This is a genomic window from Streptomyces sp. NPDC002209 (assembly GCF_042890265.1).
Lineage (GTDB): Bacteria > Actinomycetota > Actinomycetes > Streptomycetales > Streptomycetaceae > Streptomyces.
Genome location: NZ_JBIARX010000006.1, coordinates 113,451 through 169,638, shown reverse-complemented (window position 1 = coordinate 169,638; position 56,188 = coordinate 113,451). Strand labels below are relative to the sequence as shown.

Sequence of the window (56,188 nt, the reverse complement as noted above, 5' to 3'; positions counted from 1 at the left end):
GTACTGGACGGCGGAACGGTCGTGCAGCGCGGTACGTACGCGGAGCTGGCCGAGGCCGAAGGCCCGCTGCGCAACCTGCTGGAGCGGGAGCGGGCGGCCGACGGAGCCCTCGCCGACTTTCCCCGGTAAAAGGGACTAACTAGTCTCAAGGACATGTCAGTGCAGGAGTCCCAGGAACCGCCGGAGTCACCACCCGGAACGCCTGACCCGCTGGAGGCAGCCACCCAGGCAACCCGGAGTCTGCAGGGCCTCTCCACCGAGCTCACCGCCCGGGTCCCGCAACTCCTGGAGGCCATGCGCTCGGTCGGCACCGGCCTCGAACTGCACTCCACCCTCGACCGCATCTGCGAGACCGCGGCCGAGCTAGCCGATGCCCGGTACGCGGCGATCGGCGTCGTCGACACCGAGGGCCGCGGGCTGTCGGACTTCGTCACCTTCGGCATCGACGCCGAAGCGGCCAGGAGGATCGGGCACCGCCCGGACGGGAAGCGGGGCCTGCTCGGCGCGCTGATCTCGCACCCCGACACGGTGCGGCTCGCCGATCTGACGAAGGATCCGCGCTCGGCCGGATTCCCGCCGCACCACCCGCCCATGAAGACCTTCCTCGGCGTCCCGATCCGGGTGCAGGGGGAGATCTTCGGCAATCTGTACCTCGCCGAGAAGAACGGTGGCGGCCAGTTCAACGACTACGACGTCCACATGGTCCGGGTGCTGGCCACCGAGGCGGGGATCGCCATCGGCAACGCACGGCTGTACGAGGCGGCCACCCAGCGGGAGCGGTGGATCGACGGCTCGGTGGCCGTGACCACCGCCCTGCTGTCGGGCGGTGACGCGGACGACGCCCTGGCGGTGGTGGCCGAACAGGCCCGTCACCTGGCCGACTCCGCCGCCGGGATCGTGCTGCTGCCGGCCGAGGAGGGCGGGATGGAGATCGTCGCCGTCTCCGCGGAGAACCCGGCCACCTCGCTCGGCCTGGTGATCCCGGCCGAGAGCCCGGTGGTGGCGAGGCTGCTCCAGGGCGAGCCGGTCTTCGTGGACGACGCCGCCTCCGACCCCCGCATGGTCAGCCGGCTGACCAGCCAGTACGGGCCCTGCATGATGCTGCCGCTGCACAGTGGCGGGCGGGTGCTGGGCGCCCTGGTGACCCCGCGGGCCCGCGGCAAGAGGCCGTTCAGCGAGTCCGAGCGGACCCTGGCCACCCAGTTCGCCTCCCAGGCGGCGCTCGCGCTGATGATGGCCGAAGCGCAGCGCGACCGGGAGCGGCTCGCGGTGTTCGAGGACCGCGACCGCATCGCCCGGGACCTGCACGACCTCGTCATCCAGCGGCTGTTCGCCACGGGGATGATGCTGGAGGGCGCCCAGCGGCGGTCCGTCGTCCCCGAGGTCGTCGACGGAGTCGGCAAGGCCGTGGACGAGCTCGACGTGACGATCCAGGAGATCCGCACCGCGATCTTCGCGCTCCAGCAGGGACCGGCCGAGGCTCCGTCGGGGCTGCGCACCCGGGTCCTGCGGGAGATCAACATGGCCGCGGTGCCGTTGGGTTTCAAGCCGGCGCACCGGTTCCTCGGTCCGATCGACGCAGTGGTCGGCGAGCTGGTGGGCAAGAACCTGATCGCGGCGCTGCGCGAGGCCCTGTCGAATGCCTTCCGGCACGCGGAGGCGTCCCGGATCGAGGTGGTCGTGGACTGCACCGCCACGCTGGCCGACGGGAGGCCGGGGGTGCGGCTGGAGGTCGCCGACGACGGCGTGGGCATTCCCGAGGGCGGGCGGCGCAGCGGGCTGCGGAATCTGCGCCGGCGGGCCGAGTCGCTGGGCGGGTCGAGTGCGTACGGCCGCGGGATCGGAGAGGACGGCAGCGGGACCACCCTGGTGTGGGAGGCCCCGCTCTGACCCGTCGGGGCCCGCTCGGGGCGGCCCCACCGCCGGTGTCTACCGCTGGTGCGCGGCGCGTTCCGCGAGGATGTGCTCGATGACGACGGCGACGCCGTCCTCGTTGTTGGCGACCGTGCGGCCGGAGGCGGCGGCGATCACGTCCGGGTGGGCGTTGCCCATCGCGTACGAGGTACCTGCCCAGCGGAGCATCTCCACGTCGTTGGGCATGTCCCCGAAGGCGACGACCTCGGCGGGGGAGATGCCGCGCTCGGCGCAGCACAGCTCCAGGGTGCTGGCCTTGGAGACGCCCAGCGCGCTGATCTCCAGCAGAGCGGTCGGGCTGGAGCGGGTGATCGACGCGTGGTCGCCGGCGACCGAGCGGGCGAGCGCCAGGAACTCGTCGGGGGCGAGCTCGGAGTGGTGCGCGAGTAGCTTGAGGACGGGGGCGGAGGTGTCGTCCGTGTCCTCCTCCAGCAGTTTCTCCGCCGTGGCCACGTGGGCGCCCGGGTCCTGGAAGAAGGGCGGGTACAGCGGCTCGTAGTTGATCCCGGTGGTCATCTCGACCGCGAAGGACGTGCCCGGGGCGGCGGCGCGCAAGGTCTCCACGACCGTCAGAGCCGTGACCCGGGGCAGTGCCCGGACCTCTACGAACGTCCGGCCTGCGTGGAGATCGACCACCGCGGCCCCGTTCGCGCAGATCGCCAGGCCGTGGCCGTGGACATGGTCGCTGACCACGTCCATCCAGCGGGCCGGGCGGCCGGTGACGAAGAAGACCTCGATCCCGGCCTCCTCGGCGGCGGCGAGCGCGGCAACCGTGCGGAGCGAGACGGATTTGTCGTCGCGCAGCAGGGTGCCGTCGAGGTCGGTGGCGATGAGCCGGGGAGTGGGGGTTGGCCCGTCCGGGCGCTGGGGAGCCGAGGTCACGGATCCATCTTCGCCCATGGCCGGGCGGCGTCGGCCCGGGGCAGGGCCCGGCCCTGCACCGGATGGCGATGTTTCTCCCCCGGCCACCTGCCTGCGGAGTCCGTCCGGCGGGACCCGAGGTGCTTCGCCGTGAAACCGGGACTGCTGATGTTTCACGTGAAACATGGACGGCTGACGTTTCACGTGAAACATGGGCAGGGCCGTAGTCTCGAATACATGAGTCTGCGTCTGAGCACTGTGATCCTCCCGGTACGCCCGTGGCATGAGGGCGGTCGTGACCAGTGGGTGCGAGCCGAGAAGCTCGGGTTTCACACCGCATACACCTACGACCACCTGACCTGGCGGTCCTTCCGTGACCGGCCGTGGTTTGGCGCGATCCCGACGCTGACCGCGGCGGCGGCCGCCACCGAGCAGATGCGGCTGGGCACGCTCGTCACCTCGCCGAACTTCCGGCACCCGGTGACGCTGGCCAAGGAGCTCATGGCGCTGGACGACATCTCCGGCGGCCGTTTCACCCTCGGTATCGGCGCCGGCGGCAACGGGTTCGACGCGACCGCGCTGGGACAGGACCCCTGGAGCCCGCGTGAGCGTGCCGACCGCTTCGCAGAGTTCGTGCCGCTGCTGGACCGGCTGCTCACCGAGGCCGCGGTCAGCGAGCGCGGCGCCTTCTACTCCGCCGACGAGGCCCGCAACATCCCCGGCTGCGTGCAGCAGCCGCGACTGCCCTTCGCCGTCGCCGGGAACGGCCCGCGGGGCCTCAAGCTGGCCGCCGCCCATGGCCAGGCCTGGGTGACCACCGGCGACCCGAAGCTCTTCGAGGAGGGCACCCCGGAGCAGTCGCTGGAGGCCATCCGCGGCCAGCTGGCCAAGCTCGACAAGGCCATGGCCGAGATCGGGCGCGCGCCGGAGCCGATGGAGAAGATCCTGCTCACGGGCTTCACCCCGGAGCGCAACACGATGCTGGACTCCGTCGATGCGTTCGTCGACTTCGCCGGCCGCCACCAGGAGCTCGGCTTCACCGAGATCGTGATCCACGCACCGATCCCGGACTCCGAGTTCGCTGCGGACGAGAACGTCTTCGAGGAGATCGCCACCGAGGGCCTGGCCCAGCTCGACAGCTGACGGCTCCCGAGGCCCCCGCGGCTCCCGAGGCCCCCGTCGCCGCCTGGCGACGGGGGCACCGCGTCAGGACCGCAGGCCGTCCAGGGAGGACTGGGCGCGCTCCAGCAGACCCTCCGGAACCCCCTCGGGCCGGGCCCGGAGTTCGTCGATCAGCGCCGAGAGCCGAGCGGCTCCCGCCTCCCCGCGGCCTGTCTCGTGCTCGGTCCAGGCGGCGTACTGGACGCACTGGAGCCGGTCCCCCAGATGGTCCGGACCCAGTTCCGCGTACAGGGCGGCGGCCCGCTCACTCAGCCCGATCTCCTCCAGCCGCAACGCCTCGACCTCCGCGTCGCGGCCCACGACGGCGCCCGGGGACCCCGCGCCGTCCTCGCGGCCTTCGCCTCCGTCTTCCTGATCGGCCTCCTCGAGCGAGTTGACCCGCCAGTCGAGGACCTGCGCCAGCTGCAGCCAGGTCTGGGCGAGCTCGGCCCGCAGGTGCGGGGCCGCGGAGGGCTCCCCGTGTGCGGCCAGTGCGGCCTCCACCACCCCGGCCGCCCGGTCCATCAGGTCCCGTGCCTGCGCCCATGCCGCCGCGGTGACGTTCTCCCGCGGTGCCAGCCAGGCCAGGGAGCGCAGGATCCGCACCTCGGCCACGGGGGCGTCCCCCGTCACCCGGTACAGCTCCAGGGACCGCTCGTACGCGGCGACCGCCTCCTGGTGCAGGCGCGCGGCGGCGAGTTGTTCCGCGGCCGCCTGCGCGAGGGCGGCCTGCGGGCGGGTGTCCTCCCAGCCCTTGGCCACCTCCGCCGCCAGCAGGTACTGCTCGGCCGCCGCCCGCGCGTCGTTCAGCTCCCGCAGCAGATCGCCGAGGAACTCCCGTGCGGACACGGCCTGTCCCTCGCCGTGCTCCAGCAGATCGGGCAGCGTCGACTGCAGCACCTCGGCCGCGACGACGTTCCGGCCCTCCCGCGCATGCGCCCGGGCCAGCGCGAGCCGCGCCTGAGCCCCGCCGTCGGCGGTCAGACCGGCCTGGTCGAACCAGTGCGCCGCGGTGAGGGCGTGCTCGGCCGCCTCCGCCGCACCGTCGGCCCGGCGCAGCAGGATGTCCGCGAGGGTGAGCCGTACGACCCCGTGCGTCTCGGCATCGGTCACCTCCGGGGAGTGCTCCAGCGCGGCGCGCGCCGTCTCCTCCGCCTCCTCCGGCCGGTCCAGCGACATCAGCACACCGGCCCGCAGCACCAGCGGATCCACCGCCTGCCACGGCCGGTCCGCCGACACCGAGCGCGCCGCGGACGAGGCCAGGAGCGGCAGGGCCCGCTCGGGGTCGCCCTGGGACAGGGCGACGCGGCCCAGCATCTCCTCGGCCTCCGCCACCAGGTCGGGCAGATCCTCGGCATGGGCTGCGACGAAGGCGCCGAGTTCGGCCGCCAGCTCACCGTGCCCGTGGTCGTGTCCCGGGCCGTGGAGATGGTCGTGCTCCGGGCCGGCCTCCAGCGAGCGCAGGTACGACTCCACGCGGATCGAGGCCAGCTCCGCCAGTGCGATCCGGCGCCCGCGCAGCGGCTCGTCCGCATCCAGAGCCTCGGCGGCCCGCGCGGCCACCGCCAGCAGCTCCCGGATCCGCCCCGGCTCGGCTCCGGACTGTGCGGCCTCGCTGGCCAGCCGCAGCTCCGCCAGTGCGGCGCGCTGTGCCTGCCCGAGCACCTGGTAGCCGTCGCGGACCGCCTCCAGCAGCTCCGCCGCGTTCGAGGCCCCGCCGCGGGCCGCCGTCAGGGCCCGGTGGTCGGCCACATCGGCGGCGACCAGCGCGTCCACCTCGCCCTCCGGGCGCGCGTCCACCCGTGCGCCGACCTCCGCCCAGAGCTCGTCCGCGGCCGGATGCCCCTGGTCGCGGGCCTGCCGGGCCCGCTCCACCAGCTCGTCGAAGCCGGCAGCGGGCGCCACGGGCGCAGCCACGTGGGCAGCCACGTGGGCAGCCGCCGCCGCGGGCGCAGAGGTCTTCGGCAGGGCCGTGCTGCGCACCCCCAGCGGCAGCACGTCGACCAGCGGTGCCCGTCCGATCCGGGCGAGGAAGCGGTCCGAGACCCGGGTGGTGCCGTTGCGGGCGTCGAACCGCCGGGCGATGTCGAGAGAGCTCGCGCGCAGTACCTCGTACAGCTCGGAGACCGTGCGCGGGACGCCCTCGTAGGGGACGGCCGGGCTCTGGCCGTGCCCCAGCTCCGTCAGCCGGCGCAGCAGCACCAGGATGCCGCCGTGGAAGGCCATCTGGTCGTCGACGTTGACGAGCGGGCCCACGTGGGCGGCATGCTCGGAGAGGATCTCCAGGCCCCGCGACTCGTTGCCGCTCAGGGCGCAGAACTCGATGTGCTTGCCGATCGAGGGCAGCAGGCTCTCGTTGCCCCGGGCCATGCGGTAGCCGCGCAGGTGGTGCGAACGGGCGTCGTCGAAGCGGCCGAGGCGCAGCAGCGGCAGCAGCGAGTGGGCGAGCAGCCGGTGGGGTTCCTCGGCGCAGGTACGCTCGCCCGCCAGCACGGGCTGCCAGACCTCCAGGGCCCGGGCGTCGTCCCCGCGCAGCACGGCGTACGAGCCCTGCCCGTTGAGCTCGCAGGCGTGGCAGTCGCTCATGCTGTCGCGGTCGGCCGCGAGCCAGGCGCGGTACGCCCGCTCGGCCCGGTCGTCCTCGCCGATCGCGTCGGCGAGCCACAGCTCGGCCTCGCGTACCGGCCGCTCGCTGTAGCCCGCGATCCGGTAGCGGCGCTCCATCTCGTCCAGCCAGCCGGTGGCGGACTCCAACGGGATCTCGGGGGAATCGCTGATCGCCGTGGCCACCCACTTGAACTGCCAGAACAGCGAGTGGGCGTCCCATCGGTCGAAGGCGCCGGGGTCCTTGTCGTACTCCTGGAGCAGCCGGGCGAACGGCACCAGCATCTTCGAGGACTCGGCACTCCAGAGGTAGGCGTTGATCAGGTTGTCCAGCGCCTTGCGGAACAGCGGCCAGTCACCGTTCGCCTCCGCCGCACCCACCAGCACCTCGGCGTGCGCGTTGCGCGCGGCCCCGTTCGGGGCCTCGCTGTTCTCCGCCAGGCCCCGCTCGATCTCCTCGCGCGTCAGCATGGTCACTTCTGTCCCTCCGGGGAGTCGGTGGAGTGGGTCGCCCATTCCAGGAGCCCGAGGAAGGCCCGGTTGAGCAGGGTGGAGTCGGCAGGGCGCAGCGGCCGCTGGGACATCAGCAGTGCCTGCCCGTACAGCGATTCGACCGCCGTGCCGGTCAGGGCCTCGTCGGGCAGGGCCGAGATCCGGCGGATCAGCGGGTTGTTGTGGTTGAGCACCAGGCGGGCGCGCGGCGCGGAGCCGCGCAGCGCCCCGAGGATTCCGCTCCACAGCGAGTCGGCGCTGCTCAGGGCGGCCGTGCGGTCGCGCTCCTGGCGCGCCTGGCGGTCGTCGAGGTAGAGCGCCGGGACCGAGACGGGCTGGAAGGCGCGCAGCACCACGTCGCAGCCCTGCGGTTCCAGCCGGGTGCGCGCCGTGGACAGGAAGGGTGCGAGGGCGAGTTCGGCGGAGGTCGGGACCGGGTCGAGCCGCTCGGTGACGGCTCCGGCGTCCAGCTCCGTGACCTTGAGGTCCGGCCGTACGGAGGGCAGCAGGGCGAGCAGGTCGGCGTCGTACGTGTATCCGGCGTTGATGACGCCGAGGCCGTGGGCTGCCGCGATCGGGGCGATCTGGCGGAACTCCTCGACGGTGCGTGTGAAGTGGATCTCGGTGTGCGCGGCCGTGAACTCCTGGAGGCTCATCGAGCCGTCGCTGGTCTCGAACGGCAGCCAGGGCAGCATCAGGCCGAGCAGCTCGGCGTCGTGCCGGGCAAGGGACTTCACACCGAGGTGGTGGACGCCCAGGAAGGCGGCCAGGCGCTCCGGTTCACTCGCGGCGAGTTCGGCGAGCCAGGCTCGGACGCGGGCGCCGAGGGCCTCCCGTACGGCGGACAGGGTCTCGTCGTCGTACAGGTTCTCGCGGGAGGCGGTGGGCCGCAGCGTGTCGGTGTCGACGACCGCGCGGACGAAGAACGCCCAGTCCGGCAGCAGGTTGTCGGCGTGGTCGGTGAGCAGCATGCCCTTGAGGTGGACGCGGTGTCCGGCCCGGTGGGCGGGGCTGGTCGGCTCGGGGAGGACGTACGCCACCCCGCGCACCCCGGCGACGGGCAGGTCGAGGTCGATGCTGTCGAGCGGCGTGAAGCCGAAGAGCTGGGCGCAGTGGCCGGCGAGCGCGACGCGGCGGGCGGCGGGGGTGGGGAAGGGACGGTCCCAAACGGCGGGCCGGTCGGTGACGGACCGCGGCTCGCCGCCTTCGCCGTCGTCGAAGGTGATGTCGTACGGGAGCAGGGAGCCGTAGTCACGGGCCAACTGCTCGACCTTGGCCGGGACGGTCCACTCCTCGGCGCCCGGGCGGGCCTGGAGGATGACGGTGGTCCCGGGCTCCCGGCGTGCCTCGTCGGGCAGTTCGCGGACGGTGTACGAGCCGTCGTCCGTGGCCAGCCATTCGACGGGCGCGGCCTGGGGGTCGCGGGCGGAACGCGTGATGACGCGGATCTGGCGGGCCACGACGAAGCAGGCGAGCAGGCCGATGCCGAACTGGCCGAGGAACTCCCGGCGGGCGGTCTCGAGGCCGTGGTCGCCGCCGCGCTTGGAGCTGCGGCCGATGGTGGCGAGGAGGGAGTGAGCCTCGGCGGCGGTCAGGCCGATGCCGCTGTCCTCGATGGTCACCCGGCCCGCGGACGCCGACAGGCGGATGCGGATCTGCGCCTCCGGGTCGACTGCGTGGCGGGCGGTGACGGCGTCCACCGCGTTCTGCAGCAGCTCGCGGACGTAGACGCGCGGGCTGGAGTAGAGGTGGTGGGAGAGCAGGTCGACCAGGCCGCGCAGATCGACTTGGAAGCTGTTGGCCGACGGGTCGGAGTGGTCGGCGGAGTGGGAAGGGGAAGGGGATGTGGACGTCACGGGGCGTCACCTCGCGTGCTCGCATGGATGGTTCGGCGATCGCGAGGTACCCCCCTCACAGATCGGAATGAGCAACAGCGTAGGGGGATGATCTGACAATCTCGTCCTGAATTCCGGGGCTACTGGAAACGCAGGAACTGCGGCGGTACGGCGTCCACCAGCCACACCCCGTTGGCGCTGATCCGGAAGACGTGCCCGGCCGCGCGCATCGCCCCCGCGTCCACGCTGAGCACGACCGGCCGGCCGCGCCGTGCGCCGACGCGGGTCGCGGTCTCCCGGTCGGGGGACAGGTGCACGTGGTGGCGGGCCATGGGGCGCAGGCCCTCGGCGCGGATCGCGTCCAGGGCGGCGGCGACGGTGCCGTGGTAGAGGTACGCGGGCGGTTCGGCCTCCGGCAGGTCCAGGTCCACGGGCACGGTGTGGCCCTGGTTGGCGCGGATGCGGGTGCCGTCGACGGCGAACCGCTGCTTGTCGTTGGCGGCGACGACGTGGTCGAGCTCGGCGCGGCTGACGGGGAAGCCGTGGGCGGTGGCGGCGCGGAGGAGATCGTCGATCTCCACCCAGCCCTGGGGATCGAGCACCAGTCCGATGCGTTCCGGCTGATGCCGCAGATGTTTCGAGACGTATTTGGACACCTTCACGGTGCGTCTGTCGTCCATGGCCCCAGCTTGCCGCGTCGCAGCGCGGTGGGGCAGCGATTTTTCGCCGCTCCGGCGACGCCGGACACCCCCTATCGCTCTTCCAAGATACGGAATACATTTTCCGTTGAACTTCTGCCCAGGGGGAGAACCCATGACAATCCACGCTTCCCTGCCGCGCCGTGCGGTCGCCGAGCTCATCGGTACCGCCGGCCTTCTCGTGGTGGTGATCGGTTCCGGCATCCAGGCCGCCGCCCTCAGCCGCGACACCGGTGTCGCCCTCGTCGCCAACTCGCTCGCCTCGGCCATCGGCCTCGGGCTGATCATCACCCTCTTCGGACCGCTGTCCGGAGCGCATCTCAACCCGGTCGTCACCCTCACCTCCTGGTGGGCCCGGCGGACCGGCGGCGAGGGGCTCGGCGGCCGGGAGGCCCTGGTCTACACCGCGGCCCAGACCGCCGGGGCGATCGGAGGCGCGGTCGTCGCCGAGTTGATGTTCGGCCACGTCCCCGGGACGTTCTCCACGCAGATCCGCGGCGGGGGCCACCTGCTCGTAGGCGAGATCGTCGCGACCGCTGGGCTCGTCCTCGTCATCCAGGGCCTGGAGCGCATCGGGCGTCCGAAGCTGATCCCGGCCGCGGTCGCCGCGTACGTCGCCGCCGCGATCTGGTTCACCTCGTCCGGCTCCTTCGCCAACCCGGCGGGCACCATCGGGCGCGCCTTCAGCGACTCCTTCACCGGCATCGCCCCGCAGTCGCTGCCCGGATTCGTCGCCGCCCAGCTGATCGGAGGCGTCCTGGGACTGGCCCTCGCCGCACTCCTCTACGGGGGCACCCGGCGCGGTGCGCAGGACGCGCCGGCCACCCCCGAGGCCGGTGCGGAGGCCCTCGCGCCGGTGTCCGTCGGTGCGGCCGACTCCGCCGCAAGCGCCGGTGCCATCGGTCCCGTCGGTCCCGTCGGTCCCATCGGCCCCGTGAACGCCGCGTACGAGACCATAGGTTGAGGCGTCCGGGCGGCCGTCCACGCCGCTGTCCACAGGTTTACCCACAGGAAACACCGGCTTGTCCACAGCCGGTTGGGTCGGATTTGAGGGCAAACGAGTGATCCGCCCTGTGGACTACGACCGACCGACTCCGACGTCCGACCGGCGGCACGGACGGCGGCGGCTGCTACCCGCCGCCCCGGCGCGCCAGCTCGTTCATCGTCCGGGCCTGCAGTTCCCGCTCCGTCGCAGCCCGGACGAACTCCCCGACGTGCTCGGCGCCGACCAGCTCCTGCACCGCCCGTACCGTCTCTGCCGGCAGCGGCACCGACGCGGGCCCCGACGGCTGCGGGGCCCCGGCCGCCCCCAGGTGGCGCTGCAGATGCCGGGTCGCGAACAGCTGCATCGCCCGCGCCAGCTCGGCGTCCACGGTCTGCTGGGCCAGGGGCCGCAGCCTCCGGACCATCGTCGCCGCCTCCGCCGCGTCCGCGTCCGTCGGCGGGACCTGCCCGAGGTAGCGGGCGAAAACGTGCTCGGTGGTGAACTCGAGGAACCGCGAGGCGATGTGCTCCACCTGCCCGCGCAGCTCGCGCAGATGCCCGGTGATCGCCGACAGCGGCACCCCGGCCGCGTACAGCTCGGCAGCCACCGCCAGTTCCTGCGGGGAGGGCACGAGGAAATCGTCAGGGCGCCCCGGGATCCGCTCCAGCACCCCCAGCTCGCACGCCTCGCCCACCGCGTCGTCGTCGGGCAGGCCGCCGAACCGCTCGTTCAGCTCGGCCCGGCTGATCCGGGCGGCCTCCTCGTCGGTCCACGGTCCGTGCACCTCGGCGACGAGCCCCAGCACCCCGCCGAGCCCGCGCCCGGCGTCCCAGGCCTCCAGCAGCTCCTTGATGGAGGCCAGGGTGTAGCCGCGGTCCAGCAGGTCGGCGATCTGGCGCAGCCGCGCCAGATGCGTGTCCCGGTAGACGTTGGAGCGGCCCCGCCGCTCCGGCTTCGGCAGCAGCCCGCGGTCCTGGTACGCACGGATGGTGCGCACCGTCGCCCCGCTGTGGTGCGCGAGATCCTCGATCCGGTACTCGGCCACCGCCTGTTCTGACAATCCCGGCTCCCTACGACATGGCGGCTCGGCCGACCGCGGCCGCCACGGCCCGGGCGGCAGGCGAAGCCGCAAGGTACTCGACCGCCCTGCGCAGCGAGCCCTCCTGCGAGGGATGGTACGACCGCCGGAAGTAGCGGGATATGGCCGTGCCGAGCTCTCTGCGCGTCGGCAGCAGCCGCGCGGGGCGGTCGCGGAGCCGCGGCCCGGCTCCGCCGCCCCGGGCCGGGACCGGCTCCGCCGCCCCGTTCACAGCCGGGGTTCCATTTTCGCGAGCCGCCGCAGGCCGCCCGGTGCGAACCGGGACATCCACAGGGCGCCCTTGGACTCCGGTGTCACCGGCACCACCGCCTCGTTGCGCACCACCGCCCGCAGGATCGCGTCGGCGACCTTCTCCGGCGGGAAGTTGCGCAGCCCGTAGAGCCGTGAGGAGCGCTCCTGGCGGCGCTTCTCCTCCGCCGCGTCCACCCCGGCGAAGCGGGAGGTGGCGGTGATGTTGGTGTTGACGATCCCCGGGCATATCGCCGAGACCCCGATCGACTGCGAGGCGAGCTCGGCGCGCAGGCACTCGCTCAGCATCAGCACCGCGGCCTTCGAGGTGCTGTACGCGGGCAGGGTCTTGGAGGGCAGGTAGGCGGCGGCGGAGGCGGTGTTGACGATGTGTCCGCCCTGGCCGCGCTCGGCCATCTGCCGGCCGAAGATCCGGCAGCCGTGGATGACCCCCCACAGGTTGACGTCGAGGACCTTCTTCCAGTCCTCCGAGGTGGTCTCCAGGAAGGGCCCCGACAGGCCGATCCCCGCGTTGTTGACCAGGACGTCCACGATTCCGTACTCGGCGGCCGTCTTCGCCGCGAGCTTCTCCATCGCCTGCTCGTCGCTGACGTCGACGCACTCGCCCCAGGCCTCGGGGGCCCCGACGAGCCGCGCCATGTCGGCCGTACGCACCGCGCCCTCGGCGTCCCGGTCCACGCACACCACCCGGGCCCCGGCCTCGGCGAAGGCGAACGCGGTGGCCCGGCCGATGCCGCTGGCTGCGCCGGTGACCAGCACCAGCTGGCCGCCGAACCGGTCGGCGTAGCGGCCCGGAGCCTTTCGTTCCGGCGCGCGGGTGGCGGGCTCCTCCCGGGCGGTGACGAACTCGGTGATCCACGCGGCCAGCTGGTCGGGCCGGGTCCGCGGCACCCAGTGCTTGGCGGGCAGGGTGCGCCGCACCAGGTCGGGGGCCCACAGTTCCAGGTCGTCGTAGAGCCGCTCGGAGAGGAAGGCGTCCCCGGTCGGGGTGATCAGCTGGACCGGTACGTGCGCGTACGCGTCGGGGCGCGGCCGGCGCAGCCGGGGCCGGATGTTGTCGCGGTAGAGCCAGGCTCCGTGAGCGGCGTCCGAGGGCAGCGAGGCCGTGGGGTAGTTGCCGGCCGGGACCTTCTCCACCCGCTCCAGCATCTTCGGCCACCGCTTGCCGAGCGGCCCGCGCCAGGCGAGCTCCGGCAGTACGGGGGTGTGCAGCATGTACACGTACCAGGACTTGGCGCCCTGGCCGAGGAGCTGCGCGGCCCGGCGCGGTGTGGGCCGCGCCATCCGCTTCTTGATCCAGTGTCCGAAGTGGTCCAGGGAGGGGCCCGACACCGAGGTGAAGGAGGCGATCCGGCCCTCGGTGCGGGCGACCGTCGCGAACTCCCAGCCCTGTACGGAGCCCCAGTCGTGGCCGACCAGGTGCACCGGCCGGTCCGGGCTGACCGCGTCCGCCACCGCCAGGAAGTCGTCGGTCAGCTTCTCCAGGGTGAAGCCGCCGCGCAGGGGCACCGGCGCGGTGGAGCGACCGTGGCCGCGCACGTCGTAGAGCACCACGTGGAAGCGGGCCGCCAGCCGCTCCGCGACCTCCGACCAGACCTCCTTGCTGTCCGGGTACCCGTGGACGAGCAGGACGGTCGGCCGGTCGCCGTCGCTCTCGCCGAGCTCGACGACGCACAGCTCGATGCCGCCGGTGCTCACCCGGCGCTCGCGCGCCCCCGCGAGCCCCGCCCCCGCGAGGCCCGCCCGGGCAAGCCCCGCCCCCGCGAGGTCCGTCCCCTTGATGCCGTCCTTGCCGCCGTCCGCTCCGTTCATGCCGCTCATGCTGCCTTCTCCTCGGCCCAGCGCCGCACGTGCGGCAGATCGTCGTCCAGCCAGAAGGCGCTCTCCTCGGGATCCCGTGAGTCGGTGACGACCAGGATCTCCTCGAACTTCGCGCCGGTGCCCCGGAAGCCCAGGTGCGGTTCCACCGCCCACAGGCCGGGCTGCGGCGGGTGGTCGGAGAAGTGGTACGGGCTCCACAGCGGGGACCAGCCCTCACGGTGCCCGTGCAGGGCGTCGGAGGCCAGCCCCTTGAGGGACTGCGTCCCGAACCCGAAGGCGGTCGGGGACCAGCGCCGCTCCTTGACCCGGTCCACCTTGTGGGCGATCACCCCGAAGGGGTAGGCGCGGTGCCGGTTGGCATACCCCTGGCGGATCATCAGCCGCTCGACGTTCTCGTAGATCTCGCGCAGCGGCCGGCGCTCGCGGACCTGCTCCAGGATCAGCTCGCGGTGCACCCGCAGATCGGACATGAGCCGGTCCTGTACGGGGTTCAGCCCGAGGCTGCCCGAGTACCCGATGTCGGCCGCGTACCCCTTGTGGACGGGGGCCATGTCGAGGATGAACGGCATCCCCGGCTCCAGCTTCCGGTTCGTCGGGAAGAACTGCAGGGGGATCTTGAAGTTCGCGAAGGCCGTGCGGTCCCCGAACCACGCGAACGGCAGGTGGAACCAGTCCCGCACGCCGCGCTCGCGCAGCCACTCGCGCTGCATCCGCGCCGCCTCGCGCTCGGTCACCCCCGGCCGCAGCTGGGCCGCGACGGTCTCCGCGCACTCGTACGAGAGGCGTTGCACTTCCCTGAACCCGCGCAGGTCCGCCGAGAGTTGCACGGTGCGTTCCCTGGTGTCCCCAGCCATGACAGCCGTCCGTCCGTAGAGCCGTACCCGCCCGTAACTTGACACTGATGAATGTGACAATGACCGGAGATCACGTCAAGGCCCGTGCACGGACCTGTGGACAAACTTGTCCGGTCCGCATCAGCCTTTGGTCAGGGTCCGTAGTCCTGAAGGCGGAGACGGGATGACGCTCCAGGTCTGACGATCTGCATGGCCGGCGCCACTAACGTCGGAGCCGTGACTGTCATCGCGACCGAAAGCCTGAGCAAGCGGTACCCCCGAGTGACCGCAATCGACCGGCTCTCCCTGGACATCGGGCCGGGAGTGACCGGCCTCGTGGGTGCCAACGGAGCCGGCAAGTCCACGCTGATCAAGATCCTGCTTGGACTGTCCCCCGCCACCGAGGGCCGCGCCGCCGTGCTCGGACTCGACGTCGCCACCCATGGCAGCGCGATCCGTGAGCGCGTCGGCTACATGCCCGAGCACGACTGCCTGCCGCCCGACGTCTCGGCCACCGAGTTCGTCGTACACATGGCGCGCATGTCCGGGCTCCCGCCCACCGCCGCCCGCGAGCGGACCGCCGACACCCTGCGCCACGTGGGCCTGTACGAGGAGCGCTACCGCCCCATCGGCGGCTACTCCACGGGCATGAAGCAGCGGGTCAAGCTGGCCCAGGCGCTCGTCCACGACCCCCAGCTGGTCCTCCTCGACGAGCCCACCAACGGCCTCGACCCCGTCGGCCGCGACGAGATGCTCGGCCTGATCCGCCGCGTCTACACCGACTTCGGCATCTCCGTCCTGGTCACCTCCCACCTCCTCGGCGAGCTGGAGCGGACCTGCGACCACGTCGTGGTCGTCGACGGCGGCAAGCTGCTGCGTTCCAGCTCCACCAGCGACTTCACGCAGATCACCACGACCCTCGCGGTCGAGGTCACCGACTCCGACACCCACCCGGACGGCACCGCCGCCCTGCGCAAGGCGCTCGCCGGGGCGGGCATCACCCTGCACGCGGGCGAGGAGCAGGGGCTGCCCGGAGCCGGCCACATCCTGCTCGTCGAGGCCACGGGCGAGGAAACCTACGACACCGTGCGCGACACCGTCGCCGACCTGGGCCTTGGCCTGGTCCGCATGGAACAGCGCCGCCACCACATCGCGGAGGTCTTCCGCGACAACGACCAGCAGCAGCTCGTCCGGAAGGGAGCCGGTTCCGATGGCGCCTGACACCTCGACCCAGATCCACAACATCGGCTACCGGTCCTACGAGGGAGCCCGGCTCGGCCGCGCCTACGCCCGCAAATCGCTGTTCTCGCAGTCCCTGCGCGGCGCGTACGGACTCGGCCGGTCCGCCAAGTCCAAGGTCCTCCCGATGCTCCTCTTCGCGGTGATGTGCGTCCCCGCGCTGATCATCGTCGCGGTGGCCATCGCGGTGCCCGGCTCCACCAGCCTGCCGATCAAGTACACGACGTACGCCCTGACCACCCAGGTGATCATCGGCCTCTACCTCGCCTCGCAGGCACCCCAGTCGGTCTCCCGGGACCTGCGCTTCAAGACCGTGCCGCTCTACTTCTCGCGGCCCATCGAGCGCATCGACTACGTCCTCGCGAAGTTCGCGGCGATGGCCTCGGCGCTGTTCATCCTCACCGCCACACCGCTGCTGATCATGTGGATCGGCTCGCTGCTGGCCAAATTCGACTTCGCGGACCAGACCAAGGGGTTCGCCCAGGGACTGGTCTCCGTGCTGCTGCTCTCGGTGCTGTTCGCCGGCCTCGGCCTGATCACGGCCGCGCTCACCCCCCGCCGCGGCTTCGGCGTCGCCGCCATCATCGCCGTGCTCCTGATCCCCTTCGGCGCGGTGACCGCCGTCCAGGGCATCGCGTACAGCACCGGTTCGACCGGTGCCATCGAGTGGATGGGCCTCTTCTCCCCGATCAGCCTGATCGACGGGATCCAGGCCGCGTTCCTCGGCGGCACCTCCGCCTTCCCCGGCGGAGACGGCCCCTCGGCCGGTGTCGGCTTCGTCTACCTGCTCGTCGTCCTCGCCCTCATCGCCGGCTCCTACGCCGCTCTGATGGCCCGCTACCGGAAGGCCGGGCTGTGACAACCATCGACATCGACCACACCTCCCGCTGGTTCGGGAACGTCGTCGCCGTCAACGACGTGACCATGCGCATCGGCCCCGGCGTCACCGGACTCCTGGGCCCCAACGGCGCCGGAAAGTCCACCCTCATCAACATGATGGGCGGCTTCCTCGCCCCCTCCACGGGCACCGTCACCCTCGACGGCGCGCCGATCTGGCAGAACGAACAGGTCTACCGGCAGATCGGCGTCGTGCCCGAGCGCGAGGCCATGTACGACTTCCTCACCGGCCGGGAGTTCGTCGTCGCCAACGCCGAGCTGCACGGCCTCGACGACGCGGACGCCCAGCGGGCGCTCGCCACCGTCGAGATGGAGTACGCCCAGGACCGCAAGATCTCCACGTACTCCAAGGGCATGCGGCAGCGCGTGAAGATGGCCTCGGCCCTCGTCCACGACCCGTCCGTGCTGCTCCTCGACGAGCCGTTCAACGGCATGGACCCGCGTCAGCGCATGCAGCTCATGGACCTGCTGCGGCGCATGGGCGACGACGGCCGCACCGTGCTGTTCTCCTCCCACATCCTGGAGGAGGTCGAACAGCTCGCCTCCCACATCGAGGTGGTCGTCGCCGGCCGGCACGCCGCCTCCGGGGACTTCCGCAAGATCCGCCGCCTGATGACGGACCGCCCGCACCGCTACGTCGTCCGCTCCTCCGACGACCGGGCCCTCGCCGCGGCCCTGATCGCCGACCCCTCCACCGCGGGCATCGAGATCGACCTCAAGGAAGGCGCACTGCGCATCCAGGCCGTCGACTTCGGCCGCTTCACCGAGCTGCTGCCGCGGGTCGCCCGTGCGCACGGCATCCGGCTGCTGACGGTCTCGCCCTCCGACGAGTCCCTCGAGTCGGTCTTCTCCTACCTCGTCGCGGCCTGAAGGAGCTGGCACCCATGTACAACCCCACCGTCGCCCGGCTCACCTACCGCGCGCTGCTCGGCCGCCGCCGCGCGCTGATCCTCTTCGCGCTGCCCGCCCTGCTGATCGTCATCTCCCTCGCCGTCCGCGCCTTCACCGGCCTGGACGACAAGGTCGCGGCCGACCTGCTGGGCGGCTTCGCCCTCGCCACCATGGTTCCGCTGATCGGCGTCATCGCCGGCACCGGGGCCATCGGCCCGGAGATCGACGACGGCTCGATCGTCTACCTGCTCTCCAAGCCGGTGAAGCGTCCGACGATCATCATGACCAAGCTGATCGTCGCGATCGCCGTCACCATGGCCTTCTCCGCGATCCCGACCCTGATCGCCGGCTTCATCCTCAACGGCAACGGCCAGCAGATCGCCGTCGCCTACACCGTCGCCGCCCTCGTCGCCTCGATCGCCTACAGCGCGCTGTTCCTGCTGCTGGGCACCGTCAGCCGGCACGCGGTCGTCTTCGGCCTGGTCTACGCCCTGATCTGGGAGTCGCTCTTCGGCAGCCTGGTCTCCGGGGCGAAGACCCTCAGCGTCCAGCAGTGGGCCCTGGCCCTCGCCGAGAAGGTCGCCGGCGAAGGCTACGTCGACGCCACCGTGGGCCTGCCCACCGCGGTGATCCTGCTGTCGGTGGTCACCGTCGGCGCCACCGTCTACGCCGGCCAGAAGCTGCGCCGCCTCACCCTGGCGGGCGAGGAGTAGGCCCCCGGCGCACCGGTTCCGCATCCCGTGCCCCGCCCGGCCCACCGGCCGGGCGGGGCACCGCCGTACGGGGCAAAATCAGTGCATGATCGAGCACGCCGAGCCCGAGCCGTCCAGGCCCGTACGGTCCTGGATACGCTCCTCGCCCGGTACGCACATATGGCTGCTGATCATCGCCGTCACGAGCGTCATCGTCGTGATCGCGCCCGACCACCTCGAGCACGTCCTGCTCCACCGCCACAGCAGCAATATCCACGAGCTCACCCGGCACCCCGTGCGCGCCCTGATCTCCAGCGCCTTCTGGATAGCCGACCCGGCCTCACTCGCCCTGTACGCAGTCCTCTTCGAGCTCTTCCACGCCCCCGTCGAACGATGGCTCGGCACCCTGCGCTGGCTCGCCATCGTCGCGACCGCCCACATCACGGCCACCCTGATCAGCCAGAAGGTGGTTCTGATGGCCATTCAGGACCACCGGGCCCCGCAGAGCATGGTCCACGTCGTCGACGTCGGCGTCAGCTACGGACTCGCGGCCTCGATCGGGGTGCTCACCTACCGGCTCCCGAACCCCTTGCGCTGGCTCTACCTCGCCTGCGTCGTCGCCTTCTTCGGGCTCCCGCTCCTCACCGGAGGCACCTTCACCGACCTCGGGCACGCCATCTCGCTCTCCGTCGGGCTGCTCGCCTGGCCGCTGACCCGCCACCCGCACCCCCGGCATGTTTCACGTGAAACATGAGCGCCGCGCTTGCCGGCCGATGCGCGGAAATTGACTGGTAAGGGACGAAGGCCCCGGGCAGAGTGAGTCGTGCGGGGAGCAACAAAAAGGTCCGGAGCAGCCACTTCGAGCGCGCCTTGCGGCGCGGGCTGTTCCGGACCTTCCCTGTTCCCGGCCGAGCCGTCAGCCGGCGCCCAGCAGGCGCTCCAGCACCACCGCGATGCCGTCCTCCTCGTTGGAGGTCGTCACCTCGTCGGCCACCGCCTTCAGCTCCGCATGGGCATTGGCCATGGCCACGCCGTGGGCCGCCCAGCCGAACATCGGGATGTCGTTGGGCATGTCACCGAAGGCGATCGTGTCCGCCGCCTTCACACCCAGCCGGCGGGCGGCCAGCGAGAGGCCGGTGGCCTTCGTCAGCCCCAGCGGCAGGATCTCCACTATCCCCGGGCCGGCCATGACGATGTCCACCAAGGAGCCCACCGTCTCCCGGGCCACCTTCACCAGCGCGTCGTCGTCGAGCTCCGGGTGCTGGATGTACAGCTTGTTCAGCGGAGCCGTCCACACCTCCGCGGTGTCCTCCAGATAGATCGCCGGCAGGCCCTCCTGCACCTGGTAGCCGGGGCCGAACAGCACGTCGCCGTCCACCCCGTCCCGGCTGGCCGCGAGCGCGAGCGGACCCACCTCGGCCTCGAGCTTCGACAGCGCCAGACCGGCCAGCTGCCGGTCGAGCGTCACCGAGGTCAGCAGCCGGTGGGCCCCCGCGTCGTAGACCTGTGCGCCCTGCCCGCACACCGCGATCCCCTTGTAGCCGAGGTCGTCCAGCACACCCCGGGTCCAGGGCACGGCCCGGCCGGTGACGATGATGTGCGCCGCGCCCGCCGCGGTGGCCGCGACGAGCGCTTCACGGGTGCGTTCCGAGACGGTGTCGTCGCCGCGCAGCAGCGTGCCGTCGAGATCGGTCGCGACGAGCTTGTACGGGAACGGGGCCGGGCTCACTTGGTGATCGGCTCCAGGACCTCGCGGCCGCCCAGGTACGGACGGAGCACCGCAGGCACCCGCACCGAACCGTCGGCCTGCTGGTGGTTCTCGAGGATGGCGACGATCGTGCGCGGTACGGCGCACAGCGTGCCGTTCAGCGTCGAGAGCGGCGCGGTCTTCTTGCCGTCGCGGTAGCGGATCGACAGGCGGCGGGCCTGGAAACCGTCACAGTTCGAGGCGGAGGTGAGCTCGCGGTACTTGCCCTGCGTCGGGATCCACGCCTCGCAGTCGAACTTGCGCGAGGCGGAGGAGCCCAGGTCACCGGTGGCGACGTCGATCACCTGGAAGGGCAGCTCCAGGCTGGTCAGCCACTGCTTCTCCCACTCCAGGAGGCGCTGGTGCTCGGCCTCGGCTTCCTCCGGCGCGACGTACGAGAACATCTCGACCTTGTCGAACTGGTGGACGCGGAAGATGCCGCGGGTGTCCTTGCCGTACGTACCGGCCTCGCGGCGGAAGCACGGCGAGAAGCCGGCGTACCGCAGGGGCAGCTTGTCGGCGTCGATGATCTCGTCCATGTGGTACGCGGCGAGCGGGACCTCGGAGGTGCCGACGAGGTAGTAGTCGTCCTTCTCCAGGTGGTACACGTTCTCCGCGGCCTGGCCGAGGAAGCCGGTGCCCTCCATGGCGCGCGGGCGGACCAGCGCCGGGGTCAGCATCGGGATGAAGCCGGCCTCGGTGGCCTGCGCGATCGCCGCGTTGACCAGGGCGAGCTCCAGCAGGGCGCCGACACCGGTCAGGTAGTAGAAGCGCGAGCCCGACACCTTGGCGCCGCGCTCGACGTCGATGGCGCCCAGCGACTCGCCGAGCTCGAGGTGGTCCTTGGGCTCGAAGCCCTCGGCGCCGAAGTCGCGGATCGTGCCGTGCGTCTCGAGGACGGTGAAGTCCTCCTCGCCGCCGACCGGGACGTCCTCGTGGACGATGTTGCCGAGCTGGAGGAGCAGGCGCTTGGCGGCCTCGTCGGCCTCGTTCTGCTCGGCCTCGGCGGCCTTCACGTCCGTCTTGAGCTGTTCGGCCTTCTTGAGCAGCTCTGCCCGCTCCTCCGGGGAGGCCTTGGGGATGAGCTTGCCGAGCGACTTCTGCTCATTGCGGAGTTCGTCGAAGCGCATGCCGGAGGACCTGCGGCGCTCGTCGGCGGAGAGCAGTGCGTCGACGAGTTCGACGTCCTCTCCACGGGCGCGCTGCGAGGCGCGGACACGGTCAGGGTCTTCACGGAGCAGCCGGAGGTCAATCACCCCTCCAGGCTACCGGGCTGGGCTTCCTGGGCTCACACCGATATCACGCTGCGTGTCGCTATGTCCCAATTGCGGAGAATGGAAAACTCTGGCCGGCTGGCTGGAAGTGGTCCTTGTCGGCCGGTCAATAAAAGTGGCCCATTCCCTGAAAAGGGGCACAACCGGGGTATCCGGGCAGCCTCTGAGCAGGGCGGGAAGGCGTTCCTTGTCCACAGGAATTGTCCACCGCAGGGACTTTTCCACAGGCTGTGCGCCGGATCTGTGGACACGGAATTAGATCAATCCCCATCGGTGGGCCGCCGGGACGAATCAGGGTTCAAACCACCCTCACACACTCATTCGGGTGGGAATGACTCGCTCCAAAGAGTTGATCGGCGATGCGGGGGTGACGCCGTTCACCTCCCGCTCCCCAGCGCGAAACCTGGGCCCGCCGACCGATTTGTCGACCTTGTCGCGCCATGATGTCGACTAGTCCACAGGTCCCCATCTCGGCCTGTGGATAACTCTGTGGACAGTGGAGGAAGAGCTACGCCCGGCCGTCGAGGCAGCGCGTCAGCCAGTCGGAAGCGGCCGTGAAGTCACCGTCCGAGGTGCCGGGCCGCGGATCGCGCACGTCACCCTGAGCAACGCCCGCACGCGGGTAGGAACCGAGGAAGCGGACCTGGGGACAGGTGCGCTTGAGCCCCATCAGTGCCTCGCTGACCCTGCGGTCGGAGATGTGGCCCTCCGCGTCGACGGCGAAGCAGTAGTTGCCGATGCCCGCGCCCGTCGGCCGGGACTGGATCAGCATCAGGTTGACCCCGCGGACGGCGAACTCCTGGAGGAGCTCCAGCAGCGCACCGGGGTGGTCGTCGCCGAGCCACAGCACGACGGAGGTCTTGTCGGCGCCGGTGGGTGCGGCGGGCCGGGCGGGACGCCCGACGAGCACGAACCGGGTCTCGGCGTTCTCCGCGTCGTGGATCTCGGTGACCAGCGGGACGAGCCCGTACGTGGCGGCCGCGAACTCGCCCGCGAAAGCGGCGTCGAAGCGGCCCTCCTGGACCAGCCGGGCGCCGTCGGCGTTGGAGGCGGCCGACTCCCACACCGCGTCGGGCAGGTTCGCCCGCAGCCAGTTGCGCACCTGGGGCTGGGCGACCGGGTGCCCGGTGACGGTCTTGACGTCCGACAGCTTGGTCCCGGGCCGCACGAGCAGCGCGAACGCGATGGGCAGCAGCACCTCGCGGTAGATCATCAGCGGTTCGCCGGAGGCCAGCTCGTCCAGCGTGGCGGTGACGCCGCCCTCCACCGAGTTCTCGATCGGAACCAGGGCGGCCGCGGCCTCCCCGTTGCGTACGGCATCCAGGGCGGCCGGGACCGACACCATCGGGACGAGCTCCCGGGTCGCGGCTTCCGGCAGTGTGCGGAGGGCGGCTTCGGTGAAGGTGCCCTCGGGACCGAGATAGGTGAAGCGGGTGGCCGACATGTGATCAGCCTAATGCCGGGCCCCCGACCGCCGGGGCGCTGTTCATCCCTCGAGCAGCCGCTGCCCCACGTACTCCCCGTCGCGCGGGCCGGGCGGCACCGCGTACAGCCCGCTGGACTCGTGCCTGATGAACTCCGACAGGGCGTCCCCGCGGTCGAGCTTGCGCTGGACGGGGACGAAGCCGCGCAGCGGATCGGCCTGCCAGCAGATGAAGAGGAGCCCCGCGTCCGGGGTGCCGTCGGCGGCGATCCCGTCGTGGAAGGAGAAGGGCCGCCGGAGCATGGCGGCTCCGCCGTTCTGCTCGGGGGCCGAGATCCGGGCGTGCGCGTTGGACGGGATCACCGGCTTGCCGTCGGGGCCGATCTTGTCGAGGGCCATCTTGGTGGTCTCGGTGCCGCCGGTGAGGGGCGCGCCGGTGGCCTTCGTGCGGCCTATGACCTGCTCCTGCTGGGCCAGGGACTGCTTGTCCCAGTCGTCGAGGAGCATCCGGATGCGGCGTACGACGGCGTACGAGCCCCCGCCCATCCAGGCGTGCTCGGCGGGCCCCGGGCCCGTGGCGGGGACGAAGATCCGCTTGTCGAAGTCCGGCTGCGCGGGCTTCGGGTTGCCGGTGCCGTCGATCTGGCCCATGAGGTTGCGGGCGGTCATCGGGGCCGCGGTGGCACCGGGGGACCGGTTGAAGCCGTTCATCTGCCAGCGCACGCGGGCGGCGTCCCCGGCGTCCTTCTGCAACGCGCGCAGCGCATGGAAGGCGACGAGCCCGTCGTCGGCGCCGATCTGGACCCACAGGTCGCCGTTGCTGCGCTGGGCGTCGAGCCGGTCGGCGGAGAAGTCGGGCAGCGGGTCGAGGGCGGTGGGGCGGCGGGCGGCGAGCCCGGTCCGCTCGAAGAAGGAGTGCCCGAACCCGAAGGTGACGGTGAGGGAGGACGGCCCGGCGTCGAGGGCGATCCCGGTGTCCGCGGACGAGACGGCCTTGCCCGCCATCAGCAGGCGGGCGGTGTCCGACCAGCGGCGCATCAGTGCCGCGGCCTCCTTGCGCCCGGCACCCGGGGCCAGGTCGAAGGCGAGGACGTGGCCCTTGGCCTGCAGCGGGGTGGTGATGCCGGCCTGGTGGTCGCCGTGGAAGGCGACTTCGGTGGCGCCGAGGGAGGCGAGGCTCCCGGCGGCGCCGGGAGCGCCGGCCGGGGAGTCGGCGACTGCGGAGTGCACGAGGGCACCGCCGGTGGCGCCGAGTGCGAGCCCGGCGGCGCCTGCGGCGCCGACCGTGCCCAGCAGCCGGCGCCGGGAGATCTCGATGTCGGGGTTGCTCTCGGTCACGCTGGTCAGCCGATCTTCACGTTCTTCTGCACGGTCGTCTGGTCGATGTCGGAGGTACGGACGGTCACGTCGATCCGCCATTCCCCGGAGAGCGGCAGCTGGACGCCGGATGCGCTCCAGTGTCCGGGGGCCGCGCGCTCCGGGATGAGCGGCAGGGGGCCGATGTCCTTGGCGGGGAGGGTGAAGGCGACCTTGATCTCGGGGATGTCGAGAGGCTTGCCCTCCGGGTCGTCGACCCAGACGTGGAGCGAGTTGGCGCCGACCCGGCCCGGGTCGAGTTCCACCCGGACCGATCCCTTCCCGTTCTCGCCGCCGGTGTCGAACGGCAAAGTGATCTTGATGGCGCGGTTGGGGACGGCGGTGGAGGCGGCGGACTCGCGTCCGCTCGCCTGCTCGGCGGTCCGGCCGGGTTCGGTACTGGTGAGGACGGTGGTCACGGCGAGCAGGACGACGGCGACCCCGGCCTCGGCGAGGACGGAGCGCCGCAGCCCCGCCCGGTTCGGATCGGCGTCGCGGACCTGTTTCTCGCGTGCACTCTCGCGGGCGGCGCGCTGGCGGGCCAGCTGGGCGGCGCGCTTGGGGTTCTCGGGGACGGTGACGGCAGCCGGCTGTGTTTCACGTGAAACATCGCGCTGCCGAGCGATCTTGCCCGGCTTCCCTGCGGGAGCGTCGGTGAGCCGAGCGGTCCACGAGCGGGAGACGTAGGCGACGGCGACCAGGACGGCGACGAGCCCGACCTTCAGCAACAGGAGCCGCCCGTAGCTGGTGCCGGTGAGCGCCGACCAGCTGCCGATCTGGCGCCAGGACTGGTAGATGCCGGTGATGGTCAGCACCAGGACGCTGACGAATGCGACCCGGGAGAACCGCCGGACCGCCTCGCGCTCGATCCCGGGGACCTTGTGGAGGGCGACGAGCAGTGCGGTGAGTCCGCCGAGCCAGGCGGCGACGGCCAGCAGGTGCAGGATGTCGGCGGGCATGGCGATACCGGGCTGGATACCGGTCGAGGCGTGCTCGGAGAGGGCCCAGGTGGCGGCGATTCCGCCGGCGACGACGGCACCGCCGATGCCGAGGCCGAAGAGGAGGTCGTTGGCCTCCTTGTCCGCGGCCTGTGCCTTGCCGCTGCCCTTGTCCCCGTTCTTGCCCTTGCCGATGTCCCCGGTCTCGGCGGTCCTGCGCGCAAAGGCGCCGAACAGCACGGCGATGAACAGCGCGGCGGCACCGAGAAGCAGCAGCCGGGAGACGAGGGAGGCGCCGGGCTTGGTCTCCAGCACGGCCTTGAGGCCGCCCAGGTCCAGCGCGTCGGCGAACTTCCCCGACCCCGTGTACGGGTTGCGGAGCACCAGCATCGCGAGGGTGGCGGCGGTGAGCGTGACCCAGGCGCGCACGACGAGCTTCTGCAGCGGGCGCTGCGTGGCGCCGCGGCGCCAGCACAGCAGGATGAAGGCGGCCCCGCCGACGAGAACCGTGAAACCGCCGTAGGCGGCGTAGCGGGCGATGCCGTACGCGATGCCGACAGGTCCGCCGCCCGCCTGCCCGGTGGGCAGGGCGACGCTGGTCGCCGAGGGGGCGCCGATGGAGAAGGTGAAGGCGCCGGAGACGGGGTGGCTGTCCGCCGACACGGCCTGCCAGGCGACGGTGTACGTGCCGTCCGGCAGCCCGGAGTGCAGCGCGGTGCCGTAGCGGACGGTGGATCCGCTGCACATGTCGCGCAGTTCGCCGGTGTCCACCCGCCTGCCCTGCGGGTCCATGACGCGGATGGAGTCGTCGCCCATGGCGACCTGCTCCGAGAAGGAGAGGGTGACCTGGGCGGGGGCCGTGGCGACCACCGCCCCGTCCTTGGGGTCGCTCGCGGTGAGTGCGGCGTGTGCCGTGGCCGGGCCGGCCCCGGTGAACAGGGCTGCCAGCAGGGCCGCGAGGACCAGCGCGAGCCGCGGCAGGAGTGCCGCGGCCCGGACGCGGGCCGGGGAGGGGGCGATGGCCGTCATGGCGTGTCAGTACCTCGGTCCGTCAGTGGGCGCTGGTGTTCTGGGCGTTGTACGTCCGTTCCTTGACGTCCAGCTCGACCTTGACCGGGTCGGCCTTCTCGAAGCGCAGCTCGACGGTGACCTTGTCACCGACCTTCGGCGTGTTCTTCAGCCCCATGAACATGACGTGGTTGCCGCCGCGCTCCAGCTTGAGCTCGCCGTTGGCCGGCACGTCCATGGCCGCGACCTGCTGCATCTTCTGGTCCTTGGTCTCGTGGATCTGCAGATCGTCCGAGAGCGGGCTGGTGACGGCCGTGAGCTTGTCGGCCGTCTTCGAGCCGTTCTTGATGACCATGAACGCGCCGGCCATCTTGTCGTTCACGGGCTCCGGCATGAAGGCGCCGGTGACCGTCATCTTCGGCTTGTCCGTGCCGGCCTTGGCGGCCGAGCCGGAGTCGGAGTCCGAGGAGCAGCCGGATATGGCGAGCGCTGCCGTCAGGGAGAGTGCGGCGGCGAGGGTGCGGGTGGTGCGGGCGTTCACGGGTTCTCTCCCTTGATGATCTTCGGCAGGTCCTTGGTGTAGTCGTCGACGGTGCTGCCTTCGCCGTAGAGGAGGTAGCCCTCGTCGGTCTTGGGCGAGAACGCGATGACCTGGGCGCCGTGCATGGAGACGACGCTGCCGTCGGCCTCCTTCTTGGCGGCCTCGATACCGATGCCGAGCTTGCGCGCGGCGGCCTGGATGGTGGCGAAGTCCCCGGTCAGTCCGGTGAAGGACGGGTCCTGGGCCTTGAGCCACGCGCCGAGGGAGTCGGGAGTGTCCCGTTCGGGGTCGGTGGTGACGAACACGACCTGGAGCTTGTCCTGGTCGGCCTTGGGGAGTGCCTTCTTGGCGACGGCGATGTTGCTCATCGTCAGGGGGCACACGTCGGGGCAGTTGGTGTAGCCGAAGTAGATGAGCGTCGGCTTGCCCTTGGTCTGTTCGCGCAGGTTCCACGGCTTGCCGGTGGTGTCCGTCAGGACCAGCTCCGGCTTGTCGAAGGGGCGGTCGAGGACCGTGGCGGTACCGGCCTTGGACTGGCCGGTGATCTGCGTGACCGCGTCGGTCTTTGTGGGCTCACCGCCGCAGGCGGTGAGGGTGAGCGCGGCCGCTGCCGCGAGGGCGGCGACCGTCACACGTGTGGTGCGCATGGAGAAATGTCCCTGGGATCGGGTATGTGGTGCGGGCGGGCCGGCCACGAGGGCGGGCCGGCTGCGCGCACGTTCTGGATACGGGGATACGGCCTGCGGCCGCGTCAGGTCAGGAGGCGCGGCGACGCGAGGCGACACCGAAGGCGACACCGCCGAGACCGATGACGATGCCTGCGACGCCGAGGATCCGCGCGGTCGTGTCGGAGGCGTCCGCGGCGGCCTCGTCGTGGCCCTTGTCGTCCTTGGCGGCGGTGGCGCCCTTGTCGTCGTGGTGGCCGTCGGCGGCCTTGGCCGCGGTCAGCTTCAGGACGGGCGCCGGGTTCTGCGGCTCCGCCGCGCCTTCCTTGGTCTCCTCGATCCAGCGGACGACCTCGTTGTTGTCGTACGTCTGGATCGCCTTGAAGACCATCTGGTCGGCGTTGTCGGGCAGCTTGCCGACGGAGACCGGGAACTGCTGGAACTTGCCGGGCTCGATCTTGCCGCCGCTCCAGGTCACCTTGGTGACGGCTTCGTTGACCTGCTTGCCGTGGACGGTGAGCGGCTTGTCGAGCTTGCTCTTCTCGACCGTGACGGTCCAGCCGGGGACGTCCTGCGGCATGACGGACGTCAGCGGCTGGTCCACGGGGAAGTTGACTTCCAGCTGCGTGGTCGAGGCGTTGTCGCGCTCGTTCGGAACCTTGAAGTTGATCGTCGCGTAGCTGCCCTTGGCGGCCTCTCCGGGCTGCACGCCGACGTGCGCGAAGGCGGTGCCGGACATGACGAGGACGGTGCCGGCGGCAAGGGCGGCGGCGAAGGAGACGCGAGAGGTCTTCATGGCAGAAACACTCCACAGGGGCAGTGGTGACGGTGGTTCCGCGCACGGGCGCGCGCGGAGTTCGCGGCACCGGTGCTTCCGCCGGGTGCTCCGGGGAGGGGGTGCCGCGTCAGGCTGCGAGGGTGAGCGCCGTGCACGGCGGCCCGCGCCTGATCACCGTGTGCTGGAGTGCCTCCCGGCCGGTGGGGGCGGCGGGTTCGGCGGCGGTCCGGGTGGCCTGCGGAGTACCGGCAGGCGTGCCCGGAAGCCCGGCGCCGAGGGCGCGTACGAAGGCCAGCGCGGCGCGCAGAGGGCGTACCGGATCGGCTTCGGCGGAGGTGCGGGACAGCTCGACGAGCCGGAACAGGGCGGCGTCGCCGCGCCCCAGCAGCCAGCCCGCGGCCAGCGCGGCCAGCAGGTGGCCGACGATCATGCCGGTGCTGAACAGGCCGGTGGCGGGCGCCGCGTAGGCCTGCGCCATGTGCGCGTGGCCGGCATGTGCCTGAGCCGCGGCCTGCTCTGCGGCCTGGGCCGTCACGGCGGCCGGGTCCAGTCCGGCGCTCTCCAGGATCTGCCGGGCGTCGGCCGGGCTGAGCGGGACGGAGTTGCCCCCGCAGACCAGTCGGGCGGCGAGCGCGGCGACGGAGGCGTCGGTGCCGGCGGGTGTCCGGGCGGCGGCGTCGCCGTGCTGGGCGAGGCCGAACACGGCGTGCAGGCCGAGCTGCCCGAAGGCGAGCCCGGCGGCGATGCCGGGCAGCGAGCGCCGGTGTCCCGCGAGCGGGGCGGCGACCGCGAACACGGCGAGGAAGGCGATGACGAGGGCCCACCACGGCACGGTGGCGCAGGACGCCAGCGCGTGCCCGGCCGCGGACAGCACGACGAGGACCGCGGTGAACACCGCGGCCCGGATCAGCCGGAGGCCTGCTCCGGCGGGCGTCGCGTGGGGGACAGTCATGGCCGGGCCATCATCGCACTGACCTCACGCCGTCCATACGGCAGGTCCGGAAGGTCGTGAGTGCCCCTGTACGAGGGCTTCACCTCGGGTGTCCCCGCCGGGCGCAGGCCTGTCAGACGCCGCATACACCGCTGCCCGGGAGTGCCGCATCGGCCGAATGAGGGCTGTGCCGGCCGCCGGGCGCTTACGCACCCCCGCGGGCGGCAATAGGTACCCGTATGAGCATCTGGTGGTCTCTCCACTTGAGGCGCGAAGCCGCGAGCGTGCCGCTCGCCAGGCGGTTGCTGCTGGGGACGATGGAGACCGCGGGGGTGGACCCGGACATCTCCTTCGATCTGTCGGTGGCGCTGAGCGAGGCGTGCGCGAACGCGGTGGAGCACGGCGGCCCGGCGGCCGAGGCCGGTGTCGGCGCGGAACCGGATCCGGAGGCGTCCGCGGCGTACCGCGTCACGGCGTACCTGGACGGGGACTGCTGCCGCATCGAGGTGACCGATTCGGGACCGGGATTCCCGGCGGCGACGGTCACGGGGCGCAGACCCCCGCCGGCCGGCCCCTCCGAGCCGTCGCAGAGCGAGCACGGACGGGGCCTGTGGCTGATCGCGGAGCTCGCCGACCACGTCAGGTTCCGCAACCGGCCGGGCCGGGGCGCGGTGGTCAGCTTCGACAAGATCCTGAAATGGCGTGAGGGAGCGCTGCTGAAGGCCTCGTAGCCGCGCAAGTCCTCCCGGATACGCCGATGGACGGGACTCGCGTACGAGATCCCGCCCATCGAAGGTCAGCCATGGGGCGTCAGCCGTCCGGGGCCGGCCGTCCGGGGCCGGCCGTCCGGGGCCGGCCGTCCGAGGTCGGCCGTACGAAGGCGGCCTTCCCGGGCCGGCCGTCGCGGCCCGCCGGAGTCAGCCCTTGAGGCGCGCCATCCAGGCCTCGACATCGGCCGAGGCGCGCGGCAGCCCGGCCGACAGGTTCCGGTTGCCGTCCTCGGTGACCAGGATGTCGTCCTCGATCCGGACGCCGATCCCGCGGTACTCCTCGGGCACGGTCAGGTCGTCGGCCTGGAAGTACAGACCGGGCTCGACGGTGAGGCACATGCCCGGCTCCAGCGTGCCGTCGACGTACGCCTCGGTGCGCGCGGCGGCGCAGTCGTGGACGTCCATGCCGAGCATGTGGCCGGTGCCGTGCAGGGTCCAGCGGCGCTGCAGGCCGAGCTCCAGGACGCGCTCGACCGGGCCCTCGAGCAGGCCCCACTCGACGAGCTTCTCGGCGAGGACGTGCTGCGAGGCGTCGTGGAAGTCGCGGAACTTCGCACCCGGCTTGACGGCCGCGATGCCGGCTTCCTGGGACGCGTACACCGCGTCGTAGATCTTGCGCTGGATGTCCGTGTACGTGCCGTTGATCGGCAGGGTACGGGTGACGTCGGCGGTGTAGAGGGAGTGCGTCTCCACGCCGGCGTCGAGCAGCAGCAGGTCGCCGGAGCGGACGTCGCCGTCGTTGCGGACCCAGTGCAGGGTGCAGGCGTGCGGGCCGGCGGCGCAGATGGAGCCGTAGCCGACGTCGTTGCCCTCGACGCGGGCACGCAGGAAGAACGTGCCCTCGATGTAGCGCTCGGAGGTGGCCTCGGCCTTGTCCAGGACCTTCACGACGTCCTCGAAGCCGCGGACGGTGGAGTCGACGGCCTTCTGCAGCTCGCCGATCTCGAAGTCGTCCTTCACCGCGCGGGCCTCGGAGAGGTAGACGCGCAGCTCGTCGTCGCGCTCCTTGGTGACCTTGTCGGTCAGAGCGGTCTCGATGACGGAGTCGTGGCCGCGGACGCCCCGGACCGGGCCCTCGGCCTCGGCCAGCTCCTCGGCGAGCTTGCGGACGTCCTTCGCGGGGATGCCCAGCAGCTGCTCGGCCTCGGCCAGTGAGTGGCGGCGGCCGACCCACAGCTCGCCCTGGCCGGAGAGCCAGAACTCGCCGTTCTCGCGGTCCGAGCGGGGCAGCAGGTAGACGGTGGCGGTGTGGCCGGTCTCGCCCGAGGGCTCGAGGACCAGGACGCCGTTCTCGGTCTGGTCGCCGGTCAGGTACGCGTACTCGGTCGAGGCGCGGAAGGGGTACTCGGTGTCGTTCGAGCGGGTCTTGAGGCGACCGGCGGGCACGACCAGGCGCTCGCCGGGGAAGCGCGCGGACAGCGCGGCGCGGCGCGCGGCGGTGTGCGCGGCCTGGGCGATCGGCTCCAGTCCGTGCAGCTCGGTGTCGGCCCAGCCCGTGCGCATGTTCTCCGCGAGTTCGTCGCTGACGCCCGGGTACAGCCCGTTCTTGCGCTGCTTGTGCTTCTTCTGGGGCTGCTCTTCTTCCGGGGTCTCCGGGGTGAGCTCGTCAGCCACGTCTTCTCCTCAGCTACGACAGGACCGGGTATGGACCGCATCCATCGTATGTGCGAGGGGAAGACGCCCGGCGGCAGGTGTGATAAATCAGTCAAAACGGGCGGCGAGCAGGACGATGTCCTCCACCCCGTCCTCCGTGGCGGCCATGGCGGCGGTGGTCCCGGTGGCGGCCGCGGCAACCGCGGATCCGGCGGGCGCGAGCGCCGGGTCGTCCTCGGGCAGCACCGTCCGCAGGATGTGGTCGCAGACGGCCGCCGGGTCGTCCCGGATGCCCCGGGGCACTCCCGCAGCCGCGGCGTGCAGCCGCGCGTAGGCCCGGTCCATCGGGTCGCCGGTCCGCCGCAGCAGCCCGTCGGTGTACAGCAGCACCGTTTCTCCGGGTGCAGGTTCGATCTCCACGCTCGGCGCTTCCCAGCACGACAGCATCCCGAGCGGCGCGGAGAGCGAGGTCTCCACGTACTCCGTGCGGCGCTCGCCGACGAGCAGCGGCGGGGCGTGCCCCGCCCCGGCCAGGATGATCTTCCGCTGGGCGGGCTCGCAGTACGCGAAGAGCGCGGTGGCGCAGCGCGCCGGCTCGGTCAGGCGCAGCAGCAGCTCCAGATCGGAAAGGACCGCGACGGGGTCCTCCCCCTCCATGACGGCGTACGCGCGCAGCGACGCCCGCAGCCGTCCCATCGCGGCGACCGCGCTGGCCCCCGCCCCGGTGACGGAGCCGACGGCCAGCCCCAGGGCGCCCTCCGGCAGCGGCAGCGCGTCGTACCAGTCGCCGCCGCCGAGCGGTCCGGTGTGGTGGCGGGCGGCGAGCTGGACGCCGGGGATCCGCGGGAGCCGGCTGGGCAGCAGTTCCTCGGCGACCGTGGCCAGCCGGCTGCGGGAGCGTTCCACCTCGAGCATCCGGGCCAGGTGTTCGGCGGCGTGCCGGACGTAGAGCCCGGCGAGATCGCGCTGACGGTCGCTCGGCTCGGCCGGCTCGTCGTAGAGCCAGACGGCCGCGCCGAGCCGGCCGGTGGCCTCGGCGGTGAGCGGGACGGCGTAGCTCGCGGCGTAGCCGAGCCGGGCGGCGACCTCGCGGTGCCGGGGGTCGACCGGCGTTCCGTACCCGCACGAGCCGGGGGCGGCGTCGGGTTCGGGGAGCACCTCGGAGCCGCCGTGGGCGTCGGGGAGCCCGTCCAGGATCCGGCCGTACGACGTCGCGGCGCGCGGGACGGTCTCGATGTGCCCGAGGTCCGCGCGGCCGAGGCCGAGGCCGATCGTGGCCGTGGGGCCGAGCCCGTCGGAGGGCTCCAGGACGATCAGGCCGCGGCGGGCGCCGACGAGTGCGGCTCCGGCGCGCAGGAACTCCTGGAGGGAGGAGTCGAGGTCACGGGCGCGGGCGAGGCGTTCGGTGAGCTCGTGGAGGGTGGTCAGATCGGAGACCATCCCCGCCAGGCGGTCCTGGATCAGCGTGCTCGGTCCGGGGACCGGTGCCGGGGCCGGTGCGGGGGCTGTTCGGGCGGGCGTGGGCGCCGCAGTCTGCGGGACCGCGGTAACTGCTGGATCGATTCCAGCCACTTTCGGCAGATGCGGGGCGCTCATGGCGTCCGCCTTTCCACCTGGTGCGATTCGCCATATAGCATCGCAAACCCCCAGATCGTGCTGCGCCGCCATCAATGAATCCACATCTACACGCACATGAGGATCGATGTCCAGCATTGCCCAGGTGGGAATCCTGGTGTCCGTGGGGCTGCAACTCACTGTCCAGCCAAGGCTAGAACTTGGCCGGAAAAAGCTGGAAGCGGACGGTTTTTGCGATCGACTGGTCAGGCGCCGGAGTGGCTCCGGGTACCTAGTCGGTGGTGCCCGGGGAGAGTTGGCGCAGCCCGGTGGTCGCCGGGAACCGCCCGGCACGGGCCGTCGTCCTTAGCGGCGGCAGCCGGTCTCGGTGCCGGCGTGGGTCGCGTTCCGCCCCGCCGGACGTTTCATGGACCCGTAAGAAAACTGCACGAACCGTGTGAACCTGCTTCCGGCGGACAGTGACGCGAAACGTGTACGTGTGGTGAGACACCGGTTACATGGTGTGATGTGGCCCTCGGCGTTCAACGGAAAGGAACGAGCGCTCATGCGCGAGATCCTCGGAAGGCGTCTCCAGCGGCTCCGCAATCGCCTGAAATCCCTTCGCCCCGCCCCCGGGCAGAGCGGTGACCAGGCCCTCCTCGATGCGGCGCTCACCTGCGCCACCGTCTGGCAGTGGCCGGTGCTGCCCGGCGTCGGCCGCTCCGGCGCCGACAGTGTCCGGTGCGCCTGCCCCGACCCCGACTGCGTCGTTCCCGGCGCCCACCCCTTCGACCCCGGGCTGCTGGCGGCCACCACCGACCCCCGGATGGTGGCCTGGTGGTGGACCAACCGGCCCACCGCCCCCGTCCTGCTGGCCACCGGCGGGTCCGCGCCGTGCGCCGTGAGCCTGCCGGCCGCCGCGGCCGCGCTGGCCGTCGTACGGCTGGACGCGCAGGGGATGCGGCTGGGTCCGATCGTGGCCACCCCCACCCGGTGGTCGCTCCTGGTCGCGCCGTACTCGCTGGAGCGGCTCGGCGAACTCCTGTACGCCAAGGACCACGTGCCCTCCGCGCTGCGCTTCCACGGCGAGGGCGGCTACCTGTTGCTCCCGCCCTCCCCCGCGTCCGGCGGCGGGCAGGTGCGGTGGGAGCGCGAGCCCTCGGATGCCGGGGGCCTGTGGCTGCCGGAGATCGAGGCCGTCGTTGACGCGCTGGTCGAGGCGAGCAGCGGAGCCTCCGGCGGCGGCAGCAGGCTCGCGTACTGATCACGCACGGTGGGCGTACGGCCCGCGCGCGAGCGGCCGTACCGTCGCTCCGGCCGCTCGCCGATCACTCGTACGGGTGCCAGCGGGACGAGTTTCCAAGGGAATTGGGCGCGGGGATCTCCGCGCCCCATTCCCGCATCGCTATGTTCGCCGAATGAATCTCCGCTTGATCGGTATCAGCGCGGGTGTGCTGATCATCTTGTCGCTCCCGCTGGCAGGAGCGATCGCCGGACCGGATTTCGCCGGTCAGGACGACGGAAAAGGCGGCGGGTTGCTCTCCTCGCTCGGGTTGGCCGATCCGGCGGGCGGATCCCGTACGCCGGCACCCGGCGCCCCGCCCGCGCGGCAGGCCGGGCCGCGGCAGCCGGGTCCGTCCGAGCAGCCGCGTACGGACTCCCGGTGCGGCCCCGAACTCTCCTCCCCGCAAGGCGTGGAGGCGCAGACCTGCATCCTGGCGGGCGAGGGGCGCACCTGGGGCCGGAGCTACTACCGCAACACCAGCGGGCGCGCCTTGGACGCCGTCCTGACGGTGATGGGGCCCGCCGGGCGCACGGTGCAGATCCGGTGCGCGGTCGGGGCGGGCGACGAGCCGGGACTCTGCGAGACGCCGAGGGAGGACTCGGCGGGGGCGCCGGACGCCTACTCGGCCGTTGCGGAGTTTGCAGTTCCGGATGATGAAGGGCGACTGCTGCTGCGGTCCGGGAGCAACTCACCGGCACCGGCCGACGGTTGAGCGACGGCGGAAATGGAAGGGCCCGGTCGCTGGCGACGGGGGATGCACCAGCGACCGGGCTACAAGAACGGTAACAAGAGATCGCCTGTTCGCAAATTCGATCTCTGATATTCAGACACCGATTTGCAGGCGATTAGCGGGAGTTGTGACCCCAGTCACCGGTCCTGCAGGGGCTCGGCGGTCAGCTGAGGGTGACCTGGCGGTTGGTGAGTCCGCCGCGCGCCCGGCGCTCCTCCGCGGTCAGCGGGGCGTCCGCGGCCAGGGCCGTGGCCAGCCGCTCCGCGAACTCCGCGGCAGGCTTCTCCACGTCGTCGGCGCTCACTCCGGTGGGCAGGTCCCAGACGGGGACCATCAGGCCGTGCGCCCGGAAGGAACCGACCAGTCGGGTGCCTTCGCCGAGCGAGGAGGTGCCGGCGGCGTGCAGCCGCGCGAGGGCGTCGAGCAGCTTCTCCTCGGGGTGCGGCATGACCCAGCGCAGGTGGTTCTTGTCCGGGGTCTCGCACCAGTAGGCCGCGTCCACGCCGGCCAGCTTGACCGTCGGGATGGCGGCGGCGTTGGCGCGCTCGAGGGAGGCGGCGATCTCGGGGGAGGCGCTCTGGGCGCTCTCCGCATCCGGAATCCAGAATTCGAAGCCGCTGTGCACAACCGGCTCGAAAACGCCGTCCGTGTCCAGGAGATCCTGAAGTCGCGGACCCTCGGCGGGAACACGGCGGGCCGGAATCGGGGTACCCGGTTCCGCGACGAGCGCGCGCTCCAGCGTGTCGGCCATGTCCCGGGAGAGGTCCCCGGTGGTCGAGTCGTTCTGCAGGCCGAGCAGGACGGACCCGTCCTCGCGGCGCAGCGCCGGCCAGGCCATGGGCAGTACGGTCACCAGCGTGACGGAGGGGACGCCCTCGGGCAGGCCGTCCTTGAGCGTGAGCGGGATGGTCGCCGCGGGCACGAGCTCGCGCAGCGCGACCCAGTCGCACTCGCCCGGCAGGCCCTCGAAGGGGCGTGCCACGTGCTCGGTGACGGCGTGCGCGGCGGCTGCTCCGTGGCAGGCCTTGTAGCGGCGCCCGGATCCGCAGGGGCAGGGCTCGCGTGCGCCCACCACCGGGATCTCCCCGTTCTTGAGCTGCGGCTTTGCAGTCTTGGCTGCGGGGCGCTTCTTGGCCATCGTGGGTGTCTCCCGGTTGCGGCGGTACGGCGTTGTGTCTGGGCGCGAGCCTAGCCGTTCGTACCGCTGCAACCGGGAGGCTGCGGCCGGGAGCACGGTCGGCGTGCGCTCCCGGCGGCCGCTCGTTCGGATGGCCGGTGGTGCGGGTGCTGCTGTCGGGGATCCGGGTCGGGCCCGCGTCGGGGGTCCGTGCCGGGATCCGGGTCGGGTCCGCGCCGGGGTCCGGGTCGGGATCCGGTCACGGATGCAGATCGTCGAAGGCCGTGCTGAAGTCGATCGCCGGGGGCGCAACGCGCGTAGCGAAATCGTCGTGCCGGGGCCCACATGCAACGGTCACCCATACGGTGACCTCGCCTGCCGCTCCGTCCCGGACACCCCAGTCCTGGGCGAGGGCGCTGATGATGTTCAGCCCCCGGCCGCCGCGCGCGGTGACCGAGGGCGTGGCCGGAACCGGGCGGGTGGGACCGCCCCCGTCCGTGACCTCGACCGTCAGCCGCCCCGCCTTGTCGATGCGCCATGCGGCGCGTATCTCCCCGTCGCCGATCTCCCCGGCGCCCAGCGGTCTGCCGTGCCGGCAGGCGTTGCTGAGCAGTTCGGAAAGGATCAGTACGGCGTCGTCAACGACCGATTCGGACACCCCGCTCATGCGCAACTGCTCGCGCATGCGGCGTCTCGCCTCGCCCACGCCCGCAGGACCATGGCATACGTCCATGCACGACGACGTGGGCACTTCCTGTGCCACCACCAACGCCACCCCCGGAACCTCCTTAGCCCCACGCCATGGTCTGGATGCCCCAATGGCCTGGACCGGAAACCGACCACGCGGAGCCCTCTGACGCATTCATGACCAGCGATTGCGGAGCGGATGCGCCGGGGCACACCCTGTCACGTGCGCGGCGTGCGGGACGGGTGGGCAAATGGGGACGTCAGCGCCCCAGCTGTGACAGAACTTGGCGCGGCCTGTTCGTAATGATCGCTTCCACACCCAGATCAGCGCAGAGCTGAACGTCTTCCGGTTCGTTTACGGTCCATACGTGTACGGAGTGGCCCGCGCCCTGGAGCTTGCGGATGAACCCGGGATGGCTGCGCACGATGCGCATCCCGGGACCGGCGATCCGCACCCCGGCCGGCAGTCGCCCGTCGCGCATCCGGGGCGAGATGAACTGCATCAGGTACACGGTCGGGATCGTCGGCGCGCCCGCCCGCACCCGGTGCAGGGAGCGCGCGGAGAAGCTCATGACGCGGACCGGGTGCGGGCCCTCGGCGGGCGGCGCGTCCAGCCCGAACCGCTTGAGGAGGAAGAGGAGGCGCTCCTCCACCTGTCCGGCCCAGCGGGTCGGGTGCTTCGTCTCGATGGCGAGCTGCACCGGCCGGCCGGCGTCGGAGACCAGCTCCAGCAGCCGCTCCAGGGTGAGCACGGAGGTGCGCTCGGGGTCGGCGTCCCAGTCGGGGGACTCCTCGCGGTCCTTCCAGGAGCCGAAGTCGAGGGCGGCGAGGTCGGCCAGCTCGAGGGCGGAGACGGCGCCGCGGCCGTTGGACGTGCGGTTGACCCGGCGGTCGTGGACCAGGACCAGGTGGCCGTCGGCGGTGAGCCGGACATCGCATTCGAGGGCGTCGGCGCCGTCCTCGATGGCCTTTCGGTAGGCGGCCAGGGTGTGCTCGGGGGCATCCTCCGAGGCGCCGCGGTGGGCGACGACCTGGATGGGCGGCATTGCGTGGGTCACCGGGTCATGGTGCCACCGAGAAGGCGCCCGGTGTCGGGATCCGCCCTCGGGATGCGTCCGAAATGCCGGAGATAAAGGATGGGGGAGATACACAGGTCCGGCTTACAGTGCTCTGACGGGTCATGGGGAAGGCTTTTCCCAGGAACTTGTGCGGCGCGTCGAACGTTCAGTCGAGCCGAACGTCAGTTTGTCTGAAGTCGTGTGTGACGAGGAGAAGAGCGCTGTGAGCACCGAGAACGAGGGCACCGCGGCCCCGACGCCCCCCGCGGCCCCGTCGGCACCCCCGGTAGCCGCTCCCGCCCCCGAGACGTCTGCGGCCGCACCGGCTGCAGAGGCCCCCGCGGGCGCCCCGGCACCTGCCCCGACGGCCGAGCACGCCGCCACCACGCATGCCCCCGCGCCGGCCGTGCCCGCCGCGGAACCCGTCACCCAGCAGCTCCCGCCGACGCCCGCGCCCGGCGCCGAGCCGACCCAGCAGCTCCCGCCCACCCCCGCCCCGGCGCCGGACTACGGCCAGGCCCCTGCGCCGCAGGGCCCTGCCGCGCACGGCGCCGAGGGCTGGCCGCCCCCGCCGCCCAGCGTCCCGGCGTACGGTTCCGGCGGCCACGGCGGCGGCGCCTGGGGTGCGCCCCTGACCACGGGCGGCATGCCGCCCGCCAAGCCGAAGGGCAAGGGCGGCCTGGTCGCCGCCGTGCTCGTGGCGGCCCTCCTCGCGGGCGGCGTCGGCGGCGGCATCGGCTACTGGGCCGCCGAGCGCAACGACAACGGCTTCGGCTCGACCACGATCACCGCGGGCAACACCCCCAAGGACCTCAAGCGGGAGGCCGGTTCCATCGCGGGCCTGGCCGCGGGCGCGCTGCCCAGCGTCGTCACCATCGAGGCCTCGGCCGGCGACGGCGAGGGCGGCACGGGCACCGGCTTCGTCTACGACCAGCAGGGCCACATCCTCACCAACAACCACGTGGTGGCCTCCGCCGCGAACGGCGGCAAGCTCTCGGCGACCTTCTCCGACGGCAAGAAGTACGACGCCGAGGTCGTCGGCCGGGCCCAGGGCTACGACGTGGCCGTGCTCAAGCTGAAGAACCCGCCGGCCGGGCTCAAGCCGCTGCCGCTCGGCGACTCCGACAAGGTCGCGGTCGGCGACTCGACCATCGCGATCGGCGCCCCCTTCGGCCTGTCGAACACGGTCACCACCGGCATCGTCAGCGCCAAGAACCGGCCGGTGGCCTCCGGTGACGGGTCCGGGAGCAAGAGCTCGTACATGAGCGCGCTCCAGACGGACGCCTCGATCAACCCCGGCAACTCCGGCGGCCCGCTGCTCGACGGGCGCGGTGCGGTCATCGGCATCAACTCCGCCATCCAGTCGGCCGGCAACGGCGGCTTCGGCGGCGGCCAGGCCGGCTCGATCGGCCTCGGCTTCGCCATCCCGATCAACCAGGCGAAGAACGTCGCCGAGTCGCTGATCAAGACGGGCAAGCCGGTCTACCCGATCATCTCGGTCTCCGTGGACCTCCAGGCCAAGTCCGACGGGGCCAAGATCTCGGAGCAGGGCGCGCCCGCCAACGAGCTGGTCGACCCCAACGGTCCGGCCGGCAAGGCGGGCCTCAAGCCCGGCGACGTCATCACCCAGTTCGGCGACAAGCCGATCGACAGCGGCCCGACCCTGATCAGTGAGATCTGGACGCACAAGCCGGGCGACGTCGTGAAGCTGACCTACCTGCGCGACGGCAAGCCGAACACCGTCGACATCACGCTCGGCTCGCGGGTCGGCGACAAGTAACCACGGCCCCACGGCCGGCCCCGCCCGCGGGGACCGGCCGGGACCGCTGGCCTGATGGTGAGGGGCCGTGGGCGCGAATCCGCCTACGGCCCCTCCCAATGTCCGCTTATGCTTCCCACGTGTTCGATTCGCGGCACATACGTACTTTCCATGAAGTGGTCACCCACGGGTCCTACTCGGCGGCCGCTCGCGTCCTCGGCTACACCCAGCCCGCCGTCACCCAGCAGATGAAGGCGCTGGAACGCGCCGTCGGCACCCCGCTGTTCACCCGGGTCGGCCGCAAGATGCAGCTCACCGAGGCCGGGGAGTCCATGGCCCGGCATGCCGAGTCCATCCTCGGCAGTCTCGCCGCCGCAGAGGCCCAGCTCAAGGCATACGCACGGCTGCGCACCGGGCGGGTACGGCTGTGCGGCTTCCCCAGCGCCAACGTCACGCTGGTCCCGGAGGCCCTGAGCGGCCTGGCCAAGGAGCACCCGGGCATCCAGGTCGAGCTGCTGGAAGGGGAGCCCCCCGAGTCGCTGCGCAGGCTGGAGCGCGGGGAGTGCGACATCACCCTCGCCTTCACCTATCCCGGGCTCCACGAGGAGATTCCGGAGGAGGTCGCCGAGGTCAGACTCATGGAGGACCAGCTGACGGTGCTGCTCCCGACCGGGCACCCGCTGGCCCGGCGGCGGGCCGTGCACCTGGCCGACCTCGCGGAGGAGCGGTGGATCGCCGGCTGTCCGCGCTGCCGGGCGAACCTGCTGCACGAGTGCGCCGAGCTGGGCTTCGTGCCCGACATCCGGTTCGCCACGGACGACAACCTGGTGGTGCAGAGCATGGTCGGGCAGGGCCTCGGCGTGGCGATGATGCCCGCGCTGGTGCTGCCCTCCCTCTCCCTGAGCAAGGTGTGCGGGCGGGCTCTGCAGCCCGCCGCACGCCGGCACATCGCCGCGTACGTCTACCGCGACCATCTGCGGATCCCGGCGACGTCCGTGGTCCTCAACGCGCTGAAGCAGGCGGCCTCCAACCGCGTCGGCTGCTGAGGCCGGCGGCTCCTCCCCCGAATCCATAAGCGCTGCTTGGGATTTCAGGTGAGAACTGTCGTTGGACGTGATGGGACGGCTGCTCGACGCTGCCCTTATGACCACCACTACGCCGGCCCGTACGACCGCGAGGATGGCCGCCCTCGTCAGTGAGATCCGTACGGTCGTGGACCGGGGGCTGGCCCCGGACCTGACCGCCTACCTCGTCGGCGAGCGCGTCGCCCCGCATCTGGGCACGGCCGACCTGCTCACCCCCGAGCAGCGCGAGGGGCACGCAGACCGGTACCGGCAGCACGTCCTGCACGCGGAGCCGGACGGCAGCTTCTCGGTGGTCGCCCTGGTGTGGCTGCCCGGCCAGGAGACCGCCATCCACGACCACGTCTCCTGGTGCGTGGCCGGGGTGCACGAGGGCGAGGAGAGCGAGCTCCGCTACCGGCTGGCCCCCGCCGCGGGAGAATCCTGCGCCCGGCTGGTGGCGACCGAGCAGGTGGTCAACGGCCCCGGCGACGTCTGCGGATTCGCCCCGCCCGGCGATATCCACAAGGTCCGCAACTCCTGTGGCACCACCGCGATATCCATTCACGTCTACGGTGCCGACGTCATCCGCCTGGGCAGCAGCGTCCGCCGCGTCTACACGCTCCCCACCGACTGATGGCCCTGCTGAACCGCCCGGTACGCGGGGCGGAGACGGAGCGGGCACGCCGTGTTTCACGTGAAACATCCTCGTCCTGGCCGGGGTTGGGGCTGGCAGCCGTCGGCGTACTGGTGGCGTGGTGCGTGCACCGGCTGGTGCCCGACGTACCCATGCTGACGGCGTCGGTGGTGCTCGGCATCGCGGTGGCCCATCTCCCGGGCATACGCGAGGTCGTACGCGGAGCAGCTCGGCCAGGGCTTTCGCTGGCCGGGCGGCGGCTGATGCGGATCGGCATCGTCCTGCTGGGCCTGGGGCTGGGCCTGGACCAGGTGCTCCGGCTGGGCTGGGCCACGGTGGCGATGGTGGCAGCGGTGGTCGCCGCCACCTTCTTCGGCACGCTCTGGCTGGGCCGCAGGCTCGGGCTCCCCGGCGACCAGCCGCTGCTGATCGCCACCGGGTACTCGATCTGCGGGGCGTCGGCGATCGGCGCGGTGAGCCAGGTGTCCGGCAGCGACGAGGAGGACGTGGCCGCCTCGGTGGCGCTGGTGACCCTGTGCGGGACGCTGGCCATCGCGGTCCTCCCCCTCCTCCAGAGCCCGTTGGGGCTCTCGGACCCGGCCTTCGGGCGCTGGGTCGGCGCGAGCGTCCACGACGTCGGCCAGGTGGTCGCCACCGCCCAAACGGCCGGTCCGGGCGCGCTCGGCGAGGCCGTCCTGGTCAAGCTCATGCGGGTGGCCCTGCTGGCCCCGCTGGTGGCCGCCGTGGCCTTCTCCGTACGGGCACGCCGGCAGGGTGTGCGCACGTCCTCGGGCCGCCGCCCGGCGCCGGTGCCGCTGTTCGTGGCCGGGTTCCTGGCCGCGGCCGGGCTGCGCGCCACCGGGGTGCTGCCCGACGCGGCACTGGAGTGGGCCCACACCGCGCAGGAACTGCTGCTGGCGGCGGCCCTGTTCGGGCTCGGCAGCGCCGTGGACCTCCCCCGGCTGGCCAGGACCGGCGGACGGGCCGCGGTACTGGGGCTCGGCGCCTGGATCGTGGTGGCCGGCGTCTCGTACGCGGGAGTGCTGCTGACGATGTGACCGCAGGACATTTTCCATCGACGGGAGTTGGCCAATTCCTGGCCGGAACCGACCGAACGTTCCGACCGTCTCCTGACTTCTCGTGCCGCGCGTGCGACTCTGCGGCCGATCCGCACCGACAGCTCTTCACCCCCACCCTGCCCGCTCCGACGGGACCGGGCACGGCAGAAGGAGTCATGCGTGAATCGTCATCGCACGGCAGCATCGGTCCTCATGGCGGCGGGCGCCCTGATCGCGGGCGCGCTGACGGCGGCCACCCCTTCGGCCGCCGCGGACGCCCCGGCCTCGTTCGAGCAGCAGCACAGCCGGGGTTTCTGGACCGCCGAGCGGATGCGCAGCGCCATCCCGCTGGACGTGACGGCGGCGCCCGGCGCCGGGCGTGCGCGGGTCGCGGCCTCGGAACGGCCCATGGCGGTCGCCCCGACAGCGCCGTCCTCCGCGGCGCCCCTCGCGGCCGCCTCCCCGACCGCGTTCCCGCAGGCGGGCGGCGCGTGGACGGGCGGCGGCGCGGTGGTGAAGACCTCGGGCCGGGTCTTCTTCACCTTCGGCGACAGGACCGCGTCCTGCTCCGGTGACTCCATCACCAGCGCCAACGGCAGCACGGTCATCACCGCCGGCCACTGCGTGAAGTACCAGGGCACCTGGCACACCAACTGGATCTTCGTTCCCGCGTACGACAACGGGAACGCGCCCTACGGCCAGTGGTCGGCCACCAAGACCTTCGCCACCGACCAGTGGGCCGCCAGCGAGGACATGAACATGGACGTCGGCCTCGCCGTCGTCGCCCCGCTGAACGGCCAGAAGCTGAGCCAGGTCGTCGGCGCCCAGGGGATCCTGTTCAACGGTGGCTACAGCAAGAAGATGTACTCCTTCGGCTTCCCGGCGGCCGCGCCCTACGACGGCACCAAGCTGGTCTACTGCAGCGGGAACTCCAGCAAGGACTTCCTGCTGACCAAGGACCACGGCCTGGGCTGCAACATGACCGGCGGCTCCAGCGGCGGCCCCTGGTTCCAGGACTTCAACGAGTCCACGGGCCTGGGCACCCAGGTCTCGGTGAACAGCTTCGGCTACACCTTCCTGCCCAACCGGATGTTCGGCCCGTACTTCGGCAACGAAGCGAAGGCGGCCTACGACAAGGCCCAGAATTCCTGACCCAGCCGCCCCCCACCTGCCGGTACTCTGTACCGGCCAGGTGGGTTGCCCGAGCGGCCTAAGGGAACGGTCTTGAAAACCGTCGTGGCGCGAGTCACCGTGGGTTCAAATCCCACACCCACCGCACCAGGTCAGACGACGCGCTGACCAGAAGGGGCGCCCCTCACCAGGGGCGCCCCTTCGTCGTGCGCACCGTCTCACCTCGATCCGCCAGTGTCGCGCCGTCGACCAGCGTGTGTGGACCAGGCGTGGACCGTGGTCCGCAGTGGGTGAAGTCGACGGATGTCCTGCCGGCAGGGCTGTTGTGCGTACAGGGGATCGTTTCTGCGATTCCTGTTCGGGCGTGGCGGGGGAAGCCGCGCAGGGGTGTGTGGAAGCGTCCCAGCCGTTCCCAGGCGGAGGCGGCGTTGCCGCGCTGCCCTGCCCCCCTTCCGGAAGGACGACTTGTCATGCGCAAGCGAAGGTTCTCGCTGCTCGCCGCCGTGTGCGCGGCGGTCCCGATCGTGTTGGCCGGCGCCTCGCCGGCGTCGGCGGATTCGCTCATCAACCAAGATCTGGTGAACAAGATGCACGGCAGCCGCCTGGCGCTGGGCGCGGACAGTACCGCAGAAGGGGCCGAGGTGATCGCGCTCCGCGGTACCCGCTGGGACAGCTACATCACGGAGGCGTGGGACTGGGAAGGCGCCTACGACAGCACCAACCAGCTGTGGACCGCGACCCTGCGCAACCGTGCCGCGAACCGGTGCATCGAGCCCGAGTCGACCAACCCGGTCCGGGGGAACCGCGTCGTGGTACGCGCATGCGACGGCTCGGACCAGCAGAAGTGGAGCCTGCGCCTGGAAACCAAGGGCGGCAACCCAGAGCGCTGGTGGATCTGGCGTCCACTGAAGAACGTGGACGTCGCCATGGCCCTCCAGAACACCAACAACGACCAGTGGGACACCGTCCGCCTGGACTACTCGTACCCGAGCGACGACCGCCTGTGGCAGACCGGGCCCAACAACCAGTCCTGGTGGTAGGGGGCAGCCGACAGGGCGGTCCTTGATCCACCTGCGCATGTGAAGGCACATAAGAGGGGCGCCCCGTGATGGGACGCCCCTTCGTCATGTGCGGGGTGCGTCCGGGGTGCGCAGGCGGCCCGGGGTGGTGCCGAGCCGCTGTCGCAGCAGGGTGGTGAGGCTCGAGGCGTTCTCGTAGCCGACGCGGCGGGCCACGGCCTCGGTAGGCAGGTCGGTGGTGCGCAGCAGGTGGGCCGCCTGTTCGAGCCGGATGGTCTGGGCGAACCGCAGCGGCGACACCCCCAGTACCCGGTCCACGGCCCGCTGGAGGGTCCGTTCGCTCGCGCCGACCGCCCGGGCCGCGTCGGCCATCCGCAGGGGCTCGCCGATGTGCCGGCGCACCCACCGTTCGAAGGCGCTGACGGTGGGATCGGTGCGGGCGAGGTGGCTGGGGATCGCGTAACCGGCCTGGGTGGGCCGGTCGTCGACCACCAGGTAGCGGGCCGTGAGCTCGGCCAGTACCGGGCTCGCCTGCCGGACCAGGGCGAGTGCGAGGTCGAGGTGGGCCATGGCGGCACCGGCGGTGATCACCCCGTCGGCGTGGGCCAGCATGTTGCTCTCGTCCAGCGCCACCTGCGGGTAGGCCTGCCGGAAGGCCGGGGCCAGCCACCAGCTGGTGGTGGCACCGAGTCCGTCCAGGACCCCCGCCTCGGCGAGGAGGAAGGTGCTCGTGCAGGCCGCGGCCAGGGGGACGCCGTCGGCCCGGGCCCGCCGCAGGGCTTCGCGTTCCGGCCCGCGCTCCGCCGACGCCACCCAGTCCAGCAGTGGTTCGGGCTGCTTGGGGCCGGCGCCGGGCACGACGAGGAGATCGGGCCGGGGCGCGTCCTCGACGGCGACGGCCTCGATCACGTGCCCGGAGGCGGTGCGTACGGCGCCGGAGCTGCCGACCCGGGTCAGCTCCCAGCGCGGCGGGGGATGGGGCAGCTCGGGGCGCAGCTCATTGGCCATCTGCAGGACGTCGAGGACCGTGGCCAGCCCGGAGTCGAAGAGGTCGTCCATGACCAGCACCGAGATCCGCATGTCGGAAACGGTAAAGCATCCGGCGGATCCGCCACTGAGCGCGGCAGGGGGCCCGCTCCTACGGTGGTCGTACCGCACAGCGCGCGCCGCACGGCATCCCTCGCGCGGCGCGCATCCCGCGGCGCGGTACGCCACCTCAGAAGGAGTCCTCCATGACCAGCGCTCCCGTCCCCGACACCACCCGCGTCGGCCTGCTCGCCCGGATCGAGGCCAAGCCGGAGCATGCCGCCGACGTGGAAGGCCTGCTCACCGGCGCCCTCGCCCTGGCGCAGGAAGAAACCGGCACCACGGTCTGGTTCGCCCTGCGGCTCGGCCCGACCACGTTCGGCATCTTCGACGCCTTCGGCAGCGACGAGGACCGAACCGCCCACCTCCAGGGGAGGATCGCCGCGGCCCTCATGGAGAACGCCCCGAAGCTGCTGGCCGAGGCCCCCGAGATCCTCCCGGTCGACATCCTGGCCGCCAAGCTCGCCTGACGCCTTCGCCCTGGGGCCCCGGGACTGCGTCGAACGCCTCGCGCAGACCGGGGCCCTCCCGGGTCCAACGGGCGTCGGCGCCGGCCGGCCAGTGGTGTTGCGCCCTTCGAGTGGTGTTTGTCGGAAGATCGGCGCGCGTGGTGGGGGCGCTGCGGTTGCGAACACATCATGACGAATGTATGCAGATCCGCCCGTCGGAACATCGCGAAACGAAGGACCCCGTCATGGCTCACCGCATCACCGTCACGTCGATCTGGACCGCAGTGGTCGCCGCCCTCGTGGCGCTCCTCGCCTCCCTCGGGTTCGGCGCCAAGGCCGCCCCGGCCGCCGCTGCCGGCGGATCCGCCGCCCCCGCCCCTGCTCCCTCCCGCCGTGCGGCCGCCGCGGTACGCCGGCCGGCCCGGCCGATGGGGCGCCGGAGCTGGCGGGCGATGATGCGGGGCGGATCGCTCCCGCCGACCATCAAGCAGCGCATCCGCGCCGAGGCGCACGGCAAGGCCCCGTCGGTCCGCCGCTCGACCACGGCCGCGTCGCTCGCCGGGGGAACCTCCGGGGCCGGTCGCGAAGAGCTCGGGCTGGTCGCGTAGCACCCGTACGGAGGCGCACCTCGCACTTCGTACCTCGCACTTCGTACCTCGCACTTCGTACCTCGCACTTCGCACTTCGCACTTCGCACGTCGCACTTCGCACGTCGCACGAACGCACCAGGCAGTACCCGGACTCGATCGGCAGTACGCACATACGTGATGCGCACACCACGTCATGTCAGACGTGCATGCAGTGTGCAGTGGGCAGCACGGAATCGGCAGCAGCAGCAACGGCAGCAACAACAACACCAGCAGGCGCTGGAGCCCGGTCGGCAGGTCGCGACCGCGGATCGCGCCGCAGACGTGCCCCCGGAGCGGGGCACGGTGGGGCGGACCCGGCGTGCGCCGGGGCGCACAGGGGGCGTGAAGCTTGGCATGGCAGGGCCGCAGGCCCGGGAGACGGTGGGGTTCCCGGACGGCGCGGCCCTTTTCGGCATGTCCGGCGCACATGAGTTTGAGGGAACGTTTCAGCTCGTAGACGGCGGCGGTTTCAGCCCCTCTCCGAGGCGCTGACCTGGGCCGTCGCGATGCGAATGAGGTTTATCCGATGTTGCTCATGCTTGCGGGGGAATCGTGGACTCCGGGGTGGTTCGCCGGGGATTCGGTGGGCAACTCTGGTCCCGCGACGTCGTCACCACACAGAACGACCGAGGCGGTCGGCCAACTGCCTTGGAGTAAATCCCACTTCGGTTTTCTGGAGGATTCAGACATGGCAAGCATCCGTACCGCCCGCGTCTTCGCCGCTGTCGCCGCTCTCCCCCTCGCCGTCGCCCTCTTCGGCGGTGTGGCCTCGGCCGACAACGGCTCCTTCGCGAACGACGGATCGAATGCGAGCGTCGCCAGCATCATCGGCAGCGGTGTCGGTGGTAACAACCACGGCAACTCGTCCACCTCCCAGCAGGTCGCCACCGGCTCCGGTGCGTCCAACCAGAACAACACCGCGCAGGTCAACGGCTCGGCCTTCACGGCGATCCAGCAGGGCAACCTCGCGGTCAACTTCCACCCCTGGTGGTAGACGCTCCCCGAGTCCTCTGAGTCTTGAGGGCGCCTGTGCCACCGGACCGGCTGGGGTCCGGTGGGGCAGGCGCTCCCGCGCGTCCGGGCGACGGCCGGGCCGAGCTCGTTACGGGCTCTCCCGACCTTGACATCGACAGGGAATCTGACGGACAGTCAGGTTCACTCGATGATGTGATGCCGGGAGGCCAGCGCCGTGCACCTCGCCCCGACGGAAGGCCAGTTGCGGCTCCGCGCCGAACTGCGGGAGTACTTCCACGATCTGCTGCCCGACGGGCCCCCCGAGGACCCCGCCGCCCAGCGTGCACTGCTGCGCCGGATCGGCGCCGACGGACTGCTCGGCCTCGGCTGGCCCGTCGAGTACGGCGGCCAAGGGCGCGGGCCCGACGAGCAGTTCGTGTTCTTCGACGAGGCCTACCGGGCGGGCGCCCCCGTTTCCATGGTCACCCTCAACACCGTCGGCCCGACCCTGATGAAGTACGGGACCCCGGAGCAGAAGGACTACTTCCTGCCCCGGATCCTGCGGGGCGAGACCGTCTTCGCCATCGGCTACTCGGAGCCCGAGGCCGGCACGGACCTCGCCTCGCTGCGCACCCGCGCCGTACGCGACGGAGCCGACTGGGTCGTCGACGGGCAGAAGATCTTCACCTCCAACGCCCAGAACGCCGACTGGATCTGGCTCGCCTGCCGCACCGATCCCGACGCCCCCAAGCACAAGGGCATCTCGATCATCCTGGTGCCGACCGACGCCCCGGGCTTCGCCTGGACCCCGATCGACACGGTCGGCGGCCTCACGACCACGTCGACGTACTACGACTCCCTCCGCGTGCCCGCCGGCAACCTCGTCGGTCCCGAGCACGGCGGCTGGGGGCTGATCACCAACCAGCTCAACCACGAGCGCGTGGCCCTCGCCGCCATCGGCATGCAGGCGGAGGACTTCTACACGGGCGCGCTCCGCCACGCGCGCACCCCCGATCCGGTCACCGGCGAACGCCCCGCCGACCTGCCCTGGGTGCAGTCCCGGCTCGCCGAGGCACACGCCCGGCTGGCCGCCGTACGCCTCCTCAACTGGCGCCTCGTCCAGGACGTGGGCAGCGGCGCACTGGCCCCCGGCGACGCCAGCGGCGTGAAGTTCCTCGGCACCGAGTCCACCGTCGAGGTGTACCGGATGTGCCAGGAGGTGGTGGGCGAAGAGGCCCTCGTACGGGGGCCCGCGGCCTTCGCCGGCGGCGAGCTGGAACGCATGAACCGGGCCGCCCAGATCAACACCTTCGGCGGCGGGGTCAGCGAGGTCCAGCGGGAGATCGTCGCCATGATGCGGCTCGGCATGAAGGGGAGGAAGCGATGACCGCCACGGCCGACCAGGCAGCGGGCGAGGACGCAGCGGAGGCCGCCCGGTTCCACACGCTGCTCAAGGCCTTCGAAGGGCAGCCCGCAGCCACCGCGGGCCAGGGCAAGGACCCGGTCAACCTGCCCATGATCCGGCACTGGTGCGAGGCGATGGGCGACGTCGACCCCGCCTACACCGGCCCGGACGCCATCGCCCCGCCCACCATGCTCCAGGCCTGGACGATGGGCGGGCTCTCCGGCCACGGCGACCGCTCCGGCGCCTACGACGAGCTCCTCAGCCTGCTCGACGACGCGGGCTGCACCTCCGTGGTGGCCACCGACTGCGAGCAGGAGTACCTCCGCCCGCTGCGCCCCGGCGACACGATCACCTACGACGCCGTCATCGAGTCCGTGTCCCCGCGCAAGACGACGAAGCTGGGCACCGGCCACTTCGTCACCACCCGCATGGACGTCCGCGCGGACGGCGAACTCGCCGGGACCCACCGCTTCCGGATCCTCAAGTACGCGCCCGCCACCCCGCGCGGGAAGGAGCCCCCGGCCCGGCGCCCCCGCCCGGTGGTCAACCGCGACAACCGGGGGTTCTGGGACGGCGTCGCGGACCACAAGCTGCTGATCCAGCGCTGCACCGCCTGCGCGACCCTCCGCTTCCCCTGGCTGCCCGGCTGCAACACCTGCGCGAGCCTGGACTGGGACACCGTCGAGGCCTCCGGCGCCGGCACGGTGTTCAGCTACGTCGTCATGCACCACCCGCCCTTCCCGGCCTTCACCGCGCATGAACCTGCCGCTGCCGCGGCGGGTCCGTACGCGGTCGCCCTCGTCGAACTCGCCGAGGGCGTCCGGATGGTCAGCAACATCACCGGCGTCCCGTACGACAAGGTGCGCATCGGGCTGCCCGTGCAGCTGGAGTTCCTGCGGGTCGACGAGGACCTGGAACTGCCGGTCTTCCGAGGGAGCGAGGGCTGATGGACTTCCACCCCACCGAGGAGCAGGCAGCGGCGGCGGGACTCGCCGCCCGGATCTTCCGCGACCTCGCCACCCACGAACGCCTCGCCGCCGCCGGCACCGGCAGCGACGCCGGACTGTGGAAGGCGCTCACCGCCGCCGGGCTGACCGCCGCCGTGGAGGACGTCGGCCTGCTCGGACTGGTGCTGCTGCTGGAGGAGCAGGGCCGCACCACCGCGCAGGTCCCGTACGCCGCCACCTGCGCGTACGGGATCCTGCCCGTCGCCGCGCACGGCAGCGCCGAGCAGCGCGCCCGGCTGCTGCCCACCCTGGGCTCGGGCGAGGCGGTCGCCACCGGCGCCCTTCCGGCCCGCGGCCGCATCACCGCTTCGCCGGACGGCCGGCTGACCGGGACGGCCCCCGTCGTGCCCTGGCTGCGCGATGCCACGCACGTGCTGGTCCCGGACGCCGACCGGGCGCTGTGGCTCGTACGGACGGACGCGGCCGGCGCCGGGACGGCTGACGTGGAGACCACCGCCCCCTGGTCGGCGGGGCGGCTCACCCTGGCCGGGGCCGAGGCGGAACGGCTGGGGGACGGCGGGGCCTACGAGGAGGTCCTGGCCACTGCGCGCACCGCCTTCGCCGGGCTGCAGGCGGGGGTGTGCGCGGGCTCCCTGGCCCGCGCGGTCGAGTACACCTCCACCCGCGAGCAGTTCGGCCGGCCGCTCTCCACGAACCAGGGCGTGATGCTGCGCGCCGCCGACGCGTACATGGACACGGAGGCGATCCGGGTGACCGCGTACGAGGCCGCCTGGCGGATCGACGAGGGACTTCCGGCGCGCGAGCACGCCCTGACCGCGGCCTGGTGGGCCTCGGAGGCGGGCAAGCGGGTCGTGCACGCGGGCCAGCACCTGCACGGCGGGATGGGCGCCGACCTGGACCATCCCGTCCACCGGCACTTCCTCTGGGGGCGCCAGCTGGACGCGTACCTGGGCTGCGGCAGCGAGCTGCTGGCCGAACTGGGCGCGCTCCTGTCCGACCACGCCGCACCCGAGGGGGACCACGCATGAACGTCGGCGACACACTGGCGCCGCTGGAGATCCCGGTGACCCGCACGCTGATCGTCGCGGGCGCGATCGCCTCCCGCGACTACCAGGACGTGCACCACGACGCCTCGCTCGCGCGCGAGAAGGGCTCCCCGGACATCTTCATGAACATCCTGACCACCAACGGCCTGGTCGGCCGGTACATCACCGACCGCCTCGGGCCCGGCGCCGTCCTGCGCAAGGTGGCCATCCGTCTCGGCGCCCCCAACTACCCCGGCGACACCATGGTCCTGACCGGCACGGTGGCCGCCGTCGACGGGAACAGCGTGGAGATCCGGGTCGTCGGCGCCAACGGCATCGGCCACCACGTCACCGGCACGGTCACCGCGGAGGTGACGGCATGAGCGTCCGCCGCCGCGACACCCTCGGCGGCCGTGCCGCCATCGCCGGCATCGGTGCGACCGAGTTCTCCAAGGACTCCGGCCGCAGCGAGCTGCGGCTCGCCGTGGAGGCCGTGCACGCCGCCCTCGACGACGCCGGGCTGACCCCCGCCGACGTCGACGGCATGGTCACCTTCACCATGGACACCAGCCCCGAGATCACCGTGGCCCAGGCCGCCGGCATCGGGGAGCTCTCCTTCTTCTCCCGCATCCACTACGGCGGGGGTGCGGCCTGCGCCACCATCCAGCAGGCCGCCCTCGCCGTCGCCTCCGGGGTCGCGGAGGTCGTGGTCTGCTACCGCGCCTTCAACGAGCGCTCCGGCCGCCGCTTCGGCTCCGGCGTGCAGCAGCGCGAGCCCTCGGCGGAGGGCGCGGCGCTCGGCTGGTCGCTGCCCTGGGGGCTGCTGACCCCTGCCTCCTGGGTGGCCATGACCGCCCAGCGCTACCTGCACGCCTACCACCTGACCCCCGAGGCCTTCGGCCATGTCGCGGTCACCGACCGCCGGCACGCGGCGAACAACCCGGCCGCGTACTTCCACGGCAAGCCCATCACCCTCGCCGACCACGCCGCCTCGCGCTGGATCGTCGAACCGCTGCGGCTGCTCGACTGCTGCCAGGAGACGGACGGCGGCCAAGCGGTGATCGTCACCAGCACCGAGCGTGCCCGGGACCTGCGCCAAGCCCCCGCCGTGATCACGGCGGCCGCACAGGGGGCCGGCCGCCGGCAGGAGGGCATGACCTCCTTCTACCGCGACGACCTCACGGGGCTGCCGGAGATGGACGTGGTTGCCCGGCAGCTGTGGCGGACCAGCGGACTGCGGCCCTCGGACATCGACGTCGGCATCCTCTACGACCACTTCACCCCTTTCGTCCTGATGCAGCTGGAGGAGTTCGGGTTCTGCAAGCCCGGCGAGGCCGCCGACTTCGTGGCAGCGGACGCGCTGCCGCTCAACACGCACGGAGGACAGCTCGGGGAGGCGTACCTGCACGGCATGAACGGCATCGCCGAGGCCGTCCGCCAGCTGCGCGGCACCTCCGTCAACCAGGTCGCCGGAGCCGCCCGTGCCCTGGTCACGGCCGGTACCGGGGTCCCGACGTCCGGACTGATCCTCGGCGTCGACGGCTGAGGCCCGGCCCCCGGCCCGTCCCCTGCGCGGCCCCCGGGCCGCCCGCGGCGCACCCCGCCTCCTCCACCTTCAGGAGGTGGGGTGGACCCCACCCCTACAACCTGAGATGGACCCGGCTTCGGCACTTGCGGCCGATCCCAGGCCGGGGCGGCGCTTCTAGCGTGGAGCCATGACCACGCCTGTGTGCACGCTCGCCTCGAACCCGACGCCGTACCCGTCGTTCTCGGCGTACGTCCGGACCCGCGGCACGGTCCTGATGCGCACCGCACGCTCGCTCACCGCCAACCCGTGCGATGCCGAGGACCTGCTGCAGACGGCCCTTGCCAAGACGTACGTCGCCTGGGACCGCATCGAGGACCACCGCGCCCTCGACGGATACGTCCGGCGGGCCCTGGTCAACACCCGTACCTCCCAGTGGCGCAAGCGCAAGGTCGACGAGTTCGCCTGCGACGAGCTCCCGGAGACCGAGGACACGCCGGCATCCGACCCCGCCGAGGCGCAGGCGCTGCGCGACGCGATGTGGCGTGCGGTGACCCGGCTGCCCGACCGGCAGCGCGCGATGGTCGTCCTGCGCTACTACGAGGACCTGAGCGAGGCGCAGACCGCCGAGCTGCTCGGGGTGTCGATCGGCACGGTCAAGAGTGCCGTCTCACGCGCGCTGGTCAAGCTCCGCGACGACCCGGAGCTCACCCCGGTCCGCTGAACCGGCGCCGATGTTTCACGTGAAACACCCACGGCGCCCCCGCCCTGTGCGCGATGCACCGCGAGCCCGCCCCCAGCCTGTGCACGATGCCAACGCAAGGACCCGAACAGCGATTACTTGCCGCGTTTGTACCCCCGGGTAGTGACATGCCGTCCGGTACGTGCGCAGAATCGACGGCATCCGTAGCCGCCGCAGCGCCGCAGCGCTCACCGGGAGGACGCTTTGCTGAGCACCATGCAGGACGTACCGCTCCTCGTCACCCGCATACTCCAGCACGGGATGACGATCCACGGTAAATCCCAGGTCACGACCTGGACCGGGGAGGCCGAGCCGCACCGCCGCAGCTTCGCCGAGATCGGTACCCGCGCCACCCGCCTCGCCAACGCCCTGCGTGACGAGCTGGGCGTCCAGCAGGACGACCGGGTGGCCACCCTGATGTGGAACAACGCGGAGCACGTCGAGGCGTACTTCGCGATCCCCTCCATGGGCGCCGTCCTCCACACCCTCAACCTGCGCCTGCCTCCCGAGCAGCTGGTCTTCATCGTCAACCACGCGGCCGACCGGGTCGTGCTGGTCAACGGGACCCTGCTGCCGCTGCTCGTGCCGCTGCTGCCGCACCTGCCCACCATCGAGCACGTGGTGGTCTCCGGCATCGGCGACCGCTCCGCGCTCGACGGGCTGGACGTGCGGGTCCACGAGTACGAGGAGCTCCTCGCGGGCCGCCCCGACAGCTACGACTGGCCGGAGCTGGACGAGCGCCAGGCCGCCGCCATGTGCTACACCTCCGGCACCACCGGCGACCCCAAGGGCGTCATCTACTCCCACCGCTCGATCTACCTGCACTCCATGCAGGTCAACATGGCCGAGTCGATGGGGCTGACCGACAGGGACACCAGCCTCGTCGTCGTCCCGCAGTTCCACGTGAACGCCTGGGGCCTGCCCCACGCCACCTTCATGACCGGCATCAACATGCTGATGCCGGACCGGTTCCTGCAGCCCGCCCCGCTCGCCGAGATGATCGAGCGGGAGAAGCCCTCGCACGCCGCGGCCGTCCCCACCATCTGGCAGGGCCTGCTCGCCGAGGTCACCGCCAACCCGCGCGACCTCACCTCCATGAAGCAGGTCACCATCGGCGGCGCGGCCTGTCCGCCCTCCCTGATGGAGGCGTACGACAAGCTCGGCGTCCGCCTCTGCCACGCCTGGGGCATGACCGAGACCTCCCCGCTCGGCACCATGGCGCACCCGCCGGCCGGCCTGGGCGCCGAGGAGGAGTGGCCGTACCGGGTCACCCAGGGCCGCTTCCCGGCAGGCGTCGAGCCGCGCCTGGTGGGCCCCGGCGGCGACATCCTGCCCTGGGACGGCGAGTCGGCGGGCGAGCTCGAGGTGCGCGGCACCTGGATCGCGGGCGCCTACTACGGTGGCGCCTCCGGCGAACCGCTGCGCCCCGAGGACAAGTTCAGCGCGGACGGCTGGCTCAAGACCGGCGACGTCGGCGTGATCAGCCCCGACGGGTACCTCACGCTGACCGACCGGGCGAAGGACGTCATCAAGTCCGGCGGCGAGTGGATCTCCAGCGTCGAGCTCGAGAACGCGCTGATGGCGCACCCCGAGGTCGCCGAGGCGGCGGTCGTCGCCGTTCCGGACGAAAAGTGGGGCGAGCGCCCGCTGGCCGCCGTCGTCCTCAAGGAGGGCGCGAGCGTGGACTACGAGGGGCTGCGCGTCTTCCTCGGCCAGTCCATCGCCAAGTGGCAGCTGCCCGAGCGCTGGGTGAGCGTCGCGGCCGTGCCGAAGACCAGCGTCGGCAAGTTCGACAAGAAGGTCATACGCAAGCAGTACGCGGACGGCGAGCTGGCCGTCACCAAGCTCGACTGAAACGACGAGCGGTAGCTGCTCAGCCCTGGCGGGCCTTCGTCAGCCAGGGCCGCAGCAGCCTGCTGACCGCGGGCATCGCCAGGTAGGTCATCAGGGTGCTGAAGACGACGGCGAACGCGGCCGTCCGCAGGACGAAGTGCAGGTTCACCAGGTACGGACCGAGCACCGCGTTGCCGGCGAGCGAGATCGGGAAGATGGCCAGCCCCGAGCTGATCGCCATCTTCCAGCGGGGCGGCGCGGGCCGGGTCGTACCCGGCTTCGCGAACCAGGTCTCCATGCCGTGCAGTTCGCGCCGGGCTATCTCGGTGTGGTGGTGGCCCAGGCAGTTGGAGAACCACTGGGCCCGCTCGGCGGAGTCCTGCCACCGCTGGAAGGCCGCCTGGTCCCGGAAGCGGTGGACCAGGAACCACGGCCCGCCGTCCGCCGCCGGACGGAACAGCCCGTACCCCAGATGCCCCGGGAAGGTCGCGGCCGTCTCCAGGATGCCGTGGGCCCAGGCCTCGAACGTCTCCTCGTGGCCCGGCTCCACCTGCCGGGCGATGAGCAGGTTCACCTCCCCGTTGTCGGCGGGGACGGTCTGCTCACTCGCGTCGATGATGGCCATCGGGCCAGGATGACTAGTTCGTTCCGATCTTGGCCAGCAGGTCCACGATGCGGCCCTGGACGTCCGCCGTGGTGGACCGCTCGGCGAGGAAGAGCACGCTCTCCCCGGAGGCCAGCCGCGGCAGTTCGGCCGCGTCGATCCCCGTGGCCGTGTAGACCACCAGCGGGGTCCGGTTGAGCTGCCCGTTGGCGCGCAGCCAGTCCACGATCCCGGCCCGCCGGCGCCGGACCTGCATGAGGTCCATGACCACCAGGTTGGGCCGCATCCGCGTCGCCAGCTCCACCGCGTCGGTGTCCGCTCCCGCCCGCGCGACCTGGAGTCCGCGCCGTTCCAGAGCGGCCGTCAGCGCCGTCGCGATCTCGTCGTGCTCCTCGATCAGCAGCACCCGGGAAGGATGCTGCTCGCTGTCGCGCGGCGCGAGCGCCTTGAGGAGGACGGCCGGATCGGCCCCGTACGCCGCCTCGCGCGTGGCGTGCCCCAGCCCGGCCGTGACCAGTACGGGCACCTCGGCGGCCACCGCGGCCTGGCGCAGGGACTGCAGGGCGGTCCGGGTGAT

Annotated in this window: 52 protein-coding genes, 1 tRNA gene and 1 pseudogene (2 of these 54 only partly in view); 29 read left to right on the top strand and 25 right to left on the bottom strand. The window is 71.9% G+C overall.

What is annotated here, in order from left to right; all coding sequences use genetic code 11:
* Positions 1-129 carry the final stretch of a thiol reductant ABC exporter subunit CydD gene (cydD, locus tag ACFYXK_RS14645; RefSeq protein ID WP_389411461.1) on the top strand. The gene continues 3,444 nt to the left of window position 1, outside the view, so 129 of the gene's 3,573 nt are visible here — the last part of the coding sequence; the start codon falls outside the window, past its left edge; its stop codon occupies positions 127-129.
* Between the two features lie 24 nt (positions 130-153).
* The gene (locus ACFYXK_RS14640) at positions 154-1,890 is read left to right on the top strand and encodes a GAF domain-containing sensor histidine kinase (protein WP_389411460.1); all 1,737 of its coding nucleotides are present in this window, start codon (positions 154-156) and stop codon (positions 1,888-1,890) included.
* Positions 1,891-1,929: 39 nt separating this feature from the next.
* On the opposite strand, the gene ACFYXK_RS14635 is transcribed toward ACFYXK_RS14640, so the two are convergent.
* Positions 1,930-2,814, bottom strand: a complete 885-nt coding sequence (locus ACFYXK_RS14635) for a Cof-type HAD-IIB family hydrolase (RefSeq protein WP_389411459.1) — start codon at positions 2,812-2,814, stop codon at positions 1,930-1,932.
* Between the two features lie 198 nt (positions 2,815-3,012).
* Between ACFYXK_RS14635 and ACFYXK_RS14630 the strand changes: the two genes are divergently transcribed.
* Positions 3,013-3,918, top strand: coding sequence for an LLM class flavin-dependent oxidoreductase (locus ACFYXK_RS14630; RefSeq protein ID WP_389411458.1), 906 nt, complete (start codon positions 3,013-3,015; stop codon positions 3,916-3,918).
* A gap of 63 nt (positions 3,919-3,981) precedes the next feature.
* Here the strand turns inward: ACFYXK_RS14630 and ACFYXK_RS14625 are convergent, their stop codons facing one another.
* The 3 genes from ACFYXK_RS14625 to ACFYXK_RS14615 all read right to left on the bottom strand — a co-directional run bounded on the left by ACFYXK_RS14625 (position 3,982) and on the right by ACFYXK_RS14615 (position 9,547).
* Positions 3,982-7,011 (bottom strand): tetratricopeptide repeat protein, encoded by a 3,030-nt coding sequence (locus ACFYXK_RS14625; RefSeq protein WP_389411457.1) that lies wholly within the window; start codon positions 7,009-7,011, stop codon positions 3,982-3,984.
* 2 nt (positions 7,012-7,013) lie between these two features.
* Positions 7,014-8,888, bottom strand: coding sequence for an HSP90 family protein (locus ACFYXK_RS14620; protein ID WP_389411456.1), 1,875 nt, complete (start codon positions 8,886-8,888; stop codon positions 7,014-7,016).
* A gap of 119 nt (positions 8,889-9,007) precedes the next feature.
* Complete coding sequence (locus ACFYXK_RS14615; RefSeq protein ID WP_389411455.1) at positions 9,008-9,547, bottom strand: RNA 2'-phosphotransferase; 540 nt, start codon at positions 9,545-9,547, stop codon at positions 9,008-9,010.
* 133 nt (positions 9,548-9,680) lie between these two features.
* On the opposite strand from ACFYXK_RS14615, the gene ACFYXK_RS14610 reads away from it, so the two are divergent.
* Complete coding sequence (locus ACFYXK_RS14610) at positions 9,681-10,529, top strand: aquaporin (protein ID WP_389411454.1); 849 nt, start codon at positions 9,681-9,683, stop codon at positions 10,527-10,529.
* A 166-nt stretch (positions 10,530-10,695) separates the two neighbouring features.
* Here the strand turns inward: ACFYXK_RS14610 and ACFYXK_RS14605 are convergent, their stop codons facing one another.
* The 4 genes and pseudogenes from ACFYXK_RS14605 to ACFYXK_RS14590 form a co-directional block, all read right to left on the bottom strand.
* Positions 10,696-11,610, bottom strand: coding sequence for a MerR family transcriptional regulator (locus ACFYXK_RS14605; RefSeq protein WP_389411453.1), 915 nt, complete (start codon positions 11,608-11,610; stop codon positions 10,696-10,698).
* Positions 11,611-11,620: 10 nt separating this feature from the next.
* Positions 11,621-11,785 (bottom strand): annotated as a pseudogene (locus ACFYXK_RS14600) (metal-dependent hydrolase); the annotation flags it as partial.
* Between the two features lie 71 nt (positions 11,786-11,856).
* Positions 11,857-13,719, bottom strand: coding sequence for an SDR family oxidoreductase (locus tag ACFYXK_RS14595; protein WP_389411452.1), 1,863 nt, complete (start codon positions 13,717-13,719; stop codon positions 11,857-11,859).
* Positions 13,716-14,573, bottom strand: coding sequence for a M24 family metallopeptidase (locus ACFYXK_RS14590; RefSeq protein ID WP_389411451.1), 858 nt, complete (start codon positions 14,571-14,573; stop codon positions 13,716-13,718). Before ACFYXK_RS14590 ends, ACFYXK_RS14595 begins: the two co-directional genes overlap by 4 nt.
* 189 nt (positions 14,574-14,762) lie before the next feature.
* Here ACFYXK_RS14590 and ACFYXK_RS14585 point away from each other — a divergent pair, with 189 nt between their 5' ends.
* From ACFYXK_RS14585 to ACFYXK_RS14565, 5 genes are all read left to right on the top strand, one after another.
* Positions 14,763-15,773 (top strand): ABC transporter ATP-binding protein, encoded by a 1,011-nt coding sequence (locus tag ACFYXK_RS14585; RefSeq protein ID WP_389411450.1) that lies wholly within the window; start codon positions 14,763-14,765, stop codon positions 15,771-15,773.
* The gene (locus ACFYXK_RS14580; RefSeq protein WP_389411449.1) at positions 15,763-16,650 is read left to right on the top strand and encodes an ABC transporter permease subunit; all 888 of its coding nucleotides are present in this window, start codon (positions 15,763-15,765) and stop codon (positions 16,648-16,650) included. Before ACFYXK_RS14585 ends, ACFYXK_RS14580 begins: the two co-directional genes overlap by 11 nt.
* Positions 16,647-17,558 carry an ABC transporter ATP-binding protein gene (locus ACFYXK_RS14575; RefSeq protein ID WP_389411448.1) on the top strand — a complete coding sequence of 304 codons (912 nt, stop codon included), beginning with the start codon at positions 16,647-16,649 and terminating at the stop codon, positions 17,556-17,558. The genes ACFYXK_RS14580 and ACFYXK_RS14575 overlap by 4 nt, the downstream gene beginning before the upstream one ends.
* Positions 17,559-17,572: 14 nt before the next feature.
* Positions 17,573-18,292 carry an ABC transporter permease gene (locus ACFYXK_RS14570; protein WP_389411447.1) on the top strand — a complete coding sequence of 240 codons (720 nt, stop codon included), beginning with the start codon at positions 17,573-17,575 and terminating at the stop codon, positions 18,290-18,292.
* A gap of 85 nt (positions 18,293-18,377) precedes the next feature.
* The gene (locus ACFYXK_RS14565) at positions 18,378-19,025 is read left to right on the top strand and encodes a rhomboid-like protein (protein ID WP_389411446.1); all 648 of its coding nucleotides are present in this window, start codon (positions 18,378-18,380) and stop codon (positions 19,023-19,025) included.
* Between the two features lie 162 nt (positions 19,026-19,187).
* Here the strand turns inward: ACFYXK_RS14565 and ACFYXK_RS14560 are convergent, their stop codons facing one another.
* From ACFYXK_RS14560 to ACFYXK_RS14520, 9 genes are all read right to left on the bottom strand, one after another.
* A complete protein-coding gene (locus ACFYXK_RS14560; protein ID WP_389411445.1) occupies positions 19,188-20,000 on the bottom strand; it encodes an HAD family hydrolase in 813 nt (270 codons plus the stop codon).
* Positions 19,997-21,274: a serine--tRNA ligase gene (gene serS, locus ACFYXK_RS14555; protein ID WP_389411444.1), complete on the bottom strand. Its 1,278-nt coding sequence runs from the start codon at positions 21,272-21,274 to the stop codon at positions 19,997-19,999. Before serS ends, ACFYXK_RS14560 begins: the two co-directional genes overlap by 4 nt.
* A 526-nt stretch (positions 21,275-21,800) precedes the next feature.
* On the bottom strand, positions 21,801-22,736 hold the full coding sequence (gene pheA / locus ACFYXK_RS14550; RefSeq protein WP_389411443.1) for a prephenate dehydratase: 936 nt from the start codon (positions 22,734-22,736) through the stop codon (positions 21,801-21,803).
* 42 nt (positions 22,737-22,778) lie between these two features.
* Positions 22,779-24,062, bottom strand: coding sequence for an iron uptake transporter deferrochelatase/peroxidase subunit (gene efeB, locus ACFYXK_RS14545; RefSeq protein WP_389411656.1), 1,284 nt, complete (start codon positions 24,060-24,062; stop codon positions 22,779-22,781).
* On the bottom strand, positions 24,059-26,038 hold the full coding sequence (locus ACFYXK_RS14540; protein WP_389411442.1) for a copper resistance CopC/CopD family protein: 1,980 nt from the start codon (positions 26,036-26,038) through the stop codon (positions 24,059-24,061). The genes efeB and ACFYXK_RS14540 overlap by 4 nt, the downstream gene beginning before the upstream one ends.
* A 22-nt stretch (positions 26,039-26,060) precedes the next feature.
* Positions 26,061-26,558, bottom strand: a complete 498-nt coding sequence (locus tag ACFYXK_RS14535) for a copper chaperone PCu(A)C (protein ID WP_389411441.1) — start codon at positions 26,556-26,558, stop codon at positions 26,061-26,063.
* On the bottom strand, positions 26,555-27,205 hold the full coding sequence (locus ACFYXK_RS14530) for an SCO family protein (RefSeq protein WP_383507099.1): 651 nt from the start codon (positions 27,203-27,205) through the stop codon (positions 26,555-26,557). The genes ACFYXK_RS14535 and ACFYXK_RS14530 overlap by 4 nt, the downstream gene beginning before the upstream one ends.
* A gap of 109 nt (positions 27,206-27,314) precedes the next feature.
* On the bottom strand, positions 27,315-28,019 hold the full coding sequence (locus ACFYXK_RS14525; RefSeq protein WP_389411440.1) for a YcnI family protein: 705 nt from the start codon (positions 28,017-28,019) through the stop codon (positions 27,315-27,317).
* A gap of 109 nt (positions 28,020-28,128) precedes the next feature.
* Complete coding sequence (locus ACFYXK_RS14520) at positions 28,129-28,953, bottom strand: hypothetical protein (protein WP_389411439.1); 825 nt, start codon at positions 28,951-28,953, stop codon at positions 28,129-28,131.
* Between the two features lie 218 nt (positions 28,954-29,171).
* Between ACFYXK_RS14520 and ACFYXK_RS14515 the strand changes: the two genes are divergently transcribed.
* Complete coding sequence (locus tag ACFYXK_RS14515) at positions 29,172-29,663, top strand: ATP-binding protein (RefSeq protein ID WP_389411438.1); 492 nt, start codon at positions 29,172-29,174, stop codon at positions 29,661-29,663.
* 186 nt (positions 29,664-29,849) lie between these two features.
* Here the strand turns inward: ACFYXK_RS14515 and ACFYXK_RS14510 are convergent, their stop codons facing one another.
* Both ACFYXK_RS14510 and ACFYXK_RS14505 read right to left on the bottom strand, forming a co-directional pair.
* Complete coding sequence (locus tag ACFYXK_RS14510; RefSeq protein WP_389411437.1) at positions 29,850-31,316, bottom strand: aminopeptidase P family protein; 1,467 nt, start codon at positions 31,314-31,316, stop codon at positions 29,850-29,852.
* A gap of 87 nt (positions 31,317-31,403) precedes the next feature.
* A complete protein-coding gene (locus tag ACFYXK_RS14505; RefSeq protein ID WP_389411436.1) occupies positions 31,404-33,008 on the bottom strand; it encodes a PP2C family protein-serine/threonine phosphatase in 1,605 nt (534 codons plus the stop codon).
* 406 nt (positions 33,009-33,414) lie between these two features.
* On the opposite strand from ACFYXK_RS14505, the gene ACFYXK_RS14500 reads away from it, so the two are divergent.
* Complete coding sequence (locus ACFYXK_RS14500) at positions 33,415-34,113, top strand: bifunctional DNA primase/polymerase (protein ID WP_389411435.1); 699 nt, start codon at positions 33,415-33,417, stop codon at positions 34,111-34,113.
* Positions 34,114-34,267: 154 nt separating this feature from the next.
* A complete protein-coding gene (locus tag ACFYXK_RS14495) occupies positions 34,268-34,846 on the top strand; it encodes a hypothetical protein (protein WP_389411434.1) in 579 nt (192 codons plus the stop codon).
* Between the two features lie 181 nt (positions 34,847-35,027).
* On the opposite strand, the gene ACFYXK_RS14490 is transcribed toward ACFYXK_RS14495, so the two are convergent.
* From ACFYXK_RS14490 to ACFYXK_RS14480, 3 genes are all read right to left on the bottom strand, one after another.
* Positions 35,028-36,002 carry a DUF5926 family protein gene (locus ACFYXK_RS14490; RefSeq protein ID WP_389411433.1) on the bottom strand — a complete coding sequence of 325 codons (975 nt, stop codon included), beginning with the start codon at positions 36,000-36,002 and terminating at the stop codon, positions 35,028-35,030.
* A gap of 238 nt (positions 36,003-36,240) precedes the next feature.
* Positions 36,241-36,843, bottom strand: coding sequence for an ATP-binding protein (locus ACFYXK_RS14485; RefSeq protein WP_389411432.1), 603 nt, complete (start codon positions 36,841-36,843; stop codon positions 36,241-36,243).
* Positions 36,844-36,928: 85 nt separating this feature from the next.
* Positions 36,929-37,714 (bottom strand): glycerophosphodiester phosphodiesterase, encoded by a 786-nt coding sequence (locus ACFYXK_RS14480; protein WP_389411655.1) that lies wholly within the window; start codon positions 37,712-37,714, stop codon positions 36,929-36,931.
* Between the two features lie 235 nt (positions 37,715-37,949).
* On the opposite strand from ACFYXK_RS14480, the gene ACFYXK_RS14475 reads away from it, so the two are divergent.
* The 7 genes from ACFYXK_RS14475 to ACFYXK_RS14445 all read left to right on the top strand — a co-directional run bounded on the left by ACFYXK_RS14475 (position 37,950) and on the right by ACFYXK_RS14445 (position 44,412).
* Positions 37,950-39,506 (top strand): trypsin-like peptidase domain-containing protein, encoded by a 1,557-nt coding sequence (locus ACFYXK_RS14475; protein ID WP_389411431.1) that lies wholly within the window; start codon positions 37,950-37,952, stop codon positions 39,504-39,506.
* A gap of 119 nt (positions 39,507-39,625) precedes the next feature.
* Positions 39,626-40,531, top strand: a complete 906-nt coding sequence (locus ACFYXK_RS14470; protein ID WP_389411430.1) for a LysR family transcriptional regulator — start codon at positions 39,626-39,628, stop codon at positions 40,529-40,531.
* Between the two features lie 97 nt (positions 40,532-40,628).
* Positions 40,629-41,183 (top strand): cysteine dioxygenase, encoded by a 555-nt coding sequence (locus tag ACFYXK_RS14465; protein WP_383507133.1) that lies wholly within the window; start codon positions 40,629-40,631, stop codon positions 41,181-41,183.
* A complete protein-coding gene (locus ACFYXK_RS14460; RefSeq protein WP_389411429.1) occupies positions 41,183-42,241 on the top strand; it encodes a YeiH family protein in 1,059 nt (352 codons plus the stop codon). Before ACFYXK_RS14465 ends, ACFYXK_RS14460 begins: the two co-directional genes overlap by 1 nt.
* A gap of 180 nt (positions 42,242-42,421) precedes the next feature.
* A complete protein-coding gene (locus ACFYXK_RS14455; protein WP_389411428.1) occupies positions 42,422-43,393 on the top strand; it encodes a trypsin-like serine peptidase in 972 nt (323 codons plus the stop codon).
* Between the two features lie 39 nt (positions 43,394-43,432).
* Positions 43,433-43,517, top strand: a tRNA-Ser gene (locus ACFYXK_RS14450).
* 325 nt (positions 43,518-43,842) lie between these two features.
* Positions 43,843-44,412 (top strand): RICIN domain-containing protein, encoded by a 570-nt coding sequence (locus tag ACFYXK_RS14445; protein WP_389411427.1) that lies wholly within the window; start codon positions 43,843-43,845, stop codon positions 44,410-44,412.
* Positions 44,413-44,496: 84 nt separating this feature from the next.
* On the opposite strand, the gene ACFYXK_RS14440 is transcribed toward ACFYXK_RS14445, so the two are convergent.
* Positions 44,497-45,471 carry a GlxA family transcriptional regulator gene (locus ACFYXK_RS14440; protein ID WP_389411426.1) on the bottom strand — a complete coding sequence of 325 codons (975 nt, stop codon included), beginning with the start codon at positions 45,469-45,471 and terminating at the stop codon, positions 44,497-44,499.
* A 152-nt stretch (positions 45,472-45,623) separates the two neighbouring features.
* Here ACFYXK_RS14440 and ACFYXK_RS14435 point away from each other — a divergent pair, with 152 nt between their 5' ends.
* From ACFYXK_RS14435 to ACFYXK_RS14390, 10 genes are all read left to right on the top strand, one after another.
* Positions 45,624-45,947: a putative quinol monooxygenase gene (locus ACFYXK_RS14435; protein WP_389411425.1), complete on the top strand. Its 324-nt coding sequence runs from the start codon at positions 45,624-45,626 to the stop codon at positions 45,945-45,947.
* A 224-nt stretch (positions 45,948-46,171) separates the two neighbouring features.
* Positions 46,172-46,534, top strand: coding sequence for a DUF6344 domain-containing protein (locus tag ACFYXK_RS14430; protein WP_389411424.1), 363 nt, complete (start codon positions 46,172-46,174; stop codon positions 46,532-46,534).
* 709 nt (positions 46,535-47,243) lie between these two features.
* Entirely contained in the window at positions 47,244-47,549 is a 306-nt protein-coding gene (locus tag ACFYXK_RS14425; protein WP_389411423.1) for a hypothetical protein, read from the top strand.
* Between the two features lie 195 nt (positions 47,550-47,744).
* Entirely contained in the window at positions 47,745-48,896 is a 1,152-nt protein-coding gene (locus tag ACFYXK_RS14420; protein WP_389411422.1) for an acyl-CoA dehydrogenase family protein, read from the top strand.
* A complete protein-coding gene (locus ACFYXK_RS14415; protein WP_389411421.1) occupies positions 48,893-49,861 on the top strand; it encodes a bifunctional MaoC family dehydratase N-terminal/OB-fold nucleic acid binding domain-containing protein in 969 nt (322 codons plus the stop codon). The genes ACFYXK_RS14420 and ACFYXK_RS14415 overlap by 4 nt, the downstream gene beginning before the upstream one ends.
* Complete coding sequence (locus tag ACFYXK_RS14410; RefSeq protein ID WP_389411420.1) at positions 49,861-50,910, top strand: acyl-CoA dehydrogenase family protein; 1,050 nt, start codon at positions 49,861-49,863, stop codon at positions 50,908-50,910. Before ACFYXK_RS14415 ends, ACFYXK_RS14410 begins: the two co-directional genes overlap by 1 nt.
* A complete protein-coding gene (locus ACFYXK_RS14405; protein WP_389411419.1) occupies positions 50,907-51,290 on the top strand; it encodes a MaoC family dehydratase in 384 nt (127 codons plus the stop codon). The genes ACFYXK_RS14410 and ACFYXK_RS14405 overlap by 4 nt, the downstream gene beginning before the upstream one ends.
* Positions 51,287-52,453, top strand: coding sequence for a lipid-transfer protein (locus tag ACFYXK_RS14400; RefSeq protein ID WP_389411418.1), 1,167 nt, complete (start codon positions 51,287-51,289; stop codon positions 52,451-52,453). The genes ACFYXK_RS14405 and ACFYXK_RS14400 overlap by 4 nt, the downstream gene beginning before the upstream one ends.
* Before the next feature lie 169 nt (positions 52,454-52,622).
* Positions 52,623-53,156, top strand: a complete 534-nt coding sequence (locus tag ACFYXK_RS14395; protein ID WP_030292456.1) for a SigE family RNA polymerase sigma factor — start codon at positions 52,623-52,625, stop codon at positions 53,154-53,156.
* Positions 53,157-53,378: 222 nt separating this feature from the next.
* Positions 53,379-55,028 carry a long-chain fatty acid--CoA ligase gene (locus ACFYXK_RS14390; RefSeq protein ID WP_389411417.1) on the top strand — a complete coding sequence of 550 codons (1,650 nt, stop codon included), beginning with the start codon at positions 53,379-53,381 and terminating at the stop codon, positions 55,026-55,028.
* Between the two features lie 19 nt (positions 55,029-55,047).
* On the opposite strand, the gene ACFYXK_RS14385 is transcribed toward ACFYXK_RS14390, so the two are convergent.
* Complete coding sequence (locus tag ACFYXK_RS14385) at positions 55,048-55,632, bottom strand: antibiotic biosynthesis monooxygenase (RefSeq protein ID WP_389411416.1); 585 nt, start codon at positions 55,630-55,632, stop codon at positions 55,048-55,050.
* 13 nt (positions 55,633-55,645) lie between these two features.
* Positions 55,646-56,188: the 3' end of a PAS domain-containing protein gene (locus ACFYXK_RS14380; protein WP_389411415.1), read on the bottom strand. Its footprint extends 2,979 nt past the window's final position; the window shows 543 of its 3,522 coding nt (coding positions 2,980-3,522); the start codon falls outside the window, past its right edge; it ends in the stop codon at positions 55,646-55,648.

Coding starts and splice junctions, on each gene's coding strand:
- ACFYXK_RS14640 (WP_389411460.1), top strand. CDS start 154: ATGTCAGTGCAGGAGTCCCAGGAACCGCCGGAGTCACCACCCGGAACG.
- ACFYXK_RS14635 (WP_389411459.1), bottom strand. CDS start 2,814: ATGGGCGAAGATGGATCCGTGACCTCGGCTCCCCAGCGCCCGGACGGG.
- ACFYXK_RS14630 (WP_389411458.1), top strand. CDS start 3,013: ATGAGTCTGCGTCTGAGCACTGTGATCCTCCCGGTACGCCCGTGGCAT.
- ACFYXK_RS14625 (WP_389411457.1), bottom strand. CDS start 7,011: ATGCTGACGCGCGAGGAGATCGAGCGGGGCCTGGCGGAGAACAGCGAG.
- ACFYXK_RS14615 (WP_389411455.1), bottom strand. CDS start 9,547: ATGGACGACAGACGCACCGTGAAGGTGTCCAAATACGTCTCGAAACAT.
- ACFYXK_RS14610 (WP_389411454.1), top strand. CDS start 9,681: ATGACAATCCACGCTTCCCTGCCGCGCCGTGCGGTCGCCGAGCTCATC.
- ACFYXK_RS14595 (WP_389411452.1), bottom strand. CDS start 13,719: ATGAGCGGCATGAACGGAGCGGACGGCGGCAAGGACGGCATCAAGGGG.
- ACFYXK_RS14590 (WP_389411451.1), bottom strand. CDS start 14,573: ATGGCTGGGGACACCAGGGAACGCACCGTGCAACTCTCGGCGGACCTG.
- ACFYXK_RS14585 (WP_389411450.1), top strand. CDS start 14,763: ATGGCCGGCGCCACTAACGTCGGAGCCGTGACTGTCATCGCGACCGAA.
- ACFYXK_RS14580 (WP_389411449.1), top strand. CDS start 15,763: ATGGCGCCTGACACCTCGACCCAGATCCACAACATCGGCTACCGGTCC.
- ACFYXK_RS14570 (WP_389411447.1), top strand. CDS start 17,573: ATGTACAACCCCACCGTCGCCCGGCTCACCTACCGCGCGCTGCTCGGC.
- ACFYXK_RS14565 (WP_389411446.1), top strand. CDS start 18,378: ATGATCGAGCACGCCGAGCCCGAGCCGTCCAGGCCCGTACGGTCCTGG.
- pheA (WP_389411443.1), bottom strand. CDS start 22,736: ATGTCGGCCACCCGCTTCACCTATCTCGGTCCCGAGGGCACCTTCACC.
- ACFYXK_RS14540 (WP_389411442.1), bottom strand. CDS start 26,038: ATGACGGCCATCGCCCCCTCCCCGGCCCGCGTCCGGGCCGCGGCACTC.
- ACFYXK_RS14530 (WP_383507099.1), bottom strand. CDS start 27,205: ATGCGCACCACACGTGTGACGGTCGCCGCCCTCGCGGCAGCGGCCGCG.
- ACFYXK_RS14525 (WP_389411440.1), bottom strand. CDS start 28,019: ATGAAGACCTCTCGCGTCTCCTTCGCCGCCGCCCTTGCCGCCGGCACC.
- ACFYXK_RS14520 (WP_389411439.1), bottom strand. CDS start 28,953: ATGACTGTCCCCCACGCGACGCCCGCCGGAGCAGGCCTCCGGCTGATC.
- ACFYXK_RS14515 (WP_389411438.1), top strand. CDS start 29,172: ATGAGCATCTGGTGGTCTCTCCACTTGAGGCGCGAAGCCGCGAGCGTG.
- ACFYXK_RS14505 (WP_389411436.1), bottom strand. CDS start 33,008: ATGCTGGACATCGATCCTCATGTGCGTGTAGATGTGGATTCATTGATG.
- ACFYXK_RS14500 (WP_389411435.1), top strand. CDS start 33,415: ATGCGCGAGATCCTCGGAAGGCGTCTCCAGCGGCTCCGCAATCGCCTG.
- ACFYXK_RS14495 (WP_389411434.1), top strand. CDS start 34,268: ATGAATCTCCGCTTGATCGGTATCAGCGCGGGTGTGCTGATCATCTTG.
- ACFYXK_RS14490 (WP_389411433.1), bottom strand. CDS start 36,002: ATGGCCAAGAAGCGCCCCGCAGCCAAGACTGCAAAGCCGCAGCTCAAG.
- ACFYXK_RS14485 (WP_389411432.1), bottom strand. CDS start 36,843: ATGCGTCAGAGGGCTCCGCGTGGTCGGTTTCCGGTCCAGGCCATTGGG.
- ACFYXK_RS14480 (WP_389411655.1), bottom strand. CDS start 37,714: ATGCCGCCCATCCAGGTCGTCGCCCACCGCGGCGCCTCGGAGGATGCC.
- ACFYXK_RS14465 (WP_383507133.1), top strand. CDS start 40,629: ATGACCACCACTACGCCGGCCCGTACGACCGCGAGGATGGCCGCCCTC.
- ACFYXK_RS14460 (WP_389411429.1), top strand. CDS start 41,183: ATGGCCCTGCTGAACCGCCCGGTACGCGGGGCGGAGACGGAGCGGGCA.
- ACFYXK_RS14445 (WP_389411427.1), top strand. CDS start 43,843: ATGCGCAAGCGAAGGTTCTCGCTGCTCGCCGCCGTGTGCGCGGCGGTC.
- ACFYXK_RS14440 (WP_389411426.1), bottom strand. CDS start 45,471: ATGCGGATCTCGGTGCTGGTCATGGACGACCTCTTCGACTCCGGGCTG.
- ACFYXK_RS14435 (WP_389411425.1), top strand. CDS start 45,624: ATGACCAGCGCTCCCGTCCCCGACACCACCCGCGTCGGCCTGCTCGCC.
- ACFYXK_RS14430 (WP_389411424.1), top strand. CDS start 46,172: ATGGCTCACCGCATCACCGTCACGTCGATCTGGACCGCAGTGGTCGCC.
- ACFYXK_RS14425 (WP_389411423.1), top strand. CDS start 47,244: ATGGCAAGCATCCGTACCGCCCGCGTCTTCGCCGCTGTCGCCGCTCTC.
- ACFYXK_RS14415 (WP_389411421.1), top strand. CDS start 48,893: ATGACCGCCACGGCCGACCAGGCAGCGGGCGAGGACGCAGCGGAGGCC.
- ACFYXK_RS14410 (WP_389411420.1), top strand. CDS start 49,861: ATGGACTTCCACCCCACCGAGGAGCAGGCAGCGGCGGCGGGACTCGCC.
- ACFYXK_RS14405 (WP_389411419.1), top strand. CDS start 50,907: ATGAACGTCGGCGACACACTGGCGCCGCTGGAGATCCCGGTGACCCGC.
- ACFYXK_RS14400 (WP_389411418.1), top strand. CDS start 51,287: ATGAGCGTCCGCCGCCGCGACACCCTCGGCGGCCGTGCCGCCATCGCC.
- ACFYXK_RS14395 (WP_030292456.1), top strand. CDS start 52,623: ATGACCACGCCTGTGTGCACGCTCGCCTCGAACCCGACGCCGTACCCG.
- ACFYXK_RS14385 (WP_389411416.1), bottom strand. CDS start 55,632: ATGGCCATCATCGACGCGAGTGAGCAGACCGTCCCCGCCGACAACGGG.